Origin of the sequence: Hydrogenophaga sp. (genome assembly GCF_030158645.1) — a bacterium.
In the GTDB taxonomy this organism is placed as follows: Bacteria; Pseudomonadota; Gammaproteobacteria; order Burkholderiales; family Burkholderiaceae_C; genus Hydrogenophaga.
The window spans coordinates 1-56853 of record NZ_JAOASO010000144.1 but is presented as its reverse complement, the minus strand read 5'-3'; the positions used below and the strand labels follow the sequence as shown (position 1 = coordinate 56853).

Annotated in this window: 48 protein-coding genes, 1 tRNA gene and 1 pseudogene (1 of these 50 only partly in view); 23 read left to right on the top strand and 27 right to left on the bottom strand. The window is 66.7% G+C overall.

Annotation, left to right across the window (positions count from 1 at the left end; translation table 11 throughout):
• From Q1W68_RS15335 to Q1W68_RS15320, 4 genes and pseudogenes are all read left to right on the top strand, one after another.
• Nucleotides 1-521, top strand: the 3' portion of a protein-coding gene (locus tag Q1W68_RS15335) for a hypothetical protein (RefSeq protein ID WP_300655030.1). 136 nt of this gene lie to the left of the window's left edge; only the last 521 of its 657 coding nucleotides appear in the window; the start codon falls outside the window, past its left edge; the stop codon is at nucleotides 519-521.
• A 27-nt stretch (nucleotides 522-548) separates the two neighbouring features.
• Nucleotides 549-1475, top strand: coding sequence for a S8 family serine peptidase (locus Q1W68_RS15330; protein WP_300655027.1), 927 nt, complete (start codon nucleotides 549-551; stop codon nucleotides 1473-1475).
• Between the two features lie 379 nt (nucleotides 1476-1854).
• Nucleotides 1855-3396, top strand: a pseudogene (locus Q1W68_RS15325) (methyl-accepting chemotaxis protein).
• Between the two features lie 192 nt (nucleotides 3397-3588).
• The gene (locus tag Q1W68_RS15320; protein ID WP_300655025.1) at nucleotides 3589-4602 is read left to right on the top strand and encodes a TAXI family TRAP transporter solute-binding subunit; all 1014 of its coding nucleotides are present in this window, start codon (nucleotides 3589-3591) and stop codon (nucleotides 4600-4602) included.
• A gap of 120 nt (nucleotides 4603-4722) precedes the next feature.
• On the opposite strand, the gene arcC is transcribed toward Q1W68_RS15320, so the two are convergent.
• From arcC to Q1W68_RS15300, 4 genes are read right to left on the bottom strand one after another with little or no spacing between them, the layout of a single operon-like run.
• Nucleotides 4723-5643, bottom strand: a complete 921-nt coding sequence (gene arcC / locus Q1W68_RS15315; protein ID WP_300655023.1) for a carbamate kinase — start codon at nucleotides 5641-5643, stop codon at nucleotides 4723-4725.
• Between the two features lies 1 nt (nucleotide 5644).
• A complete protein-coding gene (gene argF, locus Q1W68_RS15310; RefSeq protein WP_300655022.1) occupies nucleotides 5645-6646 on the bottom strand; it encodes an ornithine carbamoyltransferase in 1002 nt (333 codons plus the stop codon).
• Nucleotides 6647-6657: 11 nt separating this feature from the next.
• On the bottom strand, nucleotides 6658-7905 hold the full coding sequence (arcA, locus tag Q1W68_RS15305) for an arginine deiminase (protein WP_300655021.1): 1248 nt from the start codon (nucleotides 7903-7905) through the stop codon (nucleotides 6658-6660).
• Entirely contained in the window at nucleotides 7902-9353 is a 1452-nt protein-coding gene (locus tag Q1W68_RS15300) for a YfcC family protein (protein ID WP_300655019.1), read from the bottom strand. The genes arcA and Q1W68_RS15300 overlap by 4 nt, the downstream gene beginning before the upstream one ends.
• 191 nt (nucleotides 9354-9544) lie before the next feature.
• Between Q1W68_RS15300 and Q1W68_RS15295 the strand changes: the two genes are divergently transcribed.
• The gene (locus tag Q1W68_RS15295) at nucleotides 9545-9856 is read left to right on the top strand and encodes a BON domain-containing protein (protein ID WP_300655016.1); all 312 of its coding nucleotides are present in this window, start codon (nucleotides 9545-9547) and stop codon (nucleotides 9854-9856) included.
• A gap of 65 nt (nucleotides 9857-9921) precedes the next feature.
• On the opposite strand, the gene Q1W68_RS15290 is transcribed toward Q1W68_RS15295, so the two are convergent.
• The gene (locus Q1W68_RS15290; protein WP_300655013.1) at nucleotides 9922-10623 is read right to left on the bottom strand and encodes a VIT family protein; all 702 of its coding nucleotides are present in this window, start codon (nucleotides 10621-10623) and stop codon (nucleotides 9922-9924) included.
• 63 nt (nucleotides 10624-10686) lie between these two features.
• Nucleotides 10687-11007, bottom strand: a complete 321-nt coding sequence (locus tag Q1W68_RS15285; RefSeq protein ID WP_300655011.1) for a cytochrome C — start codon at nucleotides 11005-11007, stop codon at nucleotides 10687-10689.
• Between the two features lie 272 nt (nucleotides 11008-11279).
• Between Q1W68_RS15285 and Q1W68_RS15280 the strand changes: the two genes are divergently transcribed.
• Entirely contained in the window at nucleotides 11280-13922 is a 2643-nt protein-coding gene (locus tag Q1W68_RS15280) for a cation-translocating P-type ATPase (RefSeq protein ID WP_300658223.1), read from the top strand.
• Here Q1W68_RS15280 and Q1W68_RS15275 read toward each other — a convergent pair.
• The 7 genes from Q1W68_RS15275 to Q1W68_RS15245 form a co-directional block, all read right to left on the bottom strand.
• The gene (locus tag Q1W68_RS15275; RefSeq protein WP_300717043.1) at nucleotides 13914-14897 is read right to left on the bottom strand and encodes an FAD:protein FMN transferase; all 984 of its coding nucleotides are present in this window, start codon (nucleotides 14895-14897) and stop codon (nucleotides 13914-13916) included. The genes Q1W68_RS15280 and Q1W68_RS15275 overlap by 9 nt on opposite strands.
• The gene (locus Q1W68_RS15270; protein ID WP_300652261.1) at nucleotides 14878-17085 is read right to left on the bottom strand and encodes a PepSY domain-containing protein; all 2208 of its coding nucleotides are present in this window, start codon (nucleotides 17083-17085) and stop codon (nucleotides 14878-14880) included. The genes Q1W68_RS15275 and Q1W68_RS15270 overlap by 20 nt, the downstream gene beginning before the upstream one ends.
• A gap of 10 nt (nucleotides 17086-17095) precedes the next feature.
• Entirely contained in the window at nucleotides 17096-17572 is a 477-nt protein-coding gene (locus tag Q1W68_RS15265; protein WP_300652264.1) for a DUF2271 domain-containing protein, read from the bottom strand.
• A gap of 25 nt (nucleotides 17573-17597) precedes the next feature.
• On the bottom strand, nucleotides 17598-17936 hold the full coding sequence (locus tag Q1W68_RS15260) for a PepSY domain-containing protein (RefSeq protein ID WP_366146714.1): 339 nt from the start codon (nucleotides 17934-17936) through the stop codon (nucleotides 17598-17600).
• Nucleotides 17937-18471: 535 nt separating this feature from the next.
• Nucleotides 18472-20541, bottom strand: a complete 2070-nt coding sequence (locus tag Q1W68_RS15255; RefSeq protein ID WP_300652268.1) for an ATP-binding protein — start codon at nucleotides 20539-20541, stop codon at nucleotides 18472-18474.
• Between the two features lie 13 nt (nucleotides 20542-20554).
• Complete coding sequence (locus Q1W68_RS15250) at nucleotides 20555-21091, bottom strand: methanogen output domain 1-containing protein (RefSeq protein ID WP_291520158.1); 537 nt, start codon at nucleotides 21089-21091, stop codon at nucleotides 20555-20557.
• Between the two features lie 337 nt (nucleotides 21092-21428).
• Nucleotides 21429-21516: transfer RNA gene (locus Q1W68_RS15245), tRNA-Ser, on the bottom strand.
• Nucleotides 21517-21631: 115 nt separating this feature from the next.
• Between Q1W68_RS15245 and Q1W68_RS15240 the strand changes: the two genes are divergently transcribed.
• Nucleotides 21632-23062: a HAMP domain-containing sensor histidine kinase gene (locus Q1W68_RS15240; RefSeq protein ID WP_300652270.1), complete on the top strand. Its 1431-nt coding sequence runs from the start codon at nucleotides 21632-21634 to the stop codon at nucleotides 23060-23062.
• A gap of 26 nt (nucleotides 23063-23088) precedes the next feature.
• Here the strand turns inward: Q1W68_RS15240 and Q1W68_RS15235 are convergent, their stop codons facing one another.
• The 7 genes from Q1W68_RS15235 to ppc all read right to left on the bottom strand — a co-directional run bounded on the left by Q1W68_RS15235 (nucleotide 23089) and on the right by ppc (nucleotide 31208).
• On the bottom strand, nucleotides 23089-23682 hold the full coding sequence (locus Q1W68_RS15235; RefSeq protein WP_082585758.1) for a response regulator transcription factor: 594 nt from the start codon (nucleotides 23680-23682) through the stop codon (nucleotides 23089-23091).
• 227 nt (nucleotides 23683-23909) lie between these two features.
• The gene (locus tag Q1W68_RS15230) at nucleotides 23910-25202 is read right to left on the bottom strand and encodes a tryptophan--tRNA ligase (RefSeq protein ID WP_300652273.1); all 1293 of its coding nucleotides are present in this window, start codon (nucleotides 25200-25202) and stop codon (nucleotides 23910-23912) included.
• Nucleotides 25203-25210: 8 nt separating this feature from the next.
• A complete protein-coding gene (locus Q1W68_RS15225) occupies nucleotides 25211-25879 on the bottom strand; it encodes a site-2 protease family protein (RefSeq protein ID WP_300717042.1) in 669 nt (222 codons plus the stop codon).
• Between the two features lie 62 nt (nucleotides 25880-25941).
• Complete coding sequence (locus Q1W68_RS15220; protein WP_300717041.1) at nucleotides 25942-26577, bottom strand: L-threonylcarbamoyladenylate synthase; 636 nt, start codon at nucleotides 26575-26577, stop codon at nucleotides 25942-25944.
• A gap of 12 nt (nucleotides 26578-26589) precedes the next feature.
• Complete coding sequence (locus tag Q1W68_RS15215) at nucleotides 26590-27531, bottom strand: DMT family transporter (RefSeq protein WP_300717040.1); 942 nt, start codon at nucleotides 27529-27531, stop codon at nucleotides 26590-26592.
• A complete protein-coding gene (locus tag Q1W68_RS15210) occupies nucleotides 27498-28355 on the bottom strand; it encodes a 3',5'-nucleoside bisphosphate phosphatase (RefSeq protein ID WP_300652284.1) in 858 nt (285 codons plus the stop codon). Before Q1W68_RS15210 ends, Q1W68_RS15215 begins: the two co-directional genes overlap by 34 nt.
• A 24-nt stretch (nucleotides 28356-28379) precedes the next feature.
• Nucleotides 28380-31208 carry a phosphoenolpyruvate carboxylase gene (gene ppc, locus Q1W68_RS15205; protein WP_300717039.1) on the bottom strand — a complete coding sequence of 943 codons (2829 nt, stop codon included), beginning with the start codon at nucleotides 31206-31208 and terminating at the stop codon, nucleotides 28380-28382.
• 155 nt (nucleotides 31209-31363) lie between these two features.
• Here ppc and hemC point away from each other — a divergent pair, with 155 nt between their 5' ends.
• The 4 genes from hemC to Q1W68_RS15185 are packed head-to-tail and all read left to right on the top strand — an operon-like array spanning nucleotide 31364 to nucleotide 35673.
• Nucleotides 31364-32317, top strand: coding sequence for a hydroxymethylbilane synthase (gene hemC, locus Q1W68_RS15200; RefSeq protein WP_300658230.1), 954 nt, complete (start codon nucleotides 31364-31366; stop codon nucleotides 32315-32317).
• Between the two features lie 7 nt (nucleotides 32318-32324).
• On the top strand, nucleotides 32325-33185 hold the full coding sequence (locus Q1W68_RS15195) for a uroporphyrinogen-III synthase (protein ID WP_300649817.1): 861 nt from the start codon (nucleotides 32325-32327) through the stop codon (nucleotides 33183-33185).
• On the top strand, nucleotides 33182-34363 hold the full coding sequence (locus Q1W68_RS15190; RefSeq protein ID WP_300649815.1) for a uroporphyrinogen-III C-methyltransferase: 1182 nt from the start codon (nucleotides 33182-33184) through the stop codon (nucleotides 34361-34363). Before Q1W68_RS15195 ends, Q1W68_RS15190 begins: the two co-directional genes overlap by 4 nt.
• A complete protein-coding gene (locus Q1W68_RS15185) occupies nucleotides 34363-35673 on the top strand; it encodes a heme biosynthesis HemY N-terminal domain-containing protein (protein WP_366146713.1) in 1311 nt (436 codons plus the stop codon). Before Q1W68_RS15190 ends, Q1W68_RS15185 begins: the two co-directional genes overlap by 1 nt.
• A 99-nt stretch (nucleotides 35674-35772) precedes the next feature.
• Here Q1W68_RS15185 and Q1W68_RS15180 read toward each other — a convergent pair whose 3' ends face one another.
• Nucleotides 35773-38952 (bottom strand): Rne/Rng family ribonuclease, encoded by a 3180-nt coding sequence (locus Q1W68_RS15180; RefSeq protein WP_300717038.1) that lies wholly within the window; start codon nucleotides 38950-38952, stop codon nucleotides 35773-35775.
• A gap of 616 nt (nucleotides 38953-39568) precedes the next feature.
• Between Q1W68_RS15180 and Q1W68_RS15175 the strand changes: the two genes are divergently transcribed.
• The 3 genes from Q1W68_RS15175 (at nucleotide 39569) to Q1W68_RS15165 (ending at nucleotide 41521) form a co-directional block, all read left to right on the top strand.
• Complete coding sequence (locus Q1W68_RS15175) at nucleotides 39569-40573, top strand: RluA family pseudouridine synthase (RefSeq protein ID WP_300649812.1); 1005 nt, start codon at nucleotides 39569-39571, stop codon at nucleotides 40571-40573.
• A gap of 27 nt (nucleotides 40574-40600) precedes the next feature.
• Entirely contained in the window at nucleotides 40601-40951 is a 351-nt protein-coding gene (locus Q1W68_RS15170) for an H-NS histone family protein (protein WP_300659030.1), read from the top strand.
• Between the two features lie 96 nt (nucleotides 40952-41047).
• Complete coding sequence (locus Q1W68_RS15165; protein WP_300649810.1) at nucleotides 41048-41521, top strand: low molecular weight protein-tyrosine-phosphatase; 474 nt, start codon at nucleotides 41048-41050, stop codon at nucleotides 41519-41521.
• Nucleotides 41522-41533: 12 nt separating this feature from the next.
• On the opposite strand, the gene Q1W68_RS15160 is transcribed toward Q1W68_RS15165, so the two are convergent.
• A complete protein-coding gene (locus Q1W68_RS15160) occupies nucleotides 41534-43225 on the bottom strand; it encodes an AMP-binding protein (protein ID WP_300717037.1) in 1692 nt (563 codons plus the stop codon).
• A 91-nt stretch (nucleotides 43226-43316) separates the two neighbouring features.
• On the bottom strand, nucleotides 43317-44105 hold the full coding sequence (locus tag Q1W68_RS15155; protein ID WP_300649806.1) for a hydratase: 789 nt from the start codon (nucleotides 44103-44105) through the stop codon (nucleotides 43317-43319).
• 55 nt (nucleotides 44106-44160) lie between these two features.
• Here Q1W68_RS15155 and Q1W68_RS15150 point away from each other — a divergent pair, with 55 nt between their 5' ends.
• The 4 genes from Q1W68_RS15150 to Q1W68_RS15135 all read left to right on the top strand — a co-directional run bounded on the left by Q1W68_RS15150 (nucleotide 44161) and on the right by Q1W68_RS15135 (nucleotide 47398).
• Complete coding sequence (locus tag Q1W68_RS15150) at nucleotides 44161-44853, top strand: carboxylesterase (protein WP_300649804.1); 693 nt, start codon at nucleotides 44161-44163, stop codon at nucleotides 44851-44853.
• Nucleotides 44853-45140, top strand: coding sequence for a hypothetical protein (locus tag Q1W68_RS15145; protein WP_300649802.1), 288 nt, complete (start codon nucleotides 44853-44855; stop codon nucleotides 45138-45140). The genes Q1W68_RS15150 and Q1W68_RS15145 overlap by 1 nt, the downstream gene beginning before the upstream one ends.
• 166 nt (nucleotides 45141-45306) lie before the next feature.
• Nucleotides 45307-45795, top strand: coding sequence for a Cache 3/Cache 2 fusion domain-containing protein (locus tag Q1W68_RS15140; RefSeq protein ID WP_300649801.1), 489 nt, complete (start codon nucleotides 45307-45309; stop codon nucleotides 45793-45795).
• Between the two features lie 13 nt (nucleotides 45796-45808).
• Nucleotides 45809-47398, top strand: coding sequence for a methyl-accepting chemotaxis protein (locus Q1W68_RS15135; RefSeq protein ID WP_300649800.1), 1590 nt, complete (start codon nucleotides 45809-45811; stop codon nucleotides 47396-47398).
• 90 nt (nucleotides 47399-47488) lie between these two features.
• Here Q1W68_RS15135 and Q1W68_RS15130 read toward each other — a convergent pair whose 3' ends face one another.
• Nucleotides 47489-48403 carry a LysR family transcriptional regulator gene (locus Q1W68_RS15130; RefSeq protein WP_300649799.1) on the bottom strand — a complete coding sequence of 305 codons (915 nt, stop codon included), beginning with the start codon at nucleotides 48401-48403 and terminating at the stop codon, nucleotides 47489-47491.
• A 131-nt stretch (nucleotides 48404-48534) separates the two neighbouring features.
• Here Q1W68_RS15130 and gcl point away from each other — a divergent pair, with 131 nt between their 5' ends.
• The 5 genes from gcl to Q1W68_RS15105 all read left to right on the top strand — a co-directional run bounded on the left by gcl (nucleotide 48535) and on the right by Q1W68_RS15105 (nucleotide 54398).
• Complete coding sequence (gcl, locus tag Q1W68_RS15125; protein ID WP_300649798.1) at nucleotides 48535-50325, top strand: glyoxylate carboligase; 1791 nt, start codon at nucleotides 48535-48537, stop codon at nucleotides 50323-50325.
• Nucleotides 50326-50338: 13 nt separating this feature from the next.
• Entirely contained in the window at nucleotides 50339-51136 is a 798-nt protein-coding gene (gene otnI, locus Q1W68_RS15120) for a 2-oxo-tetronate isomerase (RefSeq protein ID WP_300649797.1), read from the top strand.
• 20 nt (nucleotides 51137-51156) lie between these two features.
• Complete coding sequence (gene glxR, locus Q1W68_RS15115) at nucleotides 51157-52065, top strand: 2-hydroxy-3-oxopropionate reductase (protein ID WP_300717036.1); 909 nt, start codon at nucleotides 51157-51159, stop codon at nucleotides 52063-52065.
• Between the two features lie 71 nt (nucleotides 52066-52136).
• Complete coding sequence (locus tag Q1W68_RS15110) at nucleotides 52137-53462, top strand: glycerate kinase (protein WP_300717035.1); 1326 nt, start codon at nucleotides 52137-52139, stop codon at nucleotides 53460-53462.
• Nucleotides 53463-53678: 216 nt separating this feature from the next.
• Nucleotides 53679-54398, top strand: coding sequence for a phenylalanine--tRNA ligase beta subunit-related protein (locus Q1W68_RS15105; protein WP_300649793.1), 720 nt, complete (start codon nucleotides 53679-53681; stop codon nucleotides 54396-54398).
• A gap of 9 nt (nucleotides 54399-54407) precedes the next feature.
• Here Q1W68_RS15105 and Q1W68_RS15100 read toward each other — a convergent pair whose 3' ends face one another.
• From Q1W68_RS15100 to Q1W68_RS15090, 3 genes are all read right to left on the bottom strand, one after another.
• Nucleotides 54408-55382, bottom strand: coding sequence for a DMT family transporter (locus Q1W68_RS15100; protein WP_300649791.1), 975 nt, complete (start codon nucleotides 55380-55382; stop codon nucleotides 54408-54410).
• 32 nt (nucleotides 55383-55414) lie between these two features.
• Nucleotides 55415-56275: an AraC family transcriptional regulator gene (locus Q1W68_RS15095; RefSeq protein WP_300649789.1), complete on the bottom strand. Its 861-nt coding sequence runs from the start codon at nucleotides 56273-56275 to the stop codon at nucleotides 55415-55417.
• 255 nt (nucleotides 56276-56530) lie between these two features.
• Nucleotides 56531-56773, bottom strand: coding sequence for a hypothetical protein (locus tag Q1W68_RS15090; protein ID WP_300649788.1), 243 nt, complete (start codon nucleotides 56771-56773; stop codon nucleotides 56531-56533).
• Between the last annotated feature and the right edge of the window lie 80 nt (nucleotides 56774-56853).

The following is a 56853-nucleotide window of genomic DNA, read 5'->3' as shown; positions in this document are numbered from 1 at the left end:
CTGACTGGGCGCTTGCCGTGCCATCGGCCCGCTCGACCAGCCTGATCGAGATCCGGCAGGGATCCGACCTCTCCGGCCGGATGCGGGGCCTCAAGGGCCAGGGCTTTGAATCGTCGGGTGGCGATCGCGTGGACTTTGCCGCCTGGTACAGCACCCGCTGGACCGACGTTCGGATCGCCTGGATGACCCAGCTCACCCGCGACACCGGCCTCATCTGGGGCGTGGGCACGGGCGAGCAGGGCGTCAAGTACCGCATCTCGCCCAGCTTCAAGCTCGGCCTCATTCACCAGGCGCGCCTTGGCCGCCGCACCACGTTCACGCTGCGCGCCACCACCACGCTGGGCGGCCGTTTGCGCGAGCGCCCCTGCACCGCCGACTACGGCGACATCGGTGGTGTGCAGGCGGTGAACTGCCGCCTGGCCGCGTCCGAACTCGAGCCGACCGAGACGCTGCGCTACCTGTTCAACGACACCGCCCGTGACCAGCGGCAGGTGTCGGTCCTGTTCTCCCACGCGTTCTGACCAGTCCAACCCAGCAGAAAGACCCCCATGAAACACCCCGCCACACTCGCCGTGGCCCTTTGCGGCGCCCTCGGTGCCACTGCCGTCTTCGCCCAGGACGGCGAAGCCACCATCGACACCGCGCTGGCGGCCTCGGCCGCCACGCCCGGGTGGATGAGCACCGAGGTTGGTGACGCATGGACCAAGGGCTACAAGGGTCAAGGGGTGACCATCACCGTGGTCGACGACTTTCGCAGTGCCTCGTTGTTGAACGGCAAGCTGGGCACCGCCAGCCAGCGGCTGCGCCACGGCCAGTGGACCGCCATGGAGGCCGGCATGATCGCGCCGCTGGCCAGTGTGGCCACGCAGGACTTCACCAGCGGCACCGCGGTGAAGCTCAGCAAGGGCCTCAACGTGCTCAACCTGAGCTACGGCATGATGGCCGCCGCCGGCTACAGCGCCAGCCAGATTCGCTGGAGCGCGCAGGAAAATTCCATCATCACCTACGCCAAGAACGGCACCGCCGTGATCTCCAAGGCCGCCGGCAACGACGGCATCGCCGTGCTCGGTCGCAACGCCCGCGGCCAGACCGACTACCTCAACCTCGCGCTCAAGGGCGCCCCGACCGCCATTTACGTGGGTGCGCTCAACACCAACGGCACCAAGGCCGCGCCCGCCACGCTGGCGTCTTACTCCAACACCGCCGGCACCGACACGGCGGTGCAGAAGCAGTTCCTGGTGGTCGGTGTGGAAGGCGCCCAGACCGGCCTGTACGGCACCTCGTTCGCGGCCCCCGTGATCACCGGTTACGCCGCGGTGCTGGGCAGCAAGTTCACCAAGGCGACGCCGGTGCAGATCACCAACCAGCTGCTCAACACCGCGCGCCAGGACACCATCAAGGGCTACAAGGTCCAGCTGCATGGCCGTGGCGAGGCCAGCCTCACGCGCGCGCTCGCGCCTGTGACCATCCGGTAAGTCAGTGCCGGTGCGCGAGCGGCGGCGGCCATCGCGTCCCGCTGCGCCTGCGCGCTCTCCCGCCGTCTGAACACTCCCCCGGCGGCGCGGTGACGCTGTCCTGCGCCTGCGGCAGCGAACCCGGTGCACACCGCCGGGTCTCCCAACCCCTTCCTTCCCCTCGCATGCACTGGTGCGGCCTGCCTCCTCGGGCCAGGGCCCGGCGATTCCGCGCCGGATTCGAGGCGGACGGGGGCGTGGACGCAAGTCGCCGTGAACGGCACCGGTGGGGGCCCGCAGCCAGCCACCGAGGGAATTTCGCACAAGCTGGCGCTTCATTTGTTCAAGACAAAAGGAATTCCGCCGAAACGCCTATGACTCAACACCTTAGGAGTTCCCCATGCGCCAGAACCTTCCTGTCACGCAACGCGAATACGACTTCCCGGAGAACGCCACACTTCTGTCCACGACAAACGTGGACAGTCACGTCGCCTACGCCAACGAGTCTTTCCTGGCGGTCAGCGGCTTCACCGCCGAAGAAATCGTGGGTCAACCACACAACCTGGTTCGTCACCCCGACATGCCCCGTGAAGCGTTTGCCGACATGTGGGCCACCCTCAAAGCGGGCCAGAGCTGGACGGCGCTGGTGAAAAACCGCCGCAAGGATGGGGACCATTACTGGGTTCGGGCCAATGCGACGCCGGTGGTTCGCGAGGGGCGGCTGGTGGGCTACATGTCGGTGCGCACCAAACCCTCGCGCACGGAAGTGCAGGCCGCCGAGAACCTGTACGGCCGTTTCGTCAGAGGAGAGCAAGGCTCTCTGGCCTTTCACAAGGGGCTCATCGTGCGCACCGGCGCGGCACGCCTCTTGTCGTGGACGCAAACAGCGTCGCTGCGCGCCCGCGTGCTCTGTCCCATGGTGATGGCGTTCTGTGCGATCACCGCGTCGGTGTTCTACCTCCTGCCCACGTCGGATGCCGTGGTGCAGAGCGCCCAGGTGGCCGTCATGTTGGCGGCGCTGGGGTGGTGGCTGGAGCGGCAAATCGTGGCGCCGTTGCAGCGCGTGGTGCGCCAGGCGCAATCGGTGGCCGCCGGTCAGCCCGGCAGCAACTAACAGCTGGATCGGGTGGACGAAATCGGCATGCTGATGCGCACGGTCAACCAGTCCGGCTTGAACCTTCGGGCCTTGCTGGACGATGTCAGCGTCCAGATCGACGGCGTGAGCAACGTCAGCCGCGAAATCAGCGAAGGCAACCGGGATCTCAGTGTGCGCACCGAGCAAGCCGCCTCCAACCTGGAGGAAACCGCTGCGTCCATGGAGCAGATGACCGCCACCGTCAACACCACCAGTGAAACCGCCGTGCAGGCCAGCACGATGGCCGAAAAAGCCAGTGAGGCCGCACGGGCCGGTGGCCTGATCGTGAACGACGTGGTGAAGACCATGGACGAAATCAGCACGAGTTCACGGCGCATCACCGACATCATTTCGGTGATCGATGGCATTGCTTTCCAGACCAACATCCTGGCGCTCAATGCAGCGGTGGAAGCCGCGCGCGCAGGAGAACAGGGCCGGGGATTTGCCGTCGTGGCGGGCGAAGTTCGCAACCTGGCCCAGCGCAGCGCGCAGGCAGCCAAGGAAATCAAGACCTTGATCACGGACAGTTCGGAGCGGGTCGAGAACGGACAAGCGCTCACCGCGGAGGCGGGTCGCGCCATGGAATCCATCCTGAGGGAAGCCCAATCGGTCACCCGCATGATCACCGACATCAGCCGCTCAGCCCGGGAGCAGAGCACGGGCATCGGTCAGGTCAATGCCGCGGTGAGCCAGCTCGACCAGATGACGCAACAGAACGCCTCCATGGTGGAGCAGTCCAGCGAGGCTTCCAAATCGCTGGGCAGTCGTGCTCAACGACTGGCTCAGGCCGTCAAGGTGTTCCGGTGACTGTGCGCGGCTGACCGGCCGCACGTTCGAACTGGCCCGCGAAGCGCCCAACCCGAATCCAGCGGTTGACGCTTGGCCAGAAGCCCATGCGGGCCGAACAACCGCAGCGGACGCAAGCCAACCGGGCGTTCGTCTACATTGAGCTCCGGTGCGTCCCAACCCGCCCGGCACCCTTTCCGCCAAGGAGCTCCCATGCCCTGCGACAGTTCCCTTCTTGATTCGGCCCTGGTGGCCAAGGTGGGCCTGCGCCGCCGCTGCTTGCTGGCGGCGCCCTTTTGTGCGTGTCTTCTGGCCTTGCCGCGCAAGGCCGCAACCCAACCTTCAGCAGGAAACGCACCGTCTGCGGTCCCTGCCGCCTGGCGGCCGCTGCGGCTGGGAACCTCGACGCCCGGCGGGGGCTTCTCGCAGTACGACGAGCTCTTGCAGACCGTGTTGAACCGGCGCCAGGGCCGGGACTGGCTGCACGCGCGGCCCACCCGCGGCACGGTCGACAATCTCGACCTCCTGCAGCGCGGCGAACTGGACATGGCCCTGATCCAGGGCACGTCCGCCGACGAAGTGCTTCAGAAAGGGCCCGCGGGCGGCCTTTGCATCCTGTATGCGATGTACCCGAGCCCCGGCATGCTGGCTGTGCCCAGAGCGTCCGCAGCGAGACGCCTTGAAGACCTGGCCGGCAAACCCGTCGTCTTCGGCGTGCGGACCAGCGGGCTCGTCGCGCTGGCCCGTCAGGTGTTCACGGGCATCGGGTTGGACATCGACCGTGATTTCAAGGCCATCTATGTCGAACGCGCCGCCGATTCACCCCGCATCGTGCTGACCGGCGAAGCGGATGCGCTGTGGGGCGCGGGTGAGGGCTGGCCTGGGTTCGTGCAGGTGGCCCAGTCGCCGGGTGGGGCTCGCTTCATCGGGCCGTCGCCAGCGCAGATTCCCGGCATCCTCGCCCGCTATCCATTGCTCAAGGGGATGGAGGTCCCGGCCCAGTCCTACCCGGGCATCGAGTCGCCGTTGCCCACGGTCGGATCGGTGAACCTGATCCTGGCCCGCGCAGACCTCGACGACGCTCGCGCCGCCGCCTTCGTCGAGGCCATGCAGCAGGCGGGCCCGGAACTGACGGCGGCCCTTCCCCAGGCGCACTTCAGCACGCTGGCCAACACCCTGGCGAGCGCACCGGCGCGCGAACTGTTGCACCGAGTACTGAGAGACTGAGCGCTTCCAGGGGGCCAACGCCGACGCCGTGGGTATCGCAGATCCCGCGGCATTTGTTCCGCTCCATGCACTGACGCACACGGACCCGGGTCTGCGCGTCGCGGATCCAAGCCACAGACCTCATGTGCCGTGTGACGGCACGACCCGTGTGCCGGCGCGCCGCATCAGAATGCCGGCCACGTCTTCCAGTGCCCCGATGCCGGCCATGCCGCCGCCGTGGTTCACGAAATCGCACGCGGCCTGCACCTTGGGGCCCATGGAGCCGGCGGCAAAGTCGAGCGCGGCGAGTTCATCAGGGGTCACGTCGCCCAGCGCGTGCTGGGCCGGTGTGCCCCAGCCGGTGTACACGGCGGGCACGTCGGTCAACATGAGGAAGGCGTCGGCCTGCAGTTCTGCGGCCAGAAGGCCGCTGGCGTGGTCCTTGTCGATCACCGCTTCCACGCCGACGCAGGTCCCGTCGGTCAGCTGCGCCACCGGTATGCCGCCTCCGCCTGCGCAGATCACGGTCACGCCCTGGTCCACCAGCAGGCGGATCACCTCGATCTCCAGGATGCGAACCGGCCGGGGTGATGGCACCACGCGCCGCCAGGCATCGCCGTCGGGTGCGATGGACCAGCCGCGTTGTTCGGCCAGCCGTTTGGCATCGGCCTCGCTGTAGACCGAACCCACCGGCTTGCTCGGCGCGGCAAACGCCGGGTCGTCTGGGTCCACCTGCACCTGCGTCAGCAGCGTCGCAAAACGCGCACCGCCCTCAAAGGCGTTGTCCAGCTCCTGCTGCAGCACGTAGCCGATCATCCCTTCGGTTTCGGCACCCAGCACGTCCAGCGGAAAGGCGGCCTGGCCGGCGGCCTCGCCCTGCAGCGCGAGCAAACCCACCTGCGGTCCGTTGCCGTGGGTGATGACCAGCTGATGTCCATCGGCCATGAGCTGGGCGAGGGCCACCGCGGCGCGGCGGATGTTGGCGCGCTGCGTGGCCGCGCTCACCGGTTCACCGCGCCGCAACAGTGCGTTGCCACCCAGGGCCACCACGACGCGGGCCATCTCAACCGCCCAGGGTGGCGACCAGCACCGCCTTGATGGTGTGCATGCGGTTCTCCGCCTGGTCGAACACGATGGAGGCCGGGCTCTCGAACACCTCGTCGGTGACTTCCATGGCGGTGATGCCGTGCAGCCGCTCGATCTGTGCGCCCACTTCGGTCTCGGTGTTGTGAAAGGCGGGCAGGCAGTGCATGAAGCGCACGCGCGGGTTACCGGTGAGCGCCATCGCCGCGGCGTTCACCTGGTAGGGCAGCAGCAGGCGGATGCGGTCGGCCCAGACCGATTCCGGCTCGCCCATCGAGACCCACACGTCGGTGTACAGAAAGTCGCAGCCCTTCACACCGGCGGCCACGTCTTCGGTCAACAGCATGCGCGCCCCGCTGTCGCGGGCCAGGGCCTGGGCTTCATCGATGATGGTCTGGTCGGGCCACAGCGAGGCGGGCCCGCACAGGCGCACGTCCATGCCCAGCTTGGCCGCCCCGATCAGCAGCGAGTCGCCCATGTTGTTGCCGGCATCGCCCAGAAAACAGAAGGCGATCTCGCGCAGCGGCTTCTCGCAGTGCTCGCGCATGGTCAACAGGTCGGCCAGGATCTGCGTCGGGTGAAACTGGTCGGTCAGGCCGTTGTAGACCGGCACGCCCGACCACTTCGCCAGCGTCTCCACCACCGCCTGACCGAAGCCCCGGTACTCGATGGCGTCGTACACCCGCCCCAGCACACGCGCCGTGTCCTTGATGGATTCCTTGTGGCCGATGTGGCTGCCCGAGGGGCCGAGGTAGGTGACGGTGGCGCCCTGGTCGTGCGCCGCCACCTCGAAGCCCACGCGCGTGCGGGTGGAGTCCTTCTCGAAGATCAGTGCGATCTCCTTGCCGCGCAGCATCGGCTGCTCGGTGCCGGCGTACTTGGCGGCCTTCAGGTCGGCGGCGAGCTTGAGCAGAAAGCCGATCTCGTCCGCTGTGAAGTCGCGCAGGGTCAGCAGGCTTCGGTTCTTTAAGTTGAATGCCATGGTTTTTTCTTTCAAGCGTCGCGAGAGATGGGGCAGGTCATGCAGTGGCCGCCGCCCCGGCCGCGGCCGAGTTCGCTGCCGCGGATGGTGATGACTTCGATGCCGGCCTTGCGCAGCAAGGTGTTGGTGTGGGTGTTGCGGTCGTAGCCGACCACCACGCCCGGCTCCAGGGCCACCACGTTGTTGCCGTCGTCCCACTGTTCGCGCGCCTGCTCGTAGCTGTCACCGCCGGTGGGAATGACGCGCAGCTCCTTCAGCCCAAGGCATTGCGCCACCACCTCGAACAGCGACTGGCTCTCGCGCCGGTGGTCGATGCCCCCGCGTTCGGTCGGGTACAGGCTGTGGCAGACGACCTGGTTCGCGACGCCCACGAAGCTGGTCACGGTGTCGCGGTCGCAGAACGAAAACACGGTGTCCAGGTGCATGGCCGCGCGGGACTGCGGCATCTGGCAGGCCACCACGCGCTGCACGGCACCGGCCGCAAACAGGGCCTGGGCCAGCTGCCCCACCGCCTGTGGTGTGGTGCGTTCGCCCATGCCGATCAACACCACGCCGTGACCGATCGGCATGATGTCGCCGCCCTCCAGCGTGGCCGGGCCATGGTCCACGTCGGGGTCGCCCCACCACACCGGAAAACCGGCCTGCGCAAACAGCGGGTGGTGCCGGTACACCGCCGCGGTCAGCAGCGTTTCCTGGCGGCGCGCGGCCCAGTGCATGGGGTTGAGGGTGACGCCGCCGTAGATCCAGGCGCTGGTGTCGCGGGTGAACAGCATGTTGGGCAGCGGCGGCAGCACGAAGCCGTCGGCCCCCAGGTAGGGCCCGAACATGCCGGCGGGCTTGAACGGCAGGTCGTGCACCGCCACACCGCCGATGAGGTAGCGTGCCAGCGCTTCGGCGGGCAGGTCCCACAGCCAGCCCTTGAGCTCGTCGAGCATGCCGACGCCCACGTGGTCGGGCGTGATTCTGCGTTGCAGCACCCATTCGCGCGCCGCCGGGATGGCCAGGGTGTCGGCGAGCAACTCGCCCATCTCCAGCACCTCGACGCCGCGGTCCTGCAGCTTGGAGACGAAGTCGAAATGGTCGGTGCGGGCCTGCTGCACCCAGAACACGTCGTCGAACAGCAGCCCGTCGCAGTTGGCTGGCGTCAGGCGTTCGTGCGCCAGGCCGGGCGCGCTCACCAGCACCCGTCGCAGCTTGCCCACTTCGGAATACACGCCCAGCCGCACTGCACCGGCATCGGTGGCGCTGACGGCGTTCACAGCAGCACCGCCGCGCTCAGGCTGGCCATGCTGAGCACGGTCAGCATCAGCATCAGCGGCCAGATGAAACGCACCCAGCGCTGGTAGGGCACCCGGCCAATGGCCAGCGCGCCCACCACCACGGCGTAGGTGGGTGTGACCAGGTTGGTGATGCCGATCGCGGTCTGGAAGGCGGTCACGGCCAGGTTCCGCGGCACGCCGGCGAAGTCGGAGAGCGGCGCCAGGATGGGCATGCTCAGCACCGCCAGCCCGGAGGTGGACGGCACCAGCAGGCTGAGCAGGCCTTCGGTGGCGAACAGGGCGTTGACAAACGCCACGTCGGGCATGCCGGTGATCCAGCCTTCGAAGGTGTGCAGGATGGTGTCGGTGATCTTGCCCTGGTCCATGATGACCACGATGCCGCGCGCCAGCCCGATCACCAGGGCCACGCCCAGCAGGTCGCGCGCGCCGTCGACAAAGGCGGTGGTGAAGGGTTTTTCGCCCAGCCAGGCCACCAGGCCCACCGCGATCGAAGAGGCCAGGAACAGGGCCGACATCTCGGCCATCCACCAGCCTTGCGATGCCACGCCCCAGACCATGGCGGCGAAGGTGGCGCCGAACATCAACAGGATGAGCATCTGCCGGGTGGTGAGCACCGATGCGCTATGGTCCTCGCGGTTGCGCAGGAAATGCGCCTCGTTGGACGCCTTGAGGTCGGCCACCAGCGAGGACGCCGGGTCCTTGCGCACCCGTTCGGCGTAGCGCATCACATAAGCCACGCAGATCAACCAGCCGAGCGCGAGGATCACCAGCCGCAGGGCGAGGCCCTGGGTGAAGGGAATGCCGGCCGCGTTGGAAGCGATGGCGGTGGAGAACGGGTTGATGGTGGACCCGATCACGCCGATGCCCGCACCCACCATGATCACGGCCACGCCGGTGAGCGCGTCGTAGCCCACCGCGATCATCAGCGGAATCAGCAGCACATAAAACGCCAGCGTTTCCTCGGCCATGCCGTAGGTGCTGCCGCCGGCGGCAAACAACAGCATCAGGGCGGGGATCATCCATTTCTCGCGGCCCTTGAGGCGCAGCATCACGCGCTCGATGCCGGTGTTGATGGCGCCCGTGGCGTTCACCACACCCAGAAAACCGCCGATGACGAGCACGAACAGCGACACGTCGATGGCGTTGGCCATGCCCGTGCTCTGGTTGTAGAAGCCGGTGATGGGCGCCAGCAACACGTCGAACACACCTTGTTGCGCGGGCTCCACCACCTGGTAGGTGCCGGGCACCGGCGCGTCCTTGCCCAAAGCCTCATTGGCCACGCGCTGGTATTGGCCAGCGGGCAGGATCCAGGTGAGCACGGCCATCAGGACGATCAGCGCAAAGAGGATGGTGTACGCGGTGGGAAACCGGTCCTGAACGCTGGGCGCTTCGGGGGCGGTTGCCACGGGGTTTGCGGGATCCTTCATGGTCTCTGCCTCCTGCGACGCAGATGCGAATCCAGCCAGGATGGCAAGGAACTCACGGTGCATCGCCTTGCATGGTGGACCCCGCATGCCCCCTGACCCTTGATCTGTGTCAATGCAGCGGGTCACGCGAGGGCTCGGTCCGCCGCGCCGGCTCGCGCCGCCCTTGCTTGCGCTGGCGTTGAGTTGAATCAATGACAGGACAGTCTGTCCGTAAAAGATGGGATGCCCTGGAGTTGCTCACCGCGTCCGGCTGTGCCGTGACGCGCGGCCAGGAATCCGTGGGTGCCTGTGTCGACGACACGGTCATCACCACCCGGGTGAAGAGCCGCTTTGCCGACAACAAGACGGTGGACGCGACCAGCATCCGGGTCGAAACCCTCAACGGCGCCGTCATGTTGTCGGGTTTCGCAAAAAGCGCCGCCGAAAAATCCACCGCCGAATCCCTCGCCCGTCGGGTCAACGGCGTGAAGGCTGTCCGCAACGAAATTGCCGTTCGGCCTTGAGCGGGTGCGCTCCACACGGGCGCCTGGTTCACGAAGGGGTGAAGCTCTGATCGATTTGTTCTCGATCACACGACCGCACCAAACAGGGACCCCACCGCCGCGGTGATGCCCATGGCCAGAGCGCCCCAGAAAAACACGCGCCAGGCGCCGGCGAGCACCCGGGCACCGCCCACCTGCGCGGCAACAGCACCCAGCAGGGCCAGGAAGGCGAGCGAAAGCCCGGTGACCCAGGCAATCACGCCCCGCTCGGGGGCCAGGGCGGTCACGGCCAGCGGAAGCAGGGCGCCCAGGGCGAAGCTGGCCGCAGAGGCCAGCGCCGCTTGAATCGGGCGGGCCAGGTGGGCGTCGAAGATGCCGAGCTCGTCGCGCCCATGGGCACCGATCGCGTCATGCGCCATCAGCTGTGCGGCCACCTGCTGCGCCAGGTCGGGCCCCAGCCCCCGGCCCACGTAGATCGACGCCAACTCGCGTTGCTCCGCCACCGGGTCCGCCGCGAGTTCCGCTTTCTCGCGCCGCAGGTCGGCGGCCTCGGTGTCCGCCTGTGAATGCACCGACACGTACTCGCCCGCGGCCATCGACATCGCCCCCGCCACCAGCCCCGCCACGCCTGTGATCAGGACGTTGCTGTGGCTCGATCCGGCGGCGGCCACGCCGACCACCAGGCTGGCGGTGGAGACGATGCCATCGTTGGCACCCAGCACCGCAGCGCGCAACCAGCCGATGCGGTCCGTCCGGTGGCGTTCGGTGTGGCTGTGCAGGGATCTCATGGTCATGTCCATTCGGTTGCCGTTGGATGGGTTGTGAGGAACATGGCAGGTGCGACGCGGTGACTAGGGAGCGCCTGCACCGGGCGCCCGCAGGCTCGGTGGAACTTTGGACGCCGTTGCAAGGGGTGTCTCAAAACGGTAGATGCGCTCGTTCAGGAAGCGTGCCACGTCGGTCACATCGTCTTCGCTCCACGCCAGCCTGGCCATGCCCTGCCACTTGACGACCTCGGCCTTGAGGCTGGTCCAGTCCGTCACGGCCTTCGCAGAGCGCCAGTGGATCTGTTCCGAATGGCAGGCGCTGCAATGCGCGGTGTACAGCAACTCACCGCGACCCTGGGCCGTGGCAGGACCTGCCAGCGCCGCCGCGACGAGCAAGGTGGACACCCGCGAGCTGCACGCCAGGGACACAAGGAAACTCCTTCGCTTCACGTCAGCCGGGGTCGGGCGATCGCGGTTGAGCTGCCAGCCATTGTGGCCACTCCCATCGTCGAACCATTGACGCTGCGCAACAAAGATGCGGTTCATTGCCCGCGCGTGGCCGCAGAATGCGAAGTCTCCCGGTGGCATTGAGCATGCTCCAGGAAGCGCCTTCAGCCGCGAACACACTGCGGCGGAGGAACCCACCCGAGCAGAACGCTCAGCCAGAAAGGCGGGACATGCCGACCAGCCAAGCCGCCCGGGCCGACGTCCCACCCGGCCCCCCCATTGAAACGCCCGTGCCGGCGGTGGATCTTGACCGGGGTCTTTCCACATTCCAGGCAGCGCAACGCCTGGCGCAAGAGGGTCCCAATGCCTTGCCCGGTGGTCAGCGGCGTAACCTGCTGTCGATGGTCTGGGCCACCGTGCGCGAGCCGATGTTCCTGTTGCTGCTCGCAGCGGGCACCCTGTACTTGGCCTTCGGTGACCTGCGGGAGGGACTCACGCTCTTCGGGTTCGTGGTGGTCACCGTGGGGCTCACGCTGTACCAGGAGGGCAAGACCGAGCGCGCCATCGAAGCGCTGCGCGATCTCACGAGCCCGCGCGCCCTGGTCCTGCGCGACGGTCGGCCCTTGCGCATCGCCGGGCGAGACGTGGTGCGCGGCGACCTGCTCAAGCTGAGCGAAGGCGACCGGGTTCCGGCCGATGCGCTGCTGGTGTCTGCCGACGGCGTGAGGGCCGATGAATCGCTGCTGACCGGCGAGGCCGTTCCGGTGGGCAAGCGGGTGGCCCGGGCCGATGAACGCGCTGCATCGGGGAAGGCGTCCGGCGCCACGCGCCAGGTGCCGGGCGGTGACGATCTGCCCTGGGTGTACGCGGGCACGCTGATCGTGCAGGGCCATGCGCTCGCCTGGGTCACCGCCACCGGCGAGCGCAGCGAGATCGGCCGCATCGGTGCATCGCTCGGTGCCGTGGCGAGTGAGCGATCGCCACTGCAGAAACAGACGGCCCGGCTGGTGCGCCACCTCGCCTTGCTGGCGCTGGTGCTCAGCCTGCTGCTGGTCCTGGCGCACGGCGTGATCCAGGGCGACTGGCTGCAGGCGCTGCTGGCGGGCATTGCCCTGGCCATGGCCTTGCTGCCCGAGGAATACCCGGTGGTGCTGACGGTGTTTCCGGCGCTGGGTGCACGCCGGTTGTCCCGGGAGGGCGTGCTCACCCGGCGCATCAACGCCATCGAGACGCTGGGCGCCACCACGGTGCTGTGCACCGACAAGACGGGAACGCTGACGGAGAACCGCATGACGGTGACGCACCTGGTCGCCGGTGGTCTCGGTCTGACCGAAAGCCTGGCGCTGGACACGCTGGCCGACAGCCGGTTGCCCGAGGCCTTCCACCCGCTGTTGGAACTCGCGATCCTGGCCAGCGTGGTCGATCCCTTCGACCCGATGGAGAAAGCTTTCCATCAGCTGGGGGAGCGCTTTCTCACGGACACCGAACACCTGCATCACGACTGGCGCCTGGTGCGCACCTACGCGCTCAGCCCGGCGCTGCGGGCCATGTCGCACGTGTGGGCCGCGCCGGGTGATGGCCTCCAGACCGTCGCCGCCAAGGGTGCACCGGAGGCGGTGATGGACCTGTGCCACCTCGACGATGCGCAGAGAGCCCGCATCGGCGGCGCAGTGGAGTTGCTGGCGGCCCAGGGCCTGCGGGTGCTGGCCGTGGCGCGCGGATCGTTTGCAGGCCAGGACTGGCCAGCGGAAGAACACGGATTCGACGTCGAGTTTGTCGGTTTGCTCGGTCTGGCCGATCCGGTGCGCGCCGAGGTGCCCGCCGCCGTGGCCGAGTGCCGCGCCGCTGGCATCCGGGTGGTGATGATCACCGGCGATTACCCGGCCACGGCGCGGGTGATCGCGCGTCAGGCCGGACTGGCCGTGCGCGACGGGGATGTGCTGACCGGCGACGAGATCGCGGGACTGGGCGACGGGGCACTGCGCGAGCGCCTGGCCACCGTCAGCGTTTGCGCCCGCATCGCGCCCGAGCAGAAGCTGCGCATCGTGCAGGCACTGAAGGCCCGAGGCGAGATTGTCGCGATGACGGGCGACGGCGTGAACGACGCCCCGGCGTTGCGCGCAGCCCATGTGGGGGTGGCCATGGGCCAGCGCGGCACCGACGTGGCCCGCGAGTCGGCTTCGCTGGTGCTGATCGACGACAACTTCGCGTCCCTCGTCGCCGCTGTTCGGCTGGGTCGCCGGATTTTCGACAACCTGCGCAAGGCCATGTCCTACATCCTGGCGGTGCACGTGCCCATCGCCGGCATGGCGATGCTGCCGGTGTTGCTGGGTTGGCCGGCCTTGCTGTACCCGATGCACATCGCCCTGCTCGAACTCATCATCGATCCGGCCTGCTCGGTCGCCTTCGAGAACGAGCCGGCAGAAGACGACGTGATGCAGCGCCCGCCGCGGGATGCGAGCGCCCCCCTGTTTGGCGGCACCACCCTCATCCTCGCGCTGGTTCAGGGGTTGGGTGTGCTGGCCGTCGTCATGGCCGCATTTGCATGGGCCAGTGCGCGCATCCCCGAGCCCGAGGCCCGTGCTTTTGCGTTTGCCACCCTGGTCGTGGCCAACCTCGCCCTGATCCTCTCCAACCGTTCGAGCACCCGCTCGCTGTGGGCGACGCTGCGCACGCCCAACCGCACGCTGTGGGCTGTGCTGGGTCTGGCCAGTGGTTTGTTGCTGGCGGCGCTCTACGTTCCCTGGGCGGTGGGGGTGCTGCGCTTCGCGCCGCTGCCTGTCCACGAGCTGGCCGCTGCCTGCGGCTTGGGTTTGCTGAGCGTGTGGTGGTTTGAAGGCATCAAGTGGGCCCGTCGAAAGCCGTCAACGTGACGGGGTTGAGGAACGGCCAAACCGACCCAGCCCCAGCTCCACCAGGCCCTCGGCTCGGCGAAGCAGGAACAGCACCTCCAGCCCCATGCGCTGCGCCATGGCCAGACCTTCGTCGGGGCCCGCCACCAGCAAGGCCGTGGCCCAGGCGTCTGCTTGCATGCCGGTGCGCGCCAGCACCGTGACCGACGCCACGGCGTTGTTCACCGGCGCGCGGCGGCGCGGGTCCATGGTGTGGGCCAGGCGCGCATCGCCCACTTGCAGACAGCGCCGGTAGTCGCCCGAGGTGGCCAAGGCCAGGTCCTCCAGCTCGATGACACCACGCACCGCACGGTGGCCTTCCTCGGGTTGCTCCAGCGCCACCGCCCAGGGCACGCCGTTGGCCTGCGCACCCACGGTGCGCAGCTCCCCGTCCAACGCGGCCAGTGCGTGCCGCACACCGTGCTGTTGCAGCACAGCCACCATGCGGTCCACCGCGTAGCCCTTGGCAATGCCGCACAGGTCGACTTGCAAGGGCGCGCGCTTGCGGGCACGGCGCGCGGGCCGTTCCAACTCGATGCCTTCGTGCACCGTGCGTGGTCTGGTCTGGCGCGTGGCGGTGATGGCCGCCGCGTCGGGTGTGTCGCGCACCGCGCCGAAGCCCCAGGCATCGACCAGGTCCCCCACGCACGGGTCGAAGGCACCCGCGCTCCGGCGCTGGACATCGAGCGCACAGTCCAGCACCGCCAGCAGGTCGGCGGGCAGGTCCACCCAGGCGTCCACAGGCGCGCGGTTCAGGCGCAGGAGGTCGCTGTTCGGCTTCCAGGGGGACATCTGCCCGTCCACCCGCTCCACCGCAGCGGCGAGGTCCTGGCGCAAGGCTTCCCGGTCCAGGGAGAGGTCAGCGTCGATCGTGGCCGACCAACGCGTGCCCATGGCCGGACCGTGCAGGGTGGTGCGCTGGCCAGTCACCGCTGTTTCAGAAGACATCTTCGGCATAACGCTCGCTGGCTTTGAGCTTGGCCACGCTCAGTTGCAGCGGCGCCAGCACCGCGTCCAGCGCCTCGGCCACGCCCTGCGCCATGGCGCGGCCGCCGCAAACGCGCACGATCGCGCCCTGTGAGGCCCAGTCACGCAGTTGCTCGGCGTCGCGTCGCAGAGCGTCCTGCACGTAGCCGCCGCCATCGGGCACGCGCGAGAACGCCGTGTGCAGCGTGGCCAGGCGGCCTTCAACGAGCCAGCGCTGGATGTCGGGGCCAAAGTAAAAGTCCCGCGCCGGGTCGCGCCCGCCAAAGTACAGGTGCATGGGTGTGCGTCGGTCGTTGCGGCGGATGAAGCCGGCCAACGGTGCCACGCCGGTGCCCGCCCCGATCAGCAGCACCGGCCGCCGCGTTCGCGGCAATGCAAAACCCGGGTTGGACCGGATGAAGGCGGTGGTGCTGTCCCCCAGCTGGAGGCCCAGCAAATGCGTGGAGCACAGACCGCCCGCCATCTGACGCACGCAGATTTCCAGGAAGCCGTCTTCCTGGCCCGAGGCCAGCGAGTAGTAACGCGGCACGGCCGAACCCGGCGGCACGATGCCCACGAGATCGCCCGCTGCAAACCGCGCCAGGCCGTGCCCGCGCAGGCGTGCGCCCAGGGTCTGTGCCGGCCAGGCAAATCGCAGGATCGCCGTGGCCGGCCCGGCCCCACCGTTGTAGTCCCGGCGCGCTGTGAGCGTGAGCGGTGTGGTGGGCGGCGTGCACGGCACATGCTCGAGCACCAAGGGCTCACCCATGGCTTGAGCCAGTGCAATGCCCCAGCGGGCGAACTGCTGGCCCGATTGCTGGTGGATGCATTCGAGGGGCAGCAGCGCGGGCCATCCCTGGGTGCGCAGCGTCTCATCGAGCGCCTGGGCAAACGCGCAGAAGGCGGGGAACTGCCGGTCGCCAAAGCCCAGCACCGTCACCGGCACGGCGCCAGCCTTGAGCCTGGCGATGTGCGCCAGGGCATGGCTGGCGTGCGCCGGGGCCTGGCCTTCGCCGTAGGTGGCGGCCAGCACGAACACCTGCCGCGTGGCGGCCGTGGTTTGAAAGTTCTCCAGCGCGCTGGTGTGCACGCGGTGGCCGACCTGGCTCAGCGCGTCTTGCAGCGTTTGGGCAAAGGCCCAGGTGCTGCCGCCTTCGCTGGCCACGTAGATGAGCACGTCGGCCTGCGCCAGCGGGGCATTGCCCGTGATGTGGGGCGCCAGCCGGCGAGCCTGCCACCAGATCACAACGCCCGACAGCCAGAACAGCAGCACGCTGGCGCCCACGCACCCCAGCACCACGGCCCAGGGCCAGGCCGCTTCGCCCGTGTGCAGCACCACGGCGAGGTCGTACGTGCGTTGCGCGAGGGTGGCGTCCTGCCAGGCCAGCATCTGGCCGGAATACCGGTCGATCCAGCCTTGACCTTGGGCGGTGGTGACCTTCCAGGTGTCTTGCGGATCGCTGGCGCTCGGAATGTTCAGCTTGCGCAGATCCGGCATGGCCACACCTTGCAGCGCGGCCAGTTGGGCGGCGGGCAGCGCGGTCTGACCAGTGACTTGAGAAAGCACGTCGGGTTCGGCCCGGGTGTCCAGCGCGACCAGCCCCAGGGTCGATGCGCTCATGGTCAGCGCCGTGAGCGACGTCAGGCACAAAACGGCGAGCACCACGCGACCCGCGACCACATGGATGCGCTGCGCCAGCGAGCCGCGCACCCGCGCCGCCAGCCGCCGCCAGCCGCCCATGCGGCGCAGCAGCAGCATCAGGGCAGAAGCGCACAGCAAGGCCATGGTCAGCGCAATGCCCGCGGCACCCCAACGACCGGCGTCGCCCAGCAGCAGCGAGCGGTGCAGGTTTTTCACCCAGCGCGGCAGCGCCGAGGCTTGCCAGGCACCCAGCACCCGGCCAGCGGCCGGATCCACGTAAGACGCTTGTGGCTGGTCACCCGCAAAGCTGAACACCACGATGGCACCCGAGGGCAGACGACGAATTTCTTCTGCACCGGGTACGGTGCGTGTGACGCGCTCCACCAGCGTGGCCACCGGCAGATCGCGCGGTGCGGCGGGTGCCTGCCAAGCCTGTTGCACCGGGTCGATCGCCAGCAGGGCGCCGCTGACACCCAGCACCACGGCCAGGGTGCCCACGGTCAGGCCCAGCCAGCGGTGGAGGGCTTTCCAGCTCATGCGAGCGCCTTCACTTGAGCTCGAAGGTCGCGGACTGGATGTACTGCTTGCCGGGCTGTGGCTTGCCCACGTTGGCGGTGGACAGCGGTATGCGGACTTCCGACGGGCTGTCGCGCATGTCTTCTGCCGCGGCGTCAATGCGGATCTCATAGCCCGCGTCGATCAGCGCGTCGGCCAGCTCGGCGGTGACCTTGAGTGTTCGCCCCGCGCCCACGCTGGCGCCGGTGACGCCGTCCAGCCGCTTGGTGTCGCCGGCCGAGAGGCGGTTCCAGTCGGACAAGTGCTGGTGGTATTTGGCCTTGCCGCCAGCGACCCACAGCGTGCGCACATAGGCGCCCTTGGCATCGGTCAGGTAGGCCGCGATGTAGGCGCCGTCGCCGCCGTAGTTCTTGAGCTGGGCGGTCAGCGTGAGGGGGCGGCTGTGTGCCAGGGCGGGCAGGGCCAGCGCGCAAGCGGTGGCCACAATCGTCAAAAGGGGTCTGGACATGGTGGTGCTCCGGTGGGGGTGGTGGTCATTCGGCCTTGCGATCGCGATCGCGATCACGGTCTCGTTGGTGGTCTTCCTGCTTGAGCTTCAAGACCTTCAGGGTCTCCGGATCAATCCGGGCCTTGAAGGTGCGGCCCAGGGCATCGGTGCCGCGCACTTCGTAGCAACCGTCGTCGATCTTCAGCCGCTGGATCTGCCAGCCCTGGGCGGCGGCCATCTGATGCACGGCGTCGCGTGACTGCCAGCGATTCAGCGGCGCATCGCAGTCATCGTCGGCCAGAGCTGGCAACGCGGCCCAGCTGAGTGACAGCGCCAGCAAGCCATGTCGAAGACAGGGGGAGTGTTTCATGGGACGTTCTTTCAAGGCGGGTCAGCGTGTGACATGCCTGCATTGTGGAAATGCATGCGTGCATGCAGGCTGAACGGCGCGTTCATCTTCTGTTCATGGCCCCAAAGGCACGGCGCCGATGGATGGTCTGGACGCCTTCGCCGAGAGCCACAGGGAGCGGTGGACCGCACTCAGGTTTGCGGCGCTTTCTCCAGGGCGCGGGTTCAAGGCGTCAAGAATCGGTCAAACAAGGAAGGGCTGCCGGTCCGTGCCTTCAGTGTGGGCCCGAGCCTGGGTGCCCGGTTTGACATGGATCATGGGGCGCTTCTTCCTGACCTTCGCCAGGGATGGCCGATCGGGGCCGGACCCGCTGGTTTTGTGGAGGCAGCGACGGCGTGCGTGCTGTCGCTCGACCGCTCAAGGTGGAGGAGCGCTGAGTGGCGTGTGCTGCCGGCCCAGGCTGGGTTCAAGGAAACAGTCCCCGCCGCAGACGGTCCCCGGGCATGGGGTCTAAACCGGCATCCCGCCTTTTGAGGGGTGCGGCAGCAGGGGGCCTGTCATGCCGACTCCATCACTCGTGCGATCCGTTCGCTTCACACGCGGTGTCCCTCTCAATCAAGCGCTCAATCGTGCGGCACAGCTCTTCCACGGTGTTGGGCTTGTAGATCAGTTCACTCACGCCCGCCTTCGGTGCCAGCTCACGAAGTTCATCGCTGATGTAGCCGGAGGCGATTGCAACGGAGAGCGTCGGCTGAAGCGATTTGATCGCTCTGGCAAGCCCAAGGCCTGACATCCCGGGCATGTTGTAGTCGGTGATGCACAACGTGAAGACCAACGCATTCGAGCGCAGGACGTTCAGGGCTTCGTCCGGGCTGAAGCAGGTGGTGACCCGGTACCCGTTGCGCTCGAGAAAGCGTTGCACCAGAAACGCCATGGCTTCGTCGTCATCCACGTACAGGATTTGCGAAGCGTTGGCGACCTTTGCCTTGAATGGCTCCGCTGCTGCCAGTGTCGCTGGCACCGATGCATCCAACGAATCGGCTTCGTCCATGGCGGGTAACCAGACCGAGAACGTGGTGCCTTGGCCCTGTGTGCTCTTGACCCTGAGCGCTGCGTTGTGCTCGCGCAGAATGCCGTGCACCACCGCGAGCCCAAGCCCCGTGCCACTTCCCACCGCTTTTGTTGTGAAGAAGGGCTCGAATATTCTGGACAGGGTCTGCGGTGTCATACCGACCCCGTTGTCGCTCACACGGATGCACAAGCTGACGTTCGAGGATTGCAGATCGGTCGGTATCACGTCGATTTCGTCCGGGTCGCAGGGCAGTGGCAAGCCTTCGAACCTGCTCACGTGCACCCAAACCTTGCCGAGCGAGCGCCCCTCCAACGCTTGCGCCGCGTTGCCCGTCAAATTGAGGAAGACTTGCTCGATTTGCGTCGCGTTCCCCCAAACCTTGGGAAGCTCTCCGTCGGCGTGAATCACCAACTCCGCTTCTGGCGGGAGAGCGGTTCGGAGCATGTGTCGCGCCTCGTGCAGCAGCGCTGCCACGGCGACGGGCGCTCGGGTGTTGTCTTGCCGGCGGCTGAAGGTCAGGATTTGTTGCACCAGGTCACGTGCTCGCCGGCCCGATTTGCGAATCTCCAGGAGGCTCACGCTGGAGTCCGACTCCGGCGGCGTGTCCTCGAGCGCCATCTCCACATTGCCCAGAATGGCCGCGACGATGTTGTTGAAATCGTGCGCGATGCCGCCGGCCATCGTGCCCAAGGCCTCCATCTTCTGGGATTCGCGCAGCTGATGCTCGAGCGCAAGCTGTTCACGCTCAGCCTTCAGTTCGTCCTCAACCGAGCGGAGAACAAACACGGTGCCCCGGTTCGCGCCCGACTCGCTGGTCAGCGCTGAAGTGGACACCTGCACCATGCTGGCTTTCCCGCTCCGCCCCACCAGTTGCAGCCGCCTGCCGTCGAGATGGCCTTCCGGGAGTGGCACGTTGACGGCAACTTGTTCCTTCCGGTCTGAACTCCCCACCGCGACCAGTTGAATCACCTCGCCGATCAATCGGCCCATTGAAAGGGCCCTGGGCCAGCCGGTCAGTTCGGCAGCCACCTGGTTCATGAACAGCACGCAGCCATCCAAGTCGATGGCAATGACGCCCTCGGCGATGCCCAGCAACACCGTTTCCAGCCATTCGCTCTGCCGCCTCATGTCCGCTTCTGCGGCCTGTCTTCTTGCGATTTCGAGCTTCAAGGCTTGAATCTGCTGGTTGAGAACCGCGAACTGGTTTTTCCCCAAACCTTGTTCCACCAGCCTGCACCACAGCAAGGCGGGTTCCCCGCAAGAAGCCGGGCTCAGCAGCGCAATGTCACACCGGCAGGTGACCTCACCCGCGTCGCCGGTGCGCAACCGCAATCGCGCCGGCGTCGAAATCGTGCTGCGCAAGCCCTGCCGAATGAGCTCTTCACAGCGCGTCGGCTCATCGACGACCAGGGTCGAGATCTTTTCGCCAACCGGCACTGTCGCCAGGTTTCCCATCAGGCGAAGGGCGGCCTTGTTGGCGTGTTTCAGCACACCACGATCGTCAACCAGCCAGTGCGCATCGGGATGCGCCTCGAACATCTGCACACAGAGCTGAGGAGAGAAGCTCATCGGAGATGTGCCCTCAAATGCGAAAGTATTCGCGCCCGTCCTCAGCGTCAGCTTCTGCACCTGGCTTCAAGTGGAGCACCACCTGGCACGTGGTCGAGCCTTTGGCGATCGTTTTTTGCAGCACCACCTTGGCTCGACCGAGGTTCTGCGCGGCGATCGTCCCAAAGACGTTCGACGTCATCATGCAAAGTGAGGAGCGCCCCAACACCTTGTCGCCGAATGGGCAGGCACGATTGCCCAGCACGATTTTGGTGTCGTCCGCCTCGATGACATAGAAGTCGCCGTGGATGCGGCGTTTGAGATCGATCAGCACCGCCGTGACCTGCTCTCTGTCCATTTGGGATGAGCCAAGCACAGCGCGGTATTCCGCTTCAATCCACTCGCCCACACGCTGACCCACCACGCTGATGAATCCAGAAGCGTCGTCAAGCCCGACCACATTTTCCAGTGTGCCGGACAGCTCGCGAAGCAGCGCACGCAGGAAGATGTCTCTGTCGAGCTGGATGTCGGCCGAACTGAGCAGCGGAGGGGGAAAGGGGGTCGAGCTCATGCGAAAAAGTCGTAACGATTCAAACAGACACCGAGGCTTTACACGGACTTGACTGTGAGGCAGGCCGCAACCTCCGACAAGAAATGCGGCAATCCCACCAACGGTGTAGGGCTATTGCTTGGGTGGGTCGGGCGATGTCGAGGTGGCATCAGACGATCGCCGCCCACGGCGATGAGGTCGGCTGATTGGAGTCCCGCGATGCTTCATTGGCCGCGTGCAATTCCGCGACCATCAACTCCGTGAGAGGACCGAGAAACCGAAGCCTCCCGAACCCAGCGTGAACACGGGCGCCCCGCCAACAAAAAAGCCCCTGCGTAACAGGGGCTTCTGGACTTGCTGGCGGAGAGGGTGGGATTCGAACCCACGGTACCTTGCGGTACGCCTGATTTCGAGTCAGGTACATTCGACCACTCTGCCACCTCTCCGGTGTCGGTCTTCATCGTTAGCCAGCGAGTATAGCAGGCGCTCGAGTGCTCGAGGTCGGCCCGCGCGGCGCACAAAGCCGGTGAGACAATGCCTCACCGCCGCTCTTCACTGCCCATGCTCGTCGACACCCAACCCGCGACTTACCAACACGTGCCGGCATCGCCAGAGGTGCGTGACCACTGGGTCAATTCGCAGCTCATTGGCGTGTTGATGGATGGCATGGGGCCTTCGCTGATCGTGGCCACGCTGTCTCTGCCATTGCTCATCTACATGATGGCGGGGGAGGTCAACACGGTGGGACTGCTGGTCTGGGCGGTCCTCATGCTGGCCATGCTGGTGTACCGGTATCGGCTGATCGGCATTTACCGCCTGCGTTACGACAGCCTGGAAGGGCCGCAACGCATCACCTTCATCAACCGCTACCACTGGACGTGGGCCGCCGTGGCCTTTCTATGGGGGGGACCGGTGTTGTTGAGCTACCAGCAGGCGCCAGCCGCCACCCAGTTTGTGTGCGCGCTGGTGGTGCTGGGGCAGGGTCTGCTCACGCTCACTTCGTTCAGCTCGTACCTGCCGGTGTACCGCACCTATGCCAACGCCCTCATGCTCTCGGTGTTTCTGAGCCTGGTGGGTATCACGATCTTCTCTTCTCAGCCTGTCGGTGCAACGCAGACCGGGTTGGTGCTGATGGCGCTCCTGGTGGCTTTCTGGGGTTTGCTCGTCATGACCGGCACACGCATGCACCGGGTCCACCATGCCAGTTTTGAGTTGCAGTTTTCCAATCAGGAGCTGATCGATTCCCTGACCTTGCAGACCCGCGCCTCGTTGCGTGCCGTGGCCACCAAAAACCGTTTTCTGGCCTCTGCAGCGCACGACCTCCGCCAGCCCGTGCATGCGTTGAGCCTGTACGCCGACTGGTTGGCCACCGAGCCCGAAATGGCGCGCGACATCGCGCCGCGCATCCTGCAGTCCACCCGGGCGATCAACGAGCTCTTTGATTCGTTGTTCGATCTCACGCGCATCGACGCGGGCAATTACAAGGTGCGTCTGCAGCACGTGGACGTGATCAAGCTGTTTGCCGATCTGTCGCTGCAGTTCGAGCCGGTGGCGGTGGGGAAGTCGCTGCGACTTCGCACCCACACCCGCCCCATCACGCTGTGGTCGGACCCGGTGGTGTTGCGACGCATTCTGGGCAACCTGGTCTCCAATGCGCTGCGGCACACCCACCAGGGCGGCGTCTTGCTCGCCTTGCGGCAGCGCGAAGACATGCTGGTGTTCGAGGTCTGGGACACCGGCGTGGGCATCGCGCGCGAACACCAACAGGCGATCTTCCAGGAGTTCTTCCGGGTGTCCCAGCACCAGGGCACCGAGGACAGCCTCGGACTCGGCCTGACGATCGTGTCGAAACTGGCGTCGTTGATGGGCTATCAGCTGGCCCTGACTTCGGAAGCGAATCGGGGCAGCGTGTTCCGGGTGATGTTGCCGGCGTTCACCCAGCAGGAGGGCACCGGGTTGCCCGAACCCACGGTGGTGCGCGGTCCGGCCTGATCACAGGCCGCTCGCGCTCCGTGGCTTCAAAGGTCCAGCAGGCCGGCGGTGCGGGCGAGGTGGCTGGCTTGTGAGCGGCTCTTGACGTTGAGCCGGCGGAACAGGCGCCACAAGTGCACCTTGACCGTGTGCTCGCTGATTTGCAGTTGTTCGGCGATGTCGCGGTTGCTCAGGCCGCGGTCGAGCATGACCAGCAGCTGTTTCTGGCGCTTGGAGAGTTTGTCCGGAATGGTGGGTGCGTTTTCGTCTTCCACTTCGTCGGTCAGGAACTCGCGCAGCACCTTGGCGATTTGCGCCGCGCCGGCCGATTTCTCCACGTACGCGTCGGCACCGGCTTCGCGGGCCAGGTCTTCGTAGTCGGACGACGGCGATGCGGACAGCACGATCAACGAGGTATCGGGCAACATCTGGCGCACTTCTCTCACACCGGAGACGCCGTTGGTGTCGGGCAACTTGAGGTCCAGACAGACCAGTTCGGGTTCGCCGTGTTCGGCAATGGCCTTGCTCACCGACGCCAGCCGTTCGAGTTCAATCACCTGGGTCGAGGCCCGTAGGCGGCGAAGCAGCATGACGACGGCTTCACGCATGAGCGGGTGGTCGTCAATAACAAAAATACTCATATCGGGCTGTGCTGGTAATAAATGGTGTCAACCAAAGAGCATATCGACTCGTCGGACCGTTGGCGATGCCGCCCAGGGCAGAAAAAGTCCCGGCGTGGGACTTGCCGCACGGTATGAAGCGCTCAGGCACCCGACGGCTGAATACCCCACATGGTACGCGCATGAAAGCCGAGATGTTACCCAAAGGAGCGCAGCGGTCGGCCAGCACCGCCTCAAGGGGCTCCCCATCAGGCGTCACGTTCGCTGAACCAGCGCAATGCGGCCCGCACGTCACCCGCCTCGCCGAGGATGGTCAGCTGGGTTGCGAGTGCCTCCAGCGCCGCAGGGCCTTCGCGCTGCAGGCGTGTCACGACCTGCGCCGCATCGCGCGGCACGGCGAAGCCGGTGCTCTGCAGCAGCAACTCGCCGTGTGCGCCCATCAGTTTGAAATAGAACAGACCGTCATGTTCCCGGTACTGCTTGAAGGCGGGCGCCGCTGTTTTGCTGCCTTTGGTGGCAGCCGGCGTTGTGGCCACCTGCAGGGGGCGCAAGCCGACGGCGTGTCGCAGCCTTGCGGTGAACGGTGTGGCGATGGCGCGTGCCTTTTCAGCACCGGCCTTGAGCGTGCGTTCGATCCGTTCGGGTTCCTGGATCAGTTCGTCGTAAACCATGCGCAGCGGCGCAATTTCCCGGTCCAGCCGCTCGAACAACGCCTGCTTGGCTTCTCCCCAGGCAATACCGTCGGCATAGGCACTGGCCAGCGCGGCCGTCTCGTCAGCCGAGGCAAAGGCCTGGTAAAGCTGGAACAGCGCCGAACCTTCGGTGGACTTGGGCTCGCCCGGTGCGCGCGAGTCGGTCACGATGCCCATGATGAGCTTCTTCAACTGATCGCGCGGCGCAAACAACGGGATGGTGTTGTCGTAGCTCTTGCTCATCTTGCGGCCATCGAGCCCGGGCAGCGTGGCCACGTGCTCTTCAATGGCGGCTTCGGGCAGCGTGAAGTGCTCGCCGTAGAGGTGGTTGAAGCTGGCCGCGATGTCGCGCGCCATTTCAATGTGCTGGATCTGATCGCGCCCCACCGGCACTTGGTGCGCGTTGAACATCAGGATGTCGGCCGCCATCAGCACCGGGTACATGAAGAGACCCGCCGTGACGCCGGCGTCCGGGTCCTCGTTGGCGGCGTTGTTCTTGTCGACCGAGGCTTTGTAGGCGTGCGCGCGGTTGAGCACGCCCTTGCCGGTCACACAGGTGAGAAACCAGGTGAGTTCGGGGATCTCGGGAATGTCGGACTGGCGGTAGAAGGTGACCTTGTCGGGATCGAGCCCGCAGGCGAGCCAGGTGGCGGCGATCTCCAGCGTCGAGCGCTGCACGCGCGCGGGCTCGCCCACCTTGATGAGCGCGTGGTAGTCGGCCAGGAAGTAAAAGCTCTCGACCTCGGCCAGGCGGCTGGCGCGCACGGTGGGGCGCACGGCGCCCACGTAGTTGCCCAGGTGGGGTGTGCCGGAGGTGGTGATGCCGGTGAGGACGCGTTGGGTTTTCATGGTCGGGTTCAGAGGATCAGCATGCGCAGGGGCGTGAGCAGCACCTGGATGGCGCTTTCGGTCAGCATCATCAGCGGGCGCAGCCAGAGGTTGCCCACCACACCGCTGATGACCAGCGCCATCACGATGAAGAAGCCCCATGGCTCCACGCGCGAGACCAGCTCCGCCTGGCGCATGGGCAGCAGGCCCACCAGGATGCGGCCGCCGTCCAGCGGGGGCAGGGGAAAGAGGTTGAAGGCGAACATGACCAGGTTCACCAGCACGCCTGCGCGGCACATTTCCAGGAAGAACGGCTCCTGCACGCTCAAGGCGGCCAGCACATAGAGAAGGATGGTCCAGACAATCGCCTGGAACAGGTTGGCACCCGGTCCCGCGAGGGCCACCCACACCATGTCGCGCTTGGGGTTGCGCAGCCGCCCGAAATTGACCGGCACCGGCTTGGCGTAGCCGAACAGGAAAGCGCCGGCGGTGGCGAAGTACAGCAGGAGCGGCATCGCGATCGTGCCGACCGGGTCGATGTGTTTGACCGGGTTGAGCGTGATGCGCCCCATGAGTTCGGCCGTGCGGTCGCCGAAGTGTTTGGCCGCGTACCCGTGCGCCGCCTCGTGCAGCGTGATGGCGAACAACACCGGAATGGCGTAGAGAGCAACGGTTTGAACGATCTGGGCGAAATCCATGGGGGTGCGCTCGGGGCAAACGCGTATTGTCCCAGAGTGGACGCTGGCTCCGCCGGGCGGGCTCAGAGCCCGAGCGGGCCGAGGGCGCCCTGGCCTGCGCGCACCACCTCGGGCTCGCCGCCGCTGCCCATGGGGGTGAGGTCGATCACCGTGGTGGGCTCCAGCGCACAGGCGCCCGCGTCGATGACGCCGGCCAGTTCGTGCTGCAGGTGTTCGCGGATGTCGTGCGCGTCGTTCAGTGGCCCGCTCTGGCCCGGCAGGATCAGCGTGGTGGAGAGCAGCGGCGCGCCGTGCAGACCCAGCAGTTCCAGCAGGGTTTTGTGTTCGGGCACACGCAGGCCGATGGTTTTGCGTGAGGGGTGGCTCAGGCGCCGCGGCACTTCCTTGCTGGCCTCCAGGATGAAGGTGTAAGGCCCGGGCGTGGCGAGCTTCAGCAGCCGGTACTGGCGGTTGTCCACCCGCGCGTAGCTGGCGAGTTCGCTCAGGTCGCGGCAGATCAGCGTGAGGTGGTGCTTGTCGTCCACCTGGCGGATGCGGCGCAGGCGGTCGGCGGCGGTTTTGTCGTCGAGGTGGCAGACCAGCGCGTAGCTCGAATCGGTGGGCACGGCCAGCACGCCGCCGCGCTCGAGCAGCTGCACCGCCTGTTTGAGCAGCCGCGGTTGGGGGTTGTCGGGGTGGACTTCAAACAACTGGGACATGGCGATGGCCGTTCAGGCTTCGGGCTGCTCCACCGGCAGGCGCCGGTCGCGCGCGGTGAGCCAGCTGGCGGTGGCGCCGCAGAGCACGATCATCGCAATGCCGATGAGCTCCAGCTGGCCCGGCACATGGCCGAACACCACCCAACCGCAAAACATGGCGAAACCGATCTGGCCATAGAGGTAGGGCGTGAGGGTGGAAGCCTGCGTGCGCTTGAACGCCAGAATCAACAGGAAATGGCCGACCGTGCCCATGAGACCGATGAGGCACAGCAGGGCGAAGGTGGCCACATCGGGGATGGCCTTCCACACAAAAGGCAGGGCCAGGCTGGCCACCAGCGCGCCCACCCAGCCGGTGTAGAAGTGCATGGTCATGGGGTCTTCGGTGCGCGCCATCTTGCTGGTGAGGATCTGGAACCAGGCGTAGGTGAACACCATGACCAGCGGCAACAGGCTGGCCCATCCGATCACGTCACCGCCCGGTTGCACCACCAGCAAGGCACCGGCAAAGCCGCCACACACCAGCGCCCAGCGCAGGGGCGGCACGCGCTCGCCCAGAAACAATGCGGCCAGCAGCGTGACCACCAGCGGCGTGATCATGACGATGGCGGTGAATTCGCCCACCGGCATGTACTGCAGTGCCAAGAACGAAATCGCGCTGATCGCCAGCAGCAAAGTGCCGCGCAGCACCTGGAAGCGCGGGTGCTCGGTCTTCACAAGGCTGCGCCCGCGCAACGGCAGCATGACGGCCGTGACCAGCACCGCGTGGAATGCATAACGGAACCACACGGCCATGAGCACCGGCACAAAGGCCCCGACGTATTTGACGGTGGTGTCCAGCACCGCAAAACAGGCGGTGGCCAGGACCAGAAACGCGATGCCCAGTGCGGCCTGTGCGGGCGCGTAGCGCGGCGGCACCGTGGTCACTGCAGGATGCGCGATTGCAGCAGCTCCCATACCGGTGTGACGCTGCCGGGCAGGTCCGGCAGTTTGCCCATGTCGGTGTGGCTCTCTTCGGGGCTGTGGAAATCGCTGCCGCGCGAAGCAACGAGGTCAAATTCCTGGCAGTAGCCGGCGTATTTGACGTAGTCGGCCTGGTTGTGCGCGCCGGTCATCACCTCCACGCCCTGGCCGCCGTGGCTCTTGAACTCGGTGAACAGCGCGAACTCTTCGTTGGGTGTGAGCTTGTAGCGGCCCGGGTGCGCGATCACCGCCACCCCGCCGGCCTGCGTGATCCAGCCCACCGCATCGGCCAGCTTGGCCCAGCGGTGCGGCACGAAGCCGGGCTTGCCTTCGGTGATGTACTTGCGGAACACGTCGTTGGTGTCCTTGCTCACGCCGATCTCGACCAGGTAGCGCGCGAAGTGCGAGCGCGAGATCAGCTCGGGGTTGCCGACGTATTTCAGCGCGCCTTCGTACACGCCCTTGATGCCCACGCGGGCGAGGTCGTCGCTCATGTCGCGTGCGCGCTGCTCGCGCCCACCGCGGGTGGCCCGCAGGCCGGCCAGCAAACCGGGGTGGGTGTGGTCCATGCCCAGGCCGACGATGTGCACCGTGATGCCCAGGAAGGTCACCGAGATCTCGACCCCGGTGAGGTAGCTCATGCCCACGTCGCGCGCCGCCGCGATGGCGCGGTCTTGTCCACCCAGTTCATCGTGGTCGGTCAGGGCCCACAGCTCCACGCCGTTGGCCTGCGCGCGCTGCGCCAGTGCCTCGGGCGTGAGGGTGCCGTCGGAGACGACGGAGTGGCAGTGCAGGTCGGCGTTGGTCAGTGTGTTCACGGATCCATTCTAGGTTTTACCCGTTCACCCTGTGTTCCTGAGGCCTGCCGCAATGCCGTTGATGGAAATGTGGATGCCGCGACGCACCTTGTCGTCGGTGTGGGCCCGGTTCTCGTCCGCCCGGTAGCGCCGCACCAGCTCCACCTGCAGGTGGTGCAGCGGGTCAATGTAGGGAAAGCGGTGGCGCATGGAGCGCTGCAGCGCGGCGTTGTTCACCAGCCGCTGCTTTTCGCCGGTGATCAGCGCCAGCGCGTCGGCGGTGCGGTGCCATTCGGCTTCGATCGCGGTGAACACCTGTTTTCGCAGGCGCTTGTCGGGCACGAGTTCGGAATACAGCGAGGCGAGCGCCAGATCGCTCTTGGCCAGCACCATGTCCATGTTGGAGAGCAGGGTGCTGAAGAACGGCCACTGCTTCACCATTTTCTGCAGCAGCGCCTTTTGCGCCTCCACGCCCTTGGGGCCGTCGCGGTGCAGAAAGGTGTGCACCGCCGTGCCAAAGCCGTACCAGCCCGGCAGCGTGAGGCGGCACTGGCCCCAGCTGAACCCCCAGGGAATCGCGCGCAGGTCTTCGATCTTCTGCGTGGCCTTGCGCGAGGCCGGGCGCGAGCCGATGTTGAGCTCGGCGATTTCCCGGATGGGCGTGGCGGCAAAGAAGTATTCGGCGAAACGCGGGGTGTCGTACACCAGCGCGCGGTAGGCCGCCATGCTGGCACGCGAGAGCTCGTCGGCGGCGGCCAGAAAGGCCTTGGGCGCGTTGCGCGTGGGCTGCAGCAGCGTGGCTTCCAGCGTGGCCGCCACCAGGGTCTCCAGGTTGCGCCGGCCGATCTCGGGATTGGCGTATTTGGAGCCGATCACCTCGCCCTGTTCCGTCAGGCGGATCTGGCCGCGCACCGTGCCGGGTGGCTGCGCGAGGATGGCCTGGTAGCTCGGACCGCCGCCGCGCCCCACGGTGCCACCCCTGCCGTGGAACATCCTGAGCTGGATCGGGGTCGGGCTGCCTTGATTCAGCGCATCGAACAGTTCGACCAGCGCGGTCTCGGCCCGGTACAGCTCCCAGTTGCTGGTGAAGATGCCGCCGTCCTTGTTGCTGTCGGAGTAGCCGAGCATGATGTCCTGCTCGCCGTAGCCATCGGCCGCGCCGCGCTCGACCATGGCGCGCACGCCGGGCAGGGCCAGGTACTCACGCATGATGGGCGCGGCATTGCCCAGGTCTTCAATGGTCTCGAACAGCGGCACCACGATCAGGTCGCACACGGCATCCTCGATCAGGGTGCCGCGCATCAGGCCGGTCTCTTTCTGCAGCAGCAACACTTCCAGCAGGTCGCTCACCGTTTCGGTGTGGCTGATGATGGCGTGGCGAATGGCCTGTGCGCCCAGGCGTTCGCGGCCCGTGCGTGCGCCCTCGAAGATGGCCAGCTCGCCCAGCGTGTGCGCCGAATAGGTGACGCCGGGCACTCGCAGGGGTCGGGCGTCGTTGAGCTGGCGCAGCAGCACGGCCCGTTTGCCGGCTTCGTCCAGCTGCGAATACCGTGGCTCGATGCGTGCGGTGGCGAGCAGTTCGGCCACCACCTCTTCGTGTTTGTCCGAGCTTTGCCGCAGGTCCACCGTGGCAAGGTGAAAACCGAACACCTGCACCGCGCGCATGAGCGGCCGCAACCGGGCGCGCGCCAGCGCTTCGCCGTGGTGCGACTGAAGGGATGCCTCGATGGTGCGCAAATCGGCCAGCAACTCGGCGGCACTGCTGTAGGCGTGCTGGGGCGCCACCGCGTGGCGGGCCGCTTCGCCACCGGTGAGGTCTTTCAGCGTGGCCGCGAGGCGTGCGTACATGCCGGTGAGGGCACGGCGGTAGGGCTCGTCCTGGCGGTGGGCGTTGGTGTCGGGAGACCGCTCGGCCAGGGCCTGCATGGCCGGGCTGACGCGGGTGAGCATGGCCGACACCGACAGCTCGGCGCCCAGATAGTGCAGCTGCGTGAGGTGGTGGCGCAGCACCATGTCGGCCTGGCTGTGCAGCGCGAGTTCGAGCGTTTGCGCGGTCACGTTGGGGTTGCCGTCGCGGTCGCCGCCAATCCATTGGCCCATGCGCAGGAACGGTGCGATCACCGCGCTCTCGCCAGGGTCACCCAGGCCTTCTTCGAGCTCGCGGTACAGGCGCGGGATCTGCGTGAGGAAGGTGGCCTCGTAGTAAGTCAGTGCGTTTTCGATCTCGTCGGCCACGGTGAGTTTGGTGAAGCGCAGCAGTCGCGTCTGCCAGAGCTGGGTGACGCGGGCGCGGATCTGCGCCTCGATGTCGGCGCGCTCGCGCGGCAGGCGTTCCTGTTCGTCGCGCTCGCCCAGCAGGCGCGCAATGGCGCGTTCGGCATCCAGGATGCTCTTGCGCTGCACCTCGGTGGGGTGCGCGGTGAGCACCGGCGAGATGTGGCTGTGCGCCAGCGTGCCGACGATCGCACCCGGCGCGATGCCCGCCTCGCGCAGGCGCTGCAGCGTGCGCGCCAGGCTGCCTTCTTGCAGGTCGCCGGCACGCTCATGCACAGCTCGCCGGCGGATGTGGTGTCGGTCCTCGGCCAGGTTGGCCAGGTGGCTGAAGTAGGTGAAGGCGCGGATCACGCTCACCGTCTGGTCGCCGCTGAGGCCCTTGAGCAGTTTCTTCAGCGCCTTGTCCGCCGACTGGTCGTCGTGTCGGCGAAACGCCACCGAGAGCTGGCGGATTTTTTCAATCAGTTCAAAAGCCGCCACGCCTTCCTGTTCCCGGATCACATCGCCCAGGATGCGACCGAGCAGGCGGATGTCGTCGATGAGCGGCTGGTCCTTGTCGGCGCGGCTGGTGGAGCGGGTGCGAACGGGCGTTCTGCTCATGGTGTGGTGGGGAAGGAGTGGCCTGCCGACTGGGCCGGGTGATCTGGGGAAAACCCGGTGGAAGGGCCATGCTAGCATCCAAAAACACCCTGCCCGGTTACGAACCGGGTACCAAATGTCGCGGCTGGTGCCGCCCTTGTTCGCCCTTGAATTCCATGCCCACTTCCACTTCCCTGGCCATCACCATCGCCACCCGCGAGAGCCGCCTGGCGCTGTGGCAGGCCGAACACGTCAAGGCCCTGCTTGAAGGCCTGGGTCACCGCGTGACGCTGCTGGGCATGACCACCCTGGGCGACCAGATCCTGGACCGCAGCCTGTCCAAAGTCGGCGGCAAGGGACTGTTCGTCAAGGAACTCGAAGTGGCGCTGGAAGAGGGTCGGGCCGACATCGCGGTGCATTCGCTCAAGGACGTCCCCATGCAATTGCCGGAAGGCTTTGCGCTGGCTTGCGTGATGGAGCGCGAAGACCCGCGCGACGCCTGGGTGTCGCCGCACTGCGCCGGCCTGGCCGAGCTGCCGGCGAACGCGGTGGTGGGCACCTCCAGCCTGCGCCGCCTGGTGCTGCTGCGCGAATCACTGGACCGGCTGGGCCGCGGCGACGTGCGCATCGAACCGCTGCGCGGCAACCTCGACACGCGCCTGCGCAAGCTCGACGAAGGCCAGTACCACGCCATCGTGCTGGCGGCGGCCGGTCTCAAGCGTCTGGGACTGGGCGAGCGCATCCGCCACATTTTCGAGCCGGCCGATTCGTTGCCCGCAGCGGGCCAGGGCGCCCTGGGCATCGAAGTGCGCGCCGACCGGCAAGACCTCATCGACGCCCTCGCACCACTCGCGCACACCGCGAGCTGGCAACGCGTGGCGGCCGAGCGCACGGTTTCGCGCGCCATGGGCGGCAGCTGCTCCATGCCGCTGGCGGCTTATGCGGACTGGCAGGCCGATGGCACGCTGCGCCTGGAAGCCGCCTGGGGCGATCCCGAGGGCCGACAGGCCGTGGTGCGCGTCAACGGCCAAGCCCGCGTGCAAACCCTGGCCGAGGCCGAGGCGCTGGGCCAGCGCGTGGCCGCCGACCTGCGCGCGGCCGGCGCCACACCGCCGCCCGTGGAGGCCTGAGGCCTTGATGGACACCACCGCCCGGCGGCCCGAACCTGGCCGGGTGGCGCGGCTGATCGTCACGCGGCCGGCGACTGAGGCGGCGCACTGGGTGCAGGTGCTGCACGCCCATGGCTGGCCGGCCCATGCCGTGCCGTTGATCGACATTGGTGAACCCACTTCGCCCGAAGCCAGGGCCGCGCTGCAGGCCTGGCGGGCCGACTGGCAGCGGGCCGATGCCCTCATGTTCGTGAGCGGCGCGGCCGTGAGCCACTTTTTTGCCGAGGGCGCCCTCGCGCGCCCGGTGGAGCCGGTCAACACCCGCTTCTGGGCACCCGGCCCCGGCACTGCGCGCCTGCTGGCCCAGGCGCTGACCACGCTGGGTGTGGAGGTCGATCGCATCGATTCGCCAGCCGAGGACGCGGACCAGTTCGATTCCGAGCACCTCTGGCCGGTGGTGGCGCCGCAGGTGCATGCTGGCAGCCGCATCCTGATCGTGCGCGGTCTCTCGGTGGACGCGCCGCCCGGTGGCGGGCCGGTGGCCGGCAACGGGCGCGACTGGTTGATCCGCCAATGCGAGGCCGCGGGCGCCCGGGTGGAAGGTTGCGTCGCCTATGAGCGCCGTCCGCCGGTGCTGGCCGAGGGCGATGCGCAGCGCATGCTTGAAGCCGCCAAGGCCGGCAGCGTGTGGCTGTTCAGCAGCTCCGAGGCGCTGGCCGCATTGCGCGTGTTGCAACCCCAGGCGCACTGGGGCGCCGCGACGGCACTGGCCACACACCCGCGCATCGCTCAGGCCGCGCGCGAGACCGGCTTTGGCCGTGTGATCGAATCACGCCCGAGCCTGAACGACGTGTTGCGCGCCCTAGAATCGGAACGGTTTGCACCATGAGTTCCAACCAACCCCTCCCACCCCCCACCGACACCGCCCCACCGGCGGTGACGGCCAGCGCGGCCGCGCCAGCGCCCTCACCGGTGCGCCGCGCCGGGCAAGGTCTGGTGTGGGCGGCGCTGGTGCTGGCGGCGATCGCGCTCGTGTTCACCGGCATGCTCTGGCAAAAGCTCGGCTTCACGCAACAAGAGCTGGCCCGCCGCGTGCAGGACAGCGGTGCCCAGGCGGTGGAAGCCCGCACGCTGGCCGCGCAGGCCGAAGCACTGGCGCAGGAACTGCAGGGTCGCCTGACGGTGGCCGAGGTGCGCCTGTCCGAGGTGAGCCTGCAGCGCAGCCAGCTCGAAGAACTGATGCTGGCACTCTCGCGTTCGCGCGACGACAACCTGGTGCAGGACCTGGAGTCGGCCGTGAAGTTGGCGCAGCAGCAGTCCCTGCTCACCGGGAGCACGCAACCCATGGTGGCGGCCCTGCGCGCGGCGGACCAGCGCATCGCGCGCGCCGCCCAGCCGCGGCTCAACCCGGTGCAGCGCGCCATCGCACGCGACATCGACCGCATTCAGGCCGCGCCACTGGCCGACATCCCGTCGCTGGTGCTGCGGCTGGACGAGCTGGCCCGGCAGGTGGACGAGTGGCCGGTGCTCAATCAGGTGGGGCACCAAAAGCCCGCACCCGCTGCCAAGGCCGCAACGGTGAAGCCCGTGCCGCCCGAAGCGAGCGAGCCCGTGGTGGTCACCGAGCCGGTGCCCCCCGCAGACGCGGCAGCCGAAGAGGGCGGTCTCAGCGCCGGCTGGGGCCGCGTCTCCGGTTGGTGGAGCGCGCTGTGGTCGCGCACCTGGGCCGAAGTCACGCGCAGCGGCCGCGAACTGGTTCGTGTGAGCCGCATTGATCGCCCCGAAGCCGCGCTGCTCGCGCCCGAACAGGCTTTTTTCCTGCGCGAGAACCTCAAGCTCAAACTGCTCAACGCGCGGCTCGGCCTGCTGGCCCGCCAGTGGACCACCAGCCAGGCCGACCTGCTGGCGGTGGAGGTGGCGATCACACGCTACTTCGACACCAGCGTGCCGCAGGTGGCCAACGCGCAAACCCTGGTGGCCCGTTTGCGCCGCGACCTGGTCGCCACCGACGTGCCGCGCCCCGACGAAACCCTGGCTGCGCTGGCCGCCGCCGCGGGAGGCCGTTGATGCGCAGCCGCCAGCGGGGTGCGATGCGCAGCGTGTTCTGGCTGCTGGGCCTGGCGGCGTTGGCGGTCGCGCTGGCGCTGCTGGTCGGGCACAACGCCAGCACGGTGACGCTGTTCTGGCCACCTTACCGGTTCGACGTGTCCTTCAATCTGGTTCTGTTCTGCCTCATCGCGGGCTTCTTGCTGCTGCACGCTGCGCTGCTGGCCATCGGCGCCATCCGCGACCTGCCCATGCGCGCCCAGCGCTGGCGCAGCCAGCAGGTTGAACGCTCGGTGGTGGGCTCGGTCATGGACGCGCTGGCACACCAGCTCGCCGGGCGGTTTGTGCGCGCGCAATCCGCGGCACAGCACGCCCTGGACCAGCTCAAATCGGTGGCACCTGGCCAGTGGCCTCGGCGCGACCAGTTGCAGGTGCTGGCGCACCTGTTGGTGGCCGAGAGCGCGCAGTCGCTGCAAAACCGCGAACGGCGCGACGAAAACCTGCAGGCCGCCCTCGACCCGGCCTTGTCCAAAGGCGCACCCGACGCGTCCGAAGGTGCTTTGTTGCGTGCGGTGCGTTGGGCCGTGGAAGACCGCGACGTGGACGCCGCGCGCAGCCGCCTGGCCGAGCTGCCGCAGGGCGCGGGCCGTCGCATCCAGGCGCTGCGCCTGAAGCTGCGCGTGGCGCGTCTGGGCGGCGCCACGTCCGAAGCCCTGGAGACCGCCCGCCTGCTCGCCAAACACAAGGCGTTTTCGCCCGACACGGCACGCAGCATCGTGCGCGGACTCGTTCTGGATGCGTTGCGCGATGCCCACGACATGGCCCAGCTCGAAGCGGTCTGGACCGGGCTGGATGCGGACGAAAGAACCATGCCCGAACTCGCGCTGGCCGCCGCACGGCGCGGCAACCAGTTGGTGCTCCAGCGCCGTGATGCAGAAGACGACGAAGTGCGCCGGGTTGCTGCGCGCCTGCGTTCCTGGCTCGAGCCGATGTGGCAACAGTTCGACGCGCTGGAGCCTGCCCAGCAGCGCCAGCTGGTGATGACCTTCGAACCCGGCTTGCCGCAACTCGACAGTGCCTGGCTCGCGCGGCTTGAACAACAGCAGCGGTCTTCTCCCAACAACGCCTTGCTGCAGTACCTGGCCGGTCAGGCCTGCCTGCAGCGCCAGCTTTGGGGCAAGGCCAGCCAGTTGCTCACGCAGGCCAGCCACGGCTTGAACGACCCCACGCTGTTGCGCCGCACCTGGCGTGCGCTGGCCCGTCTGGCCGAAGAGCGTGGTGACGAGGCGGCGGCGCAAGCCGCCTGGAAACAGGCAGCCTTGCTCGACTGAAGGTCTCGGCCGATCCACCAAAAAGAAAAGCGCCCGAGGGCGCTTTTCTTTTTGGTGGATGCACCGTCAGGCGATGTTGCGCCCGACGGTGTTGCCGGGTCAGCGTGCCTCGAAGGGCAGTTGCATGTCGCGCAGATCCTTGCGCGTTTCGACCAGCACCAGCGGGCCGTCGTCCAGCACCACCGCCGGCTTCGGCTCGCGCGGCACGTGCACGGGCTTGGGTTCGGCCGCGATCGCGGCTTGCACCTGGGCCACCTTGTCGGCGTTCGAGTTGACCCACTCCAGGCCGCTGGCCTGGGCCACCCGCTGCATGTCGTCCAGGGGCAGCGAGAAGCTGGCGACCTTGGGCAGACCGCGGGCCGCAGGGGCTTCGGTCACCACCGGTGCAGCGGTCTTCGGGGCAGGCGCGCGGGGGGCTGGGGCGTGTGCCGCAACCGGTGCCGGTGCGGCCACCGGCGCCATCGCGGCAGGTGCCGTCACCGGGGCCTGTGCGGCCTGTTCCATCACCGGCGCTGCCATGGGCGCCGCAACGGGCGCTGCCACCGGAGCGGGTGCGGCCGCAGGGGCTTCGCTCACCACCGGCGCAGTCGCTTCCACCGGCAGGCTGAAGTAGCTGCGCGTGGGGGCTTCGTCCACCGACGCTGGCGAGGCGGCCGCAAAGGCCGCTTCGCTCGCTGGCACCTCCGCGGGGGCTTCGCCTTCGACGCCCTCGGGGGCGCCGTTGGCTTCGCGCGGGCCGCGCTCGCGGCGGTCGCGGCCATAGCGGTCGCGGCTGCGGCGTTCGCGCGGGGCGCGTGGTGCGCCGTCGCCGCCTTCAGGCATCTCGCCTTCGCGGGGTGCTTCGGCGCTGTCGCCAGCGTCCTGGGCAGCGGGTACCGCATCGTTTTGAACAACCGGCGGCTGGCCTTCGGCGCCTTCGGCCGGGCGGCGGCGGTTCTCGCCACCCCGTCCGCCACGGCCCCGGCGCTGGTTGTCGCCGCCTTCGGAAGTTTCGCCCGGTGCGTTGACCGGCGTGCCGTTCACCAGTTCGGCTGGCGCTGCGCCCTCCACTGGAGCGGCATCGCGGCGGTTGTCGCGGCGACCATCGCCCCGGCGACCTTCACCCCGTTCGCCACGGCCTTCACCGCGACCCTCAGCGCGGGGTTCGCCGCGTGCCTCGTTGCGGCCTTCGCCACGCGGCTCACCGCGGCCTTCGCCACGGCGACCTTCGCCCCTGCCTTCCGCACGGCCCTCCGGGCGCCCTTCGACACGGCCTTCCGCGCGAGGCTCACGGCCTTCCACCGGACGGCCTTCGCGCGCACCATCACGACCACCGCGGCCGCCTTCGCGACCGCCTTCGCGTTGACCGCGACCTTCGGCGCCGCCACGCCCACCGCGGCTGCGGCCATCACGACCACCTTCGCGGCCGCCTTCACGCCCACCTTCACGCGGCCCACGGCCGTCGGCACGCTCTTCGCGCGCGCCGGGCTTGGCAGCGGGTGCGGCCACAGCGGGTTTGGGGGCCACGGTTGGCGCGGCGTCAGCACCGCCAAACAAGCTCTTGAGCCAGCCGAAGAAGCCTTTTTCAGCCGGTGCAGCGGCCACCGGTGCGGCCACCGGGGCTGCAACCGGCTTGGCCGCCACAGGCGCGGCCACGGGGGCCACCACCTCGGGGCGGGGCGCCGCCACAGGGGCGGGACCGTCGGGCAACACGCCCTTGATCACCGGTTCCTGCTTGTTGGTGCGTTCCTGGCTGCGGCGGGTGAAGCCGGTGGCCTCGTCCGGCTCATCGGCCAGTTTGTAGCTGGCGTCCAGGTTGTCCAGGCGCGGGTCGTCGTGCTTCAGGCGCTCGAGTTTGTAGTTGGGCGTGTCCAGCGACTTGTTGGGCACCAGCAGCACGTTGATGCGCTGCTTGAGTTCGATCTTGGTGATCTCGGTGCGCTTCTCGTTGAGCAGGAAGCTGGCCACTTCAACCGGCACCTGCACCAGCACGGCGGCCGTGCTGTCCTTGAGCGACTCTTCCTGGATGATGCGCAGGATCTGCAGCGCCGACGACTCGGTGTCGCGGATGTGGCCCGAGCCACCGCAGCGCGGGCAGGGGATGGACGAACCTTCGTTCAGCGCGGGCTTGAGGCGCTGGCGGCTCATTTCCAGCAGGCCGAACTTGCTGATGGCGCCGAACTGCACGCGGGCGCGGTCCTGGCGCAGCGCGTCGCGCAGGCGGTTTTCCACGTCGCGGCGGTTCTTCGACTCTTCCATGTCGATGAAGTCGATCACGATCAGGCCGCCCAGGTCGCGCAGGCGGGCTTGGCGCGCCACTTCGTCGGCGGCTTCCAGGTTGGTGCGGGTCGCGGTGTCTTCGATGTCGCCGCCCTTGATGGCGCGGGCCGAGTTCACGTCCACCGACACCAAGGCTTCGGTGTGGTCGATCACGATGGCGCCGCCCGAGGGCAGTTGCACGGTGCGGGCGTAGGCCGACTCGATCTGGTGCTCGATCTGGAAGCGGCTGAACAGCGGCGCGTCGTCGCGGTAGCGCTTGACCTTCGACGCCGTCTCCGGCATCACATGCGTCATGAACTGCTGCGCCTGGTCGTAGATGTCGTCGGTGTCGATCAGGATCTCGCCGACATCGGCGGTGAAGTAGTCGCGGATGGCGCGGATCACCAGCGACGACTCCTGGTAGATCAGGAAGGCGCCCTTGCCCGCCTTGGCCGCGCCGTCGATGGCGCTCCACAGCTTGAGCATGTAGTTCAGGTCCCACTGCAGCTCGGGTGCGCTGCGGCCGATGCCGGCGGTGCGGGCGATCAGGCTCATGCCCTTGGGGTACTCGAGCTGGTCGAGGTTCTCCTTGAGTTCCTCGCGGTCCTCGCCCTCGATGCGGCGCGACACGCCGCCGCCGCGCGGGTTGTTGGGCATCAGCACCAGGTAGCGGCCGGCCAGGCTCACGAAGGTGGTCAGCGCCGCGCCCTTGTTGCCGCGCTCCTCCTTCTCGACCTGCACCAGCAGCTCGGTGCCGTTGGAGATCACGTCCTGGATCTTCGCGTCGCGGACGGTCACGCCTTCCTTGAAGAACTGCTTGGAGATCTCCTTGAACGGCAGGAAGCCGTGGCGGTCCTCGCCGTAGTCGACGAAGCAGGCCTCCAGCGACGGCTCGACGCGGGTGACGACGGCCTTGTAGATGTTGCCCTTGCGCTGTTCGCGCCCTTCGATTTCGATTTCGTAGTCGAGCAGTTTTTGCCCGTCCACAATGGCCAGCCGGCGCTCTTCGGCCTGCGTGGCGTTGATCAGCATGCGTTTCATGATGCGATTTCCTTCGTTCAAACACACAAGGACGCCCGGGCTTGAGAGCCACAGGCGTCAACTCGCCGTGAACCAGCGGAAAAAGCGAACGGGGGAGGAATTGCCGGAGAGCCGTTGACCCGCGGTTCGGGGAAGGCGTTCGACACAGGCGGGCACCGGGGTGCCGCGTCGAACCGCCAGGTCAGGGCGTAGGCGCGCGGAGTTGGGTGAGCAGGGAAGGCTGGATGGCTGTCAACGACATGGATCTGGCCGGGTTATCTCTGTGTTCACTTTGTCCTCGACCAGCTTCATGTGGGAAGCTGATCGATTGGGGTATTCCGTAATCGGGTTCGCTGTTTTCATCAACCGGTTCGCCCGCAACGTCGACCGGACCTTGACCGCACCGGGAAGCCATGAACCATGGTCGAGGGTGCGGTGGGAGGTGCCGGGTGCTGCGGGTGGCAACCATCTCACGACGCGCTCCCGCTTTGTCGAGCCGGGAGGTCAGCGCCTTCAGTGCGTGCCTTAAACTCAAGGCAAATCAATCACTTACGGCGCGCGACGAGAGTGACGCATTATAGACAGCCAACCGTCGCCCCGGTGTCCTATTTCCCTTCGCTTTCCCCCTCGATTTCCCTTGCCTCAGCTCCCAACCTCCCCAGCCGCCGCCGTTCGGCACCTCACGGTGGACGACGAGTCGGCCGGTCAGCGCTTGGACAACTTCCTGATCCGGGAACTCAAGGGCGTTCCCAAGACCCACATCTACCGCATCATCCGCTCGGGTGAAGTGCGCCGAAACAAGGGTCGTGTGGGGGCGGATGACCGGGTACAAGCCGGTGATGTGTTGCGGATTCCGCCGATTCGCCTGTCCGAACGCGCAGAAGAGAAACAACAGAATCCAGCCCCGGCGCGCCAATTCCCGGTGGTGTTTGAGGACGACGCCTTTTTGGCCATCGACAAACCCGCCGGCGTCGCGGTGCACGGTGGCAGCGGCGTGAGTTTTGGTGTGATCGAACAGATGCGGCAAGCCCGTCCGGATGCCAAATTGCTCGAATTGGTGCACCGTCTGGACCGGGAAACGAGCGGCCTGTTGCTGATTGCCAAAAAGAAGAGTGCGCTCAAGGCAATGCAGGATCAATTTCGGGAGCGGGAGACGGGCAAGACCTATCTGGCCTTGGTCAAAGGCGCATGGCCTGCGCGTTTGAAGGTGCTCGATCAACCCCTGCACAAATACCTGCTGGCCGATGGCGAGCGGCGCGTGAAGGTGACAACCAAGGACGACCCGGACGGCATGCATTCGGTGACCTTGGTGAAGGTTGCCGCCCGAATTCCGGCGCCCGCCGGCTTGAGCGCCGAGTTGCCCGAGGGTCTGAGCCTTCTCGAGGTGACGATCAAGACCGGGCGAACCCACCAGATCCGCGTGCACCTCGCCAGCGCGGGTCATCCGATTGCAGGCGATGACAAATACGGCGATTTCGAACTGAACCGGCAATTGATGCGCAACGGATTGAAACGCATGTTTTTGCACGCCTGGCGACTGCGATTGAGTCACCCCGTCACCGGAAGTCCGATGGAGTTGAAAGCGGAGTTGCCTGCCGAACTCCAACCGTGGTCCGCCGGTGGGTCGAGAAAAGCCGATTAGAATGCGGCACTGCATCGGCAGTTTGTCATGGCACATTCCGATCGAATTCAACTTCTCTATAAGGAGCCAACAATGGCCAGCTATTCCGAACTCATGGCGCAAGCCCAAACCCTGATGGCGCAAGCCGAGCAGGCACGCAAAGACGAACTCGCTTCTGTGATCGCCGATATCAAGGCCAAGATGAAGCAATTCGGTATTTCGGTGGCCGATCTTGGCGGTTCGACCGGCGTCAAGAAGACGGGCAAATCAAAATCGGCAGCTGCGCCGAAGTACCGCGGCCCCAACGGCGAGCTGTGGGCGGGTGGCCCGGGCCGCAAGCCCGAGTGGGTGCGCGCCGTGCTGGCCTCCGGCAAGAGCGTTGACGACTACCTGATCTGAGTCCACCCCCGGTCTCCCGAAAACCCGCCGCCGGCGGGTTTTTTGTTTTTCGGCGCCCGCCCGCCAGCGCCCACCGCGGCTCGCTATCCTTGTGGCATGACCAAGATCCTTCTCGTGTGCATGGGCAACATCTGCCGCTCGCCGATGGCCGCCAGCGTGATGCACGCCGAGGTGCAGCGCCGCCAACTGAACGACCGGGTGGTGTTGGACTCGGCTGGGACTTACGGCGCGCACCGCGGCGAAAAGGCCGATCGCCGGGCCATCACGCTCGCCCAGGCGCGTGGTTACCACCACATCCTCAACGAGCGCTCGCGCAAGGTGAAGGACGAGGACTTCCAGCTGTTTGACCTCATCCTCGCCATGGACCGTGACAACCTGGCCAACCTGCGGCGAGTCTGTCCCCCCGAGCACCAGCACAAGCTGCACCTGTTTCTGGAGTACGCCGGTGTACCGGGCACATTCGAAGTGCCCGACCCCTATTACAGCAACGCCGAGGGTTTCGAGGTGGTGATGCGCCTGTGCGAGCAGGGCGCCGATGGCGTTCTCAAGCGCCTGACGCAGGCCGGTTGAACCGGCCCGACCTCAGCCTTTTTGCCAGATGACCTTCTTGCCCGAGGCCTCCCAGGCTTCGTAGTGGCGGGCATACAGGTCTTCGATGCGGTTGCGCTTGACCTTGAAGGTCGGGGTGATCACGTCGTTGTCCACCGTCCAGGCGGTGGTGACCACCACGATGCACTGCAACTGCTCGTGGGGATCGAGCGTCGCGTTGATGGTTTTGAGGTGTGCGGCCAGCGAGGTTTCGAGTTCGCTGCGGGCGGTGGCATCGGCCACCTTGGCAACCGCGTCTGCGTTGAGCATCACGATGCCCAGCGGCTGGCCGAGGTTGGCGCCGGTGACCACACAGGCTTCCACCCCCTCGTGCATCACCAGTTTGTCTTCGATCGGGGCGGGTGCCACGTACTTGCCCTTGCCGGTCTTGAACAGGTCCTTCACCCGGCCGGTGATCCGCAGCAGGCCTTGCTTGTCGATCGTGCCCTTGTCGCCGGTCTTGAGCCAGCCGTCGGCGGTGAAGCTCTCGGCGCTCTTCTCGGGCTCCTTGTAGTAGCCGAGCATCATGGCCTGGTTGCGCATCTGCACTTCGCCGGTCTCGGGGTCGATGCGGTGTTGCACGCCCTCGTAGGCCGGGCCCACAGTGCCTTGCTGATTCTTGCCGGGTTCGGTGATGTGGGAGAGCGCGAGGTTCTCCGTCATGCCGTAGCCTTCGTTGATGTTGAGGCCGAGCTTGCTGTACCACTGCAGCAGGGCGATCGGCATGGGTGCGGCGCCGCCGGCGGCGAACTTGCACTGATCCAGGCCGAGGGCTTTCATGACCTTCTTGCGAACGATGCCACCCAGGATCGGGATGCCGAGCAAGCGGTTGAGTTTGGCCGGCGGCATCTTGTGGTGGATGCCTTGCTGGAACTTGACCCACAGCCGCGGCACCGAGAAAAAGATGGTGGGCCGGGCGCGCTGCAGGTCGGCCGCAAAGGTGTCGAGCGACTCGGCGAAGAACACATGCATGCCCGTGCGCAACCAGCCGTGTTCGACCAGCATGCGCTCCACCACGTGGGCCAGCGGCAAATAAGACAGCATGCGGTCGCTGCCGGTCATGGGGATGCGCTTGAGGCCGGCGTCGAGCGCCCAGGCGAAGTTGTCAAAGGTGTGCATCACGCCCTTGGGCATGCCGGTGGTGCCCGAGGTGTAGATCAGCGTGGCAAGTTCTTCGCCGCCGCGCACGGGCTCGCCTTGCAGGGGTTGGCTGCGCTGGCAGATGGCGTCCCAACCCTCGCAGTTCTTCACCACGTCTGCCGGTGACAGTGCGTAGCTCATGCAGGGCAGGCCGGCGGGCACACCGGGCTTCATGCCCTCCCAGCCGTCGAGCTTGCCCACGAAGAGGGCCTTGGCTTCGCTGTGCGCCAGGATCTGGCGGATGGTTTCGGGCGCCAGGGTCGGGTAAAGCGGCACCGACACATAGCCCGCCATCCAGATGGCGAGGTCGCTCATCATCCACCAGGCACAGTTTTTGGACAGGATGGCGACCTTGGAGCCGGGCTCCCAGCCGTGCGATTTGAGGTGGGTGGCCATGCGGCGCACCTGATCGGCCACCTGCGCCCAGGTGAAATCCTGCACCGCGCCTTGGCCCATGGGCTGCGTGAGCGCCACGCGCGTGGGGGCGGTTTTTTCCCAGTGGTACAGGCGCTGCAGTGCCAGCAGGTCTGGCGCGATCTTGGTCATGAAGAAGGTCTCCGTTGTGGGTATGTCGGACGAATCTACCAAGGCTCCAGCCTTGTGTTTAGAGGGTTTCACCTGCAAGCACCGGCGCGGGTCAACCCGTGAAAGTCACGTCAAGCCTGGGCAGCGGTGAGGAGAAACGGGCGGTCCAGTGTTCACCCGGCGTTACCGGCCAGGCATCGGTCCATGTCCCGGTGGTGACCACATCGCCGGCCTGCAGGTCGGGCGCGCCGGGGCAGTCGCGCAGGGTCTGTGTGAAGTGCAGCAGCGCGCGCAGCGGGCTGTCCAGCACGTTCGAGCCCTGGCCTTCTTCCACCACCGCACCGCCCTTGAGCAGGCTCACGCGGGCTTGCGCGAGCAGTTCGTCCAGCGCTGCGGCGCCGTTTGCGAGATCGCGCACCGGCGTGCGACGGCCCACCAGCAGGCGAGCGTGCAATCCACCATCGGCCACCGTGTCGGGCGGCAAGAACTTCCAGTCCGGCAGGTGCGACTGAACGACCTCGAAGCCGGGTGCCACCCAGTCGATGGCCGCAAAAATCCCGTCGAGCGTGGCCTCGGGTGCGGGCGTGGCTTTCAGGCCGAACACCACCTCGGGCTCCAGCCTTGGCTGGCAGGTGTGGGCCAGCGACACGCTGCCCTCACCGTCGCACACCGTGAGCGTGCTGTCCCACACGCTGCCCCAGATGGGCGCGAACACGTTGTAGCGTGGCCAGATGCTCCGGTTGGTGAAGCCGATCTTGTAGCCGCGCGGTTGTTCGCCGCGCGCCATACGCAGCTGGCGCACCGCCAGTGCTTGCGCGTAAGCGGCGTCGAGCGAGAGGCCGGAGGGTTCAGGCCAGAGGCGGCCTTGGTCGATGTGGTCGAGCAATGCGTGGGGTGTCATGGTCGAGGTGATGAGCGAAGGGCTTTCATCATAGGCAGCCGCTATGCTGCAGGTCATGACCTCACACACGCTTGAAACCCTCGAACTCTTCACTGGCAGCAACCCCGCGGCCACGCCCGTGGCCAGCATCGTCGTGCTGCACGGCCTGGGCGCCGACGGCAACGACTTCGTGCCGATCGCACAAGAGCTCGATCTGGACGCCATCGGCCCGGTGCGTTTTGTGTTCCCCACGGCACCGGTGCGCCCGGTCACCCTCAACGGTGGTTACGAGATGCGCGCCTGGTACGACATCCATCCACCCATCGGCCAGTCGCGCCGGGAAGACGAGGCCGGTCTGCGCGAGTCCTGCGCCCTGGTGCAGGGCCTGCTGGACCGGGAGGCCGCGCGGGGCGTGCCGCCCGGGCGCACCGTGCTCATGGGTTTTTCGCAAGGCTGTGCCATGACGCTCATGGCCGGGCTGCGCGCGCCGCAACGCCTGGCCGGTCTGGTGGGGCTCTCGGGGTATCTGCCGTTGGCGGCCAGCACCGCCACCGAGCGCACCGAGGCGAACCGCGACGTGCCCATCTTTCTGGCGCACGGCAGCCAGGACCCGGTGGTGGTGGTGCAGCGCGGCACCGAATCGCGCGATGCCTTGAAGGCGCTGGGCTACCCGGTGGAGTGGCACACCTATGCCATGGAGCACTCAGTCTGCCCACAGGAGGTGGCCGATCTCAACACCTGGCTGGTGCGCGTGCTGGCCGCAAGCTGATGCCGGACGCCACCGGATTTTTCAGCGCCCGCTGGCGCGCCCAGGTGCCCATGCGCGTGCTGTTCTGGCGCGACATGGTGCTGGTGGGCACGCTGATCAATGTGCTGGCCACGGGCATTGCGCTGGCCATGGCGGCTTCCGGCGTCGACATGGCGTGGGCCGCCGCGGTGCATTTCACGCCGCTGCCTTACAACCTGTTCCTCGTGGGGGCGGTGTGGCGCCAGCCGGTCAGCCCGGTACAGCGCTGGGCCTCGGTGGGCTGGTTGGCGCTGGTCACCCTGGTGTGATCGAACCGCGCGCGAGGCGCCGAGCGCCCGAAATGGGTGGCCAAAGCCCGGTTCATCACGGTTTTGGGCGGTGACAGGCTCTTGAGAATTCAAGTCCGACGGGTTGCGACCGATACAGGCTTACATCCGCCGGATGCCCTTCAACCTTGTCCCATATGGAGTTCTCATGAAACTGAACCGCGCCCTCATGCTGGCCACGCTGGCCGTCTCTGCCTCCTTCGCCCACGCCAACGACCCCAAGGCCACCATCGCCGACCTCGACGGTCGCCTGACCAAGATCGGTGCACCGCGCGTCGAGGGCACCGACACCGTCGCCGGCAAGACCGTGCCCGCCCTGTTCTTCGGCGAGCGCAAGATCAACAACAACTTCGACGTGGTCGACGGCATCCGCAAGAGCCACCAGGCCACCGCCACCGTGTTCGTGAAAGAAGGCGACGAGTTCGTGCGCGTCAGCACCAACGTGCTCACGCCCGAAGGCAAACGCGGCGTGGGCACCCAGCTCGCCCGCAACGCCGCCTATGACTCCGTGAGCAAGGGCCAGCAGTTCTGCGGCCCCATCGACGTGCTCGGCACCGCCTTTGACGCCTGCTACAACCCGATCAAGGACGCCGGCGGCAAAGTGATCGGCGCCAGCTACATCGGTCACAAGAAGTGATGGCGGTGGCGCGATGAAAAAACTTCCCAATCCCTTTGGCTGGCTACGTCGTTTGACGGTGGGCCAGCAGCTCTTCGGCGCGTTTGCGTCCATCCTGGTGTTGACGGCTGCTCTGGGCGCCACCGCTCTGGTGGGACTGAAGAGCGTGGATGGCGAAGCCATCGCGCTGTCCCAGAAATGGCTCAAGGGCGTGGGCGCCCTGTCGGACGCCCGCGCGCTGGCGATCGAGTACCGCGAGTTCGAGGTCAAACACAGCCGCACCGACGACACCAGCTACCACGCCGAGTACGAAGACAAGATGAAGGAGGCCGGCAAGTCATTGCAGGCCTTGTTCGCGGGTTATCAGGGGCGCGTGTCGGGCGAGGAAGAGACGGCGCTGAACAACAAGCTGTCCACCGCCTGGACCGCCTACCTGCAGGCCAACGAAAAAGTCATCAAGCTCGGTCGCGACAAGCTGCAAGTGGACGCTGCCGATATTGCCGACGGACTGGCCAGCATGGCGTTTGACGAGGTGATCACGACTCTGACGGCGCTGCTCAAGTACAACTACGACGGCGGTGAAGCCTCTGCAACGCTGGTCACCACGGTCTACAACCAGGCCCGGTTTGCGGTCATGGGGCTGATCGGCCTGTCGCTGGTGATCGGCATCGGTCTGTCGATGATGATCACGCGCAACATGTTGCGGCAGCTCGGTGGTGAGCCGCGAACGGCCGTGAGCATTGCCCGCGCGGTGGCCGAGGGCGACCTGACGACACCCATCTACTTGAAGAAGGGCGACACCGACAGCTTGCTGGCCTGGTTGCAGACCATGCAGGAAGGTCTGTCCAAGGCCGTGACCGATGTGCGCCGCAGCTCCGACTACGTGTCGCACGCCAGTGGCGAGATCGCTTCGGGCAACCAGGACCTGTCGTCCCGCACCGAGCAGCAGGCCAGCGAGCTGCAGGAAACCGCGGCCACCATGGAGCAGCTGGGCACGACCGTGCGCCACAACGCCGACAACGCACGCCAGGCCAGCCAGCTGGCCCAGAGTGCCTCCAGCGTGGCGATCCAGGGTGGCGAGGTGGTGGGCCGCGTGGTGCAGACGATGAAGGGCATCAACGAGAGCAGCCGCAAGATCAGCGACATCATCGGTGTCATCGACGGCATCGCTTTCCAGACCAACATCCTGGCGCTCAACGCCGCCGTGGAAGCGGCGCGTGCGGGCGAACAGGGCCGGGGTTTTGCGGTCGTGGCTGGCGAGGTGCGCAACCTTGCCCAGCGCAGCGCCGAAGCCGCCAAGGAAATCAAGGGTCTGATCGGCGCCAGCGTGGACCGCGTCGAACAGGGTTCAGCGCTGGTCGACCAGGCCGGCACCACCATGCAGGAAGTGGTCGCCTCGATCCGCCGCGTGAGCGACATCGTGGGCGAGATCAGCGCCGCGAGCGCCGAGCAGAGTTCGGGCGTGGCGCAGGTCGGTCAGGCCATCACCCGCATGGACCAGGGCACACAGCAGAACGCCGCCTTGGTGGAGCAAAGCGCCGCCGCGGCCGACAGCCTCAAGCAGCAAGCGCTGCAACTGGTGGAGTCGGTGGCGGTGTTCAAGACCGGTGTGGCCCGCGCCTGATTTCCTCGCCGGCATCCAACCTGCAACCGCCTGCGCCAGTTCACTGGCCAGGCGGTTGTGCTTTTCACGACCGTGTGCGTTGCAGCGCGGTCAGGGTGTGTCGCGCAGCCAGTATCCGGGCTTGGCGTATATCTTTTTCAGGTGGTCGATGAAGAAGCGCACCTTGGCCGGCAGGTGCCGCTGCTGCGGGTACACCGCCAGGATGTCGTACTCGGGCAGGGCGAATTCGTCGAGCACGGTCACCAGTTCACCGCGTTGCAGCTGCAGCTGGATCTCCCAGGTGCTGCGCCAGCCCAGGCCCAGGCCCTCGCTGACCCAGCGGTGCAGCAGCTCGCCGTCGTTGCAGTCCAGGTTGCCCTCGGCGCGCACGGTCACGGTCTTGCCGTCCTGCAAGAAATACCAGCCACGCTGCTGACCGCCCTGCAGGTTGAAGGCCAGGCAGTTGTGCGCCTTCAGGTCCTCCAGCGTTCTGGGTTTGCCGTGCTTGCGAAAGTAGGCCGGTGTGCCGCACACCACGCGCTGGTTGGTCGCGAGCTTGATGGCCACGAAGTTGGGGTCGATCACGTTGCCGATGCGCAGGGCCATGTCGTAGCCCTCGCGCACCAGGTCCACCACGCGGTCGGTCAGGTTGAAGGAGATGCGCAGCTGCGGATTGGCTTTGAGGTAAGCGCTGGCGTGGGGGGCGACGTGCATGCGCCCGAACGCGGCCGGGGCCGACACCACCAGGTGGCCGCTGGCGCTGTGGCGTTGCGATGACACCGTGGCTTCTGCGGTGGCCCATTGCGCCAGCAGGCCGCGGCACTCGTCGAGAAAGGTGGCGCCCTGCTCGGTGAGCACCAGGCGGCGGGTCGAGCGGTGCATGAGCTGGGTGCCCAGGCGCTTTTCCAGCGCGTCGATGCGCCGGCCCATCATCACCGGTGTGATGCCCGCGTGCAGCGCGGCGGCAGCCAGGCTGCCGTGTTCCATCACCTGCACGAAAGCCTCGATTTCCTTGAAGCGGTCCATGGACGCATCGTAGTCCGTGAACGGTCCATTGCATACCTCAGGTACCGAATCAACGTACAGCCAGTGGCATTCTCAAAACCGGGTGCGCTCCCTAGCATCGGGCAGCGTTCAAAAACCAACCGGAGACAGACATGCCGAAGATGAAAGCCGCGATGGCCGCCGTGCTCGTGATGGAGAAGGAGGGGATCACCCAGGCCTTCGGTGTGCCGGGTGCCGCCATCAATCCGCTCTATGCCCAACTGCGCGAGCGCCAGACGATTGCCCATGTGCTGGCGCGCCATGTGGAGGGCGCCTCGCACATGGCCGAGGGCTACACCCGGGCCAAGGCGGGCAACATCGGCGTGTGCATCGGCACCAGCGGGCCGGCCGGCACCGACATGATCACCGGCCTGTATTCGGCCATCGCCGACAGCATCCCGATTCTGTGCATCACCGGCCAGGCGCCGCGTGCCCGCCTGTACAAGGAAGACTTTCAGGCGGTGGACATCGAGGCCATCAGCAAGCCGGTGACCAAGTGGAGCGTGACGGTGCGCGAGCCCGCCCTGGTGCCCCGCGCGTTCCAGCAGGCCTTTCACCTCATGCGCTCGGGCCGCCCCGGCCCGGTGCTGATCGACCTGCCGATCGACGTGCAGATGGCCGAGATCGAGTTCGACATCGACACCTACGAGCCGCTGCCGGTCTACAAACCGGCCGCCACCCGCAAGCAGATCGAGAAGGCGCTGGACATGCTGGCGGCGTCAGCCAAGCCGCTCATCGTGGCTGGCGGCGGCATCATCAACGCCGACGCGTCCGCTCTGCTGGTGGAGTTGGCCGAACTCACCGGCGTGCCGGTGATTCCCACCCTCATGGCCTGGGGCGCCATTCCTGACGACCACCCCCTCATGGCCGGCATGGTGGGTTTGCAGACCAGCCACCGTTACGGCAACGCCACCATGCTGGCGAGCGACTTTGTGCTGGGCATCGGCAACCGCTGGGCCAACCGCCACACGGGTTCGATCGAGGTCTACACCCAGGGCCGCAAGTTCGTGCACGTGGACATCGAGCCGACCCAGATCGGCCGGGTGTTCAACCCCGACCTGGGCATCGTCTCGGACGCGAAGATCGCGCTCGAACTCTTCGTGCAGGTGGCGCGCGAGCGCAAGGCCGCCGGTACCTTGAAGGACTACGGCACCTGGGCCGCCCGCTGCGCCGAGCGCAAGAAACTCATGCAGCGCAAGACCCATTTCGAGAACATGCCGATCAAGCCGCAGCGGGTGTACGAGGAGATGAACGCCGCCTTCGGCCGCGACACGGTGTACGTGTCCACCATCGGTCTCAGCCAGATTGCCGGCGCCCAGTTCCTGCACGTCTACGGACCGCGCCAGTGGATCAACTGCGGCCAGGCCGGTCCGCTGGGCTGGACGATTCCCGCCGCGCTGGGTGTGGTCGCCGCCGACCCCACCAAGACCGTGGTCGGCCTTTCGGGCGACTACGACTTCCAGTTCCTGGTGGAAGAACTCGCCGTGGGCGCACAGTTCCGACTGCCCTATGTGCAGGTGCTGGTGAACAACAGCTACCTGGGCCTGATCCGCCAGGCACAGCGCGGTTTCGAAATGGACTACTGCGTGCAGCTCGCGTTCGACAACCAGAACGTGGACGACCCGGCGCTCAAGGGCTATGGGGTGGACCACCGCGCGGTGGTGGAAGGACTGGGTTGCAAGGCGCTGCGCGTGACCGATCCGGCGAAGATCGGAGCCGCCCTGCGCGAGGCCCAGACCATGGCGCGCCAGTACAGTGTGCCGGTGGTCGTGGAAGTGATTCTGGAGAAGGTGACCAACATCGCCATGGGCACCGAAATCAACGCCATCAACGAGTTTGAAGACATCGAATGCCTGCACCCCGAGGGCCGCGAGGGCCTCGTGGCTGCCGGCTTGCTGGAATAACAAGGAAACCGACGTGCCCCGTTTTGCCGCCAACCTCTCCATGCTCTGGAACGAGCTGCCGTTCCTCGACCGTTTTGCCGCCGCTTCCAAAGCCGGGTTCAAGGCGGTCGAGTTCCTGTTTCCTTATGACTTTCCTGCGGAAGATATCGCCAACCGGTTGAAGGACAACCACCTCGACCTGGTGTTGCACAACCTGCCGCCGGGCGACTGGGCCGCGGGAGAGCGCGGCATGGCCTGTATTCCCGGGCGAGAAGACGAGTTCCGTGCAGGTGTTGCCAAAGCCGCCAGCTACGCACCGGTGATCGGCGTGCAGCGCTGGCACTGCATGGCCGGTCTGGTGCCGGCCGGCGTGAGCGAGGCGCAGGCCCGCGCCACCTGGGTGGGCAATGTGCGCTTTGCGGCGCTGGAGGCGAAGAAGCTCGGCATCCCGCTGCTCATCGAGCCCATCAACCGCTTCGACATGCCGGGCTACTTCGTCAACCGGCCGCGCCAGGCCATCGAACTGATGGATGAAGTGGGTTCTGACAACGTGTTCCTCCAGTACGACATCTACCACGCGCAGCGCATGGAAGGCGAGCTGGCCAACACCATTCGCGATCTGCTCCCGCGCATCCACCACATGCAGCTGGCGGACACGCCGGGCCGCCACGAGCCCGGCACCGGCGAGATCGATCACCGTTTCCTGTTCAAACACATCGACGCGCTGGGCTACGCCGGCTGGATCGGCTGCGAATACAAGCCCAGGGACGCAACGCCCGGCGGTACGGACCGAGGCCTGGGCTGGGTCGCCGCCCACGGCCAATCGCTTTGAAGAACACACCAGAGACACCCATGACCAAAGACGGACTCAAGGTCGGCTTCATCGGCCTGGGCACCATGGGCACGCCCATGGCACTCAACCTGCTCAAGGCAGGGCACACGATGTTCGTGAGCAGCCGCAGCAAGGTGCCCGAAGCCTTTGCCGAGCAGGGCGCGACCATCTGCACCAACGCCACCGAGGTGGCGCGCCGGGCCGACATCGTCTTCACCATGGTGCCCGACACGCCGCACGTGGAAGACGTGTTGTTTGGCGAACACGGCGTGGCCCAGGGCCTGCAGGCAGGCAAGGTGGTGGTGGACATGAGCTCCATCAGCCCCATGGCCACGAAGGCGTTCGCACAGAAGATCAACGGGCTCGGCTGCGAGTACCTGGACGCACCGGTCAGTGGCGGCGAGGTGGGCGCGAAGGCCGCCAGCCTCACCATCATGGTGGGGGGCTCGCAGGACACGTTTGACCGGGTGAAGCCCTTGTTTGAAGCCATGGGCAAGAACATCACGCTGGTGGGTGGCAACGGCGACGGCCAGACCACCAAGGTGGCCAACCAGATCATCGTGGCGCTCAACATCGAGGCCGTGGCCGAAGCCCTGCTGTTCGCCAGCAAGGCCGGGGCCGATCCGGCCAAGGTGCGCCAGGCCCTGATGGGTGGCTTCGCGGCCAGCCGCATTCTGGAAGTGCATGGCGAACGCATGATCCAGCGCACGTTCAAGCCGGGCTTTCGCATCGAGCTGCACCAGAAGGACCTGAACCTCGCGCTGCAGGGCGCGAAGGAACTCGGCGTGAGCCTGCCGCACACGGCCAGCGCGGCGCAACTGATGCAGAGCTGCGCCGCCCACGGCATGGCGGGACTGGACCATTCGGCGCTGTGCCGCAGCCTGGAGCTGATGGCCAACCACGCGATTGCGCCGGACGCCGCCGCCTGACGTGCGGGGACTCCCGCTCCCGTTGGCGGGAGCGGGTCGGGGTGAGGGCCTGCATTCTCTAAACTCCCCCCATGCCCAACACGACCCCATCCCCCAGCCTGAACGACCCCCGCGCCCTGCTGCGCCACCTGTTTGATGTGGCGGTGCAGCGCGCGCTGCCCCTGCACAACACCGCCGCGTTCCTGCCAACGCCCCCGAAGGGGCGCACCGTGGTCATCGGTGCCGGCAAGGCCGGTGGCGCCATGGCGCAGGCGGTGGAAGCCCTGTGGCCCGCCGACGCACCCATCTCGGGCCTCGTGGTCACGCGTTACGACCACACGCCACCGCGCCCGGCGGGCTTGAAGGACCGCATCGAGGTGGTGGAAGCCTCGCACCCGGTGCCTGACGCCGCGGGCCTGGCCGCCGCGCAGCGCATCCTGCAACTCACCCAAGGCCTCACCGCGGACGACCTCGTGCTGTGCCTCATCTCGGGTGGCGGCTCGTCGTTGCTCACCTTGCCGGCCGACGGCCTCACGCTGGAAGACAAACAGCGCATCAACCGCGAGCTGCTCAACAGCGGTGCCAACATCCTGGAGATGAACACGGTGCGCAAGCACCTCTCGCGCATCAAGGGCGGGCGGCTCGCCGCAGGCTGTGCGCCGGCGCGCGTGGTCACCATCACCATCAGCGATGTGCCGGGCGACGACGTGAGCGTGATCGCCAGCGGCCCCACCGTGGCCGACGCCACCAGCTGCGCCGACGCCCTGGACATCCTGCAGCGCTACGGCATCGACGTGCCCCCCGCTGTTCGTGCCCAGCTCGAGCGCGGTGAGCTCGAAACGCCCAAACCCGGTGATCCACGCCTGCAGGGCCACGAGGTGCACCTGATCGCCACGCCGCAGCAAAGCCTGGAGGCGGCCGCTGCTGCGGCACGCGCCGTCGGGCTCAACACCTACGTGCTCAGCGACGAGATCGAAGGCGAGTCCCGCGAGGTGGGCAAGGTGCACGCAGCGCTCGCGCGATCCGCCGCGCTCGGCCGCAGCGATTTCAAGACGCCGTGTGTGATCCTCAGCGGCGGTGAGACCACGGTCACGGTGCGTCCGCGGGTGGAGGGTCAGGCCAAAGGCAAGGGCGGAAGAGCGGGAGAGTTCTGCCTCGGCCTGGCTCAAGCGTTGAACGGCATCAAGGGCGTGTGGGCACTGGCCGCCGACACCGATGGCATCGACGGCATGGAAGACAACGCCGGTGCGCTGGTGGCGCCCGACACCCTGGCCCGGGCCGCAGCGCAGGGCCTCAAGGTCACCGACCACCTCGCGCGCAACGACGCCCACGGCTATTTCCAGCCGTTGGGTGACCTCGTGGTCACCGGACCCACGCACACCAACGTGAACGATTTCCGGGCCGTGCTGGTGATTTGACTCGGGCAGCGCATTTCCGAGGCTGACGCTGCCTTGGCTACGATGGCGCCGATCGGCCATAAGCCGACTTCGCCATCGGTTCGTGATAGCTAACGGGCAGGCAACCAGGCGCCTTTCATAGGAACCCTGGGACCCGCGCACCACAGCGCAATTCCGTTCAAGACAGACCGGCGCGACAGTTGTTCAATGTGTCGAACAGCTCACAGGCGGTACACGATGCACTTCTTCCATACCCCCGACCTCTGGTCGGCGTTTCCCAACCTCCATGCAGGGGTCATGCACGTACGCGGCGTGAGTGGTGCACTCGACTTCGAAGCTGCGGTCGCCGCGCACGCAGCGGCAGCCAAGATACGACTCAGCGGAAGCGACCTGCATGGGAGAGCGCCCTTGTCGGAGGGACAGTGGCCCGAAATTCAGGCTTGGCGCCGTGTGTACTCAGAAATGGGACTGCAGCCGACGCAAGTGCGTTGCGCTGCCGAAGCATTGCTGCGGCGCTTGCGTCAAGACGGTCAGTTGCCGAAGGTTAATCCGCTCGTCGACCTGTGCAATGCGGTCTCGGTGCACGCAGCAGTCCCCATCGCCGTTTTCGACTGCGCTCAAGTCGCATGGCCGCTTTCAGTCGAGCGTGCGCGGGGCGATGAGGAGTTCCTGGCCTTCTCCGGCGAGATCGAGCACCCGGCCGAAGCGGAAGTGGTCTTCGTCGACGGGAGTCGCCGTGCACATGCGCGCAAGTGGGCTCATCGCCAGTCCAGCTTTTCTGCGGTGAATTCGTCCACCGAGTCGGTGCTGATCGTGATCGAAGCCTTTCACGATGGTGCATCGGACACCGTTGCCACCACACTTCGGTGGCTTGACGAGGCGTTCCGCGGGGTCCCTGATTGCGTCACCACGAGCTGCGAGCTGAGCGCGTCGAATCCCGATTTTTTGAATCCTTGAGCCGACTGATCAATTGGGCTGACTGCGTGACTGCTCGCGCTTGGGCCAGGTGATGGAGCCGACGAGCACGCCAGCCAGCACCAACGCCAGCGCTGTCAGCTGCGAGGCTGTCAAACTTTCGCCCAGCGCCGCTGCGGCACCAGTGACCGCGACCAGAGGCAGCCACGCGGTGGACGCTGCGGCTTGCGTGGCTGTGGCGCGGCGCGCACCGGCATACCAAAGCCAGAATCCAATGACGGTGGGCACCCATGCGTACCAGGCGATGGCGGCCAGCGCCGCCCACATGCTTTTGGTATCCACGGCAACCTGCGACCAACCCATCGCCCAGACAATGCCGGCGGCTGGCAGCGACAGCAACAAGCCCCCCAAGGACATCAGCGTCGCCATTGCCAGCGGTTCGATGGGTGTGAGCAGCCGGCGCTGTCCCAAGATGAAGACGACCTCGCAAGCCACCGCGGCGGCCACCAGCGCTATGCCGAGGGAGCGATGAGGCAGTGGCACGCTGTGCTCCGAGCCGCCGCCCATTGACAACAGCAACACCCCCGCGGTCGTCAAGGCAATGCCCACCAAGGCGAGCAGGCCGGGCCGCTCTCCCAGGATCAGAATCGCGAACAGTGCTGCCATGGCGGGCAACGTGCCAGCCACCACACCGGCGTCGGCCGCACTGGCCATAGAGGTGCCGGCGATCAAAAGCACGGTGTAGCCCACGCTGCCGGACGCAGCCTGAAGCAGCAGGATCAACGCATCTCGCCGGCTCGGTCGGGGCCAGGAGGGTTGAAACAGCCAACACAGCAGCACGAGCACGGGCAACGCCAGCAGGTGCCGCAAGGCGGTGGCAGCAAAGGGTTCGACTTGTATGCCGATCACTTTGCTGGCCACGACCGATGTGCCCACCGTGGCCATCGCGGCCCCGCACAGCACTGGGCCCCAGAGGTCCCGTCGGCCTTCACCATCGAAGTTGGTTGGAGTGTTGGATGACGACATACCCGCAGGATGTCGCTTCAACCGGCAACGATCTAGAACGTTCTTGCGCGTCCGGAGCCATGGGGCTCTGTCGCTTTGCGCCAGGCCCCGGGGGTGTGCCCGAACTGGCGTGTGAACAGGCGCGTGAGGTGGCTCTGGTCGCTGAAACCGCAGGACAGTGCAGTATCGGCCAAGGTCCAGCCCGCGGCGATACGGTCACGCGCACGCTGCAGTCGCAACTGCATCAGCCACGCCATGGGCGGCAAGCCATGGCTGCGGCCGAACTGGCGCACTAGCGTGTAGCGGCTGGTACCTGAGAGTGCTGCGAGTTCGTCCAGTGTCGGGGCGTGTGCGACGTCGTCGGCAAGGCGTTCAATCACGAGGGAGAGATTCGCTTCGTCTGGCTGCCTTGGTTGCGGTGTTCGGGTCAGTTCGGATGCTCGGCCTATGGCCAGTATCAGCGCCTCTTCCAGCATGCCCTGGGACGTCGAACTCGATTTACGCACTGCGGTTCCCGCGGACTCCGATGCTGCGAATGCAAGGCAAAGCGTCGAGCGCAACGCTTCGTCGTCCATGACCGGAGCATGCCACTCCACGTTCGACGGCAGAGCCACGCCTTGAAGGCGAGCCATGGCAGTAGGCTCAATATGAAACATGCGCCAGCAACGTGCCGTGTCGCCGATGGGCGCGCCGTCATGCACCTCGCCCGGGTTATGGGTCATGCATTGCCCGGCGAAAGCCTCAACCGAGCCGCGGCCACTCGATGACCGTTGCGCGCCGCGGTCGATCAAGCCAAGGCCGTAGGTGCTGTGCCAATGGCGAGGGAAGCTGCGTGCGCTCTCCATCAGCGTGACGAATACCCCCGCCAAAGGGGTCGCTGCGACTTTGCTGCGGTGAGACAAATGGTTCTCCATGCAATGCACCCGACATGCGGACCATCTCATTCTTCGGTTTCAAATGCAAACAGGCGCGAGCTTTAAATGACGCCCAAATGGTAACAACGTCTTGCTGTTCGAGTGATAACAAGGTCGAACGCGAGCGACACGTTGACAGTTCGGCGACTGCTAAGCCAGCGGCAAATGTTGTCGCCGCACAGACCACCGTGCGGCGGTTGGAGCGTCTGCTCTACTATTGGCCGATTGACTGCAACGGGCCCATTGCGGACATGCTCAGGCTTTGTCAGTCGGGCCGGATGACACCCAATCGTTTCCTGCTGAAAGCACCGATGGAAGTGTTTTCACAACATCGGCCGGCCCTTCGATGTCCCACATGAACACGCAGCATCCGCAGCCGTTCATCTCCGAGACATAGGTGAGGCTGGATTCGTTGTCGCGCAGCCAGCCTTCAGCCAGTTCCACCTCACCAGCGTTGTCCACTAAGGCGCAAATAGAAGCCCGCAGCTGCATGGTCATCTTAGTATTTCAATGTCCGCTTTTGGCGGCGGATTCAACCGGTCGATGCAACAGATTCGCTGAACATCTCAGCGGGCGTA

Excerpts from the sequence above, each read along its gene's own strand:
- Q1W68_RS15330 (WP_300655027.1), top strand. The coding sequence starts at position 549 with ATGAAACACCCCGCCACACTCGCCGTGGCCCTTTGCGGCGCCCTCGGT.
- Q1W68_RS15320 (WP_300655025.1), top strand. The coding sequence starts at position 3,589 with ATGCCCTGCGACAGTTCCCTTCTTGATTCGGCCCTGGTGGCCAAGGTG.
- arcC (WP_300655023.1), bottom strand. The coding sequence starts at position 5,643 with ATGGCCCGCGTCGTGGTGGCCCTGGGTGGCAACGCACTGTTGCGGCGC.
- argF (WP_300655022.1), bottom strand. The coding sequence starts at position 6,646 with ATGGCATTCAACTTAAAGAACCGAAGCCTGCTGACCCTGCGCGACTTC.
- Q1W68_RS15300 (WP_300655019.1), bottom strand. The coding sequence starts at position 9,353 with ATGAAGGATCCCGCAAACCCCGTGGCAACCGCCCCCGAAGCGCCCAGC.
- Q1W68_RS15295 (WP_300655016.1), top strand. The coding sequence starts at position 9,545 with ATGACAGGACAGTCTGTCCGTAAAAGATGGGATGCCCTGGAGTTGCTC.
- Q1W68_RS15290 (WP_300655013.1), bottom strand. The coding sequence starts at position 10,623 with ATGAGATCCCTGCACAGCCACACCGAACGCCACCGGACGGACCGCATC.
- Q1W68_RS15280 (WP_300658223.1), top strand. The coding sequence starts at position 11,280 with ATGCCGACCAGCCAAGCCGCCCGGGCCGACGTCCCACCCGGCCCCCCC.
- Q1W68_RS15275 (WP_300717043.1), bottom strand. The coding sequence starts at position 14,897 with ATGCCGAAGATGTCTTCTGAAACAGCGGTGACTGGCCAGCGCACCACC.
- Q1W68_RS15270 (WP_300652261.1), bottom strand. The coding sequence starts at position 17,085 with ATGAGCTGGAAAGCCCTCCACCGCTGGCTGGGCCTGACCGTGGGCACC.
- Q1W68_RS15265 (WP_300652264.1), bottom strand. The coding sequence starts at position 17,572 with ATGTCCAGACCCCTTTTGACGATTGTGGCCACCGCTTGCGCGCTGGCC.
- Q1W68_RS15255 (WP_300652268.1), bottom strand. The coding sequence starts at position 20,541 with ATGAGCTTCTCTCCTCAGCTCTGTGTGCAGATGTTCGAGGCGCATCCC.
- Q1W68_RS15250 (WP_291520158.1), bottom strand. The coding sequence starts at position 21,091 with ATGAGCTCGACCCCCTTTCCCCCTCCGCTGCTCAGTTCGGCCGACATC.
- Q1W68_RS15240 (WP_300652270.1), top strand. The coding sequence starts at position 21,632 with ATGCTCGTCGACACCCAACCCGCGACTTACCAACACGTGCCGGCATCG.
- Q1W68_RS15235 (WP_082585758.1), bottom strand. The coding sequence starts at position 23,682 with ATGAGTATTTTTGTTATTGACGACCACCCGCTCATGCGTGAAGCCGTC.
- Q1W68_RS15230 (WP_300652273.1), bottom strand. The coding sequence starts at position 25,202 with ATGAAAACCCAACGCGTCCTCACCGGCATCACCACCTCCGGCACACCC.
- Q1W68_RS15225 (WP_300717042.1), bottom strand. The coding sequence starts at position 25,879 with ATGGATTTCGCCCAGATCGTTCAAACCGTTGCTCTCTACGCCATTCCG.
- Q1W68_RS15220 (WP_300717041.1), bottom strand. The coding sequence starts at position 26,577 with ATGTCCCAGTTGTTTGAAGTCCACCCCGACAACCCCCAACCGCGGCTG.
- Q1W68_RS15215 (WP_300717040.1), bottom strand. The coding sequence starts at position 27,531 with ATGGGAGCTGCTGCAATCGCGCATCCTGCAGTGACCACGGTGCCGCCG.
- ppc (WP_300717039.1), bottom strand. The coding sequence starts at position 31,208 with ATGAGCAGAACGCCCGTTCGCACCCGCTCCACCAGCCGCGCCGACAAG.
- hemC (WP_300658230.1), top strand. The coding sequence starts at position 31,364 with ATGCCCACTTCCACTTCCCTGGCCATCACCATCGCCACCCGCGAGAGC.
- Q1W68_RS15195 (WP_300649817.1), top strand. The coding sequence starts at position 32,325 with ATGGACACCACCGCCCGGCGGCCCGAACCTGGCCGGGTGGCGCGGCTG.
- Q1W68_RS15190 (WP_300649815.1), top strand. The coding sequence starts at position 33,182 with ATGAGTTCCAACCAACCCCTCCCACCCCCCACCGACACCGCCCCACCG.
- Q1W68_RS15185 (WP_366146713.1), top strand. The coding sequence starts at position 34,363 with ATGCGCAGCCGCCAGCGGGGTGCGATGCGCAGCGTGTTCTGGCTGCTG.
- Q1W68_RS15180 (WP_300717038.1), bottom strand. The coding sequence starts at position 38,952 with ATGAAACGCATGCTGATCAACGCCACGCAGGCCGAAGAGCGCCGGCTG.
- Q1W68_RS15170 (WP_300659030.1), top strand. The coding sequence starts at position 40,601 with ATGGCACATTCCGATCGAATTCAACTTCTCTATAAGGAGCCAACAATG.
- Q1W68_RS15165 (WP_300649810.1), top strand. The coding sequence starts at position 41,048 with ATGACCAAGATCCTTCTCGTGTGCATGGGCAACATCTGCCGCTCGCCG.
- Q1W68_RS15160 (WP_300717037.1), bottom strand. The coding sequence starts at position 43,225 with ATGACCAAGATCGCGCCAGACCTGCTGGCACTGCAGCGCCTGTACCAC.
- Q1W68_RS15155 (WP_300649806.1), bottom strand. The coding sequence starts at position 44,105 with ATGACACCCCACGCATTGCTCGACCACATCGACCAAGGCCGCCTCTGG.
- Q1W68_RS15150 (WP_300649804.1), top strand. The coding sequence starts at position 44,161 with ATGACCTCACACACGCTTGAAACCCTCGAACTCTTCACTGGCAGCAAC.
- Q1W68_RS15145 (WP_300649802.1), top strand. The coding sequence starts at position 44,853 with ATGCCGGACGCCACCGGATTTTTCAGCGCCCGCTGGCGCGCCCAGGTG.
- Q1W68_RS15140 (WP_300649801.1), top strand. The coding sequence starts at position 45,307 with ATGAAACTGAACCGCGCCCTCATGCTGGCCACGCTGGCCGTCTCTGCC.
- Q1W68_RS15135 (WP_300649800.1), top strand. The coding sequence starts at position 45,809 with ATGAAAAAACTTCCCAATCCCTTTGGCTGGCTACGTCGTTTGACGGTG.
- Q1W68_RS15130 (WP_300649799.1), bottom strand. The coding sequence starts at position 48,403 with ATGGACCGCTTCAAGGAAATCGAGGCTTTCGTGCAGGTGATGGAACAC.
- gcl (WP_300649798.1), top strand. The coding sequence starts at position 48,535 with ATGCCGAAGATGAAAGCCGCGATGGCCGCCGTGCTCGTGATGGAGAAG.
- glxR (WP_300717036.1), top strand. The coding sequence starts at position 51,157 with ATGACCAAAGACGGACTCAAGGTCGGCTTCATCGGCCTGGGCACCATG.
- Q1W68_RS15110 (WP_300717035.1), top strand. The coding sequence starts at position 52,137 with ATGCCCAACACGACCCCATCCCCCAGCCTGAACGACCCCCGCGCCCTG.
- Q1W68_RS15105 (WP_300649793.1), top strand. The coding sequence starts at position 53,679 with ATGCACTTCTTCCATACCCCCGACCTCTGGTCGGCGTTTCCCAACCTC.
- Q1W68_RS15100 (WP_300649791.1), bottom strand. The coding sequence starts at position 55,382 with ATGTCGTCATCCAACACTCCAACCAACTTCGATGGTGAAGGCCGACGG.
- Q1W68_RS15095 (WP_300649789.1), bottom strand. The coding sequence starts at position 56,275 with ATGGAGAACCATTTGTCTCACCGCAGCAAAGTCGCAGCGACCCCTTTG.
- Q1W68_RS15090 (WP_300649788.1), bottom strand. The coding sequence starts at position 56,773 with ATGACCATGCAGCTGCGGGCTTCTATTTGCGCCTTAGTGGACAACGCT.